Source organism: Bacillota bacterium (assembly GCA_040754315.1).
GTDB lineage: Bacteria > Bacillota > Sulfobacillia > DUSP01 > JBFMCS01 > JBFMCS01.
In genome coordinates, this window is sequence record JBFMCS010000014.1 from 1 (window position 1) to 57,671 (window position 57,671).

The following is a 57,671-nucleotide window of genomic DNA, read 5'->3' on the forward strand; positions in this document are numbered from 1 at the left end:
TTTTGATGCCCTCACCCCCCAAGAAACACTCTATTGGAGGATTTGACATCCATCCTTTATAATCCTGGTTCCGAAGATTCCGACCATGTCCCTGGATACCCCTCTTCTCATGTGCGGAAAATGGGTACTAAACAGAGGTACCATGCTACTGTCAAAGCACCCCGGAGGAATGAAGCCAGAGAACGCCTGCTTGAGTAGTTCATTGGACCGCCTCCCATCCTACCTGACCACAATCATTATAGCATGGCAATTATCGTGCTGCAATAAATATTTATCGCTTTACGGTATGCAGTATCGCAGGTAATGGGCTGAGGCAGAGGTAAGTGGTAGGGTCTGGGAGGTGCCCCTTCCGGCCTGGTGGCACACGTGAGCCTTCCCCGCCTCCCTGGGAGGCTAGTTCGAGGAAGGCTCGCTGCCACACGGTCCAGGTACATGTGCCAGGCTCCCGTTAAGTGAACAAGGCCGCCTGGCATTCCTCAGGGGGCCGTAGTTACCAGATGCCAGGCCCGTCCCCTGAAACAGCGCTGCCCCGGGCTACCGGCGGATCAACTCCAGGACTATCCTGGCTAGGCTCTCCAGGTCCACCAGGGAAATCTCCTCATCAACGCTGTGGGGGTTCTTGTATCCCACCCCCAGTACGACGGATTTGATGCCCTTGGCATTGAGAACGCTGGCATCGCTTCCCCCGCCTGTGGAGGTTACTTGCGCCTTCAGGCCCGCTCTTTCCACGGCGCCCAGAGCCATCTGCACAACGGGTTCGTGGGGCCCAAGATCGTACCCTTCGTACTGCAATATCACCCTTTCCTCAACCTTTGCCCCGACCTTCCCGGCCCCTTCTTGCATGGAAGCCAGCATGTGCTCGGTTTCGGCTTTCATCTTGGCCTTGTCCAGAGAGCGTGTCTCTCCGTGGATCTCCACGCGTTCGCACACTATGTTAGTGGCCTTGCCACCCTGGATCAACCCCAGGTTAGCCGTGGTCTCTGGGTCGATCCTGCCAAGCTTCATGAGGCTTATCCCCAGTGCTGCCGCCTTCAGGGCATCGATGCCAGACTCGGGGCTAACACCGGCATGGGCAGCCTTGCCGGTGATGGTCCATTCCAGCCGGTTGTGATAGGGGGCCCTCGTCACGATGCGGCCCGGTGGGCCTGAGCTGTCCAGGACAAAAGCAAGGGGGGACCTCAGTTCCCCCGTCTCCAGGTACCTTACGCCCTTTAACCCCTGCTCCTCTGCCACGGTGAAGATGAGTTCCAGGCCAGCATGGGGCAATCCTTGCTCCCTGACGACCGTGAGGGCTTCAAGCAATGCCGCGATTCCGGCCCTGTCGTCAGCACCGAGAATGGTGTTCCCCTCGGACCTGATAATGCCACCCTCTACCCTGGGCACCACAGGGTGGTCCGCTTCCACCGTGTCCATGTGGGTTACCAAGCCAATCCACTCATTCCCGGGGGGGGTGGGCTCCAGTCTCCCGACGATGTTTCCACAGTTGCCGCCAATGGCCTCCCCGGTCCCATCCATGGCTGCCCTCACTTGGAGGGCTTCCAGTTGTGCCAGGACATTCTCAGCAACCAGGTGCTCGTTGAAGGATGGCCCCTCGATCGTGAGCAGGTTTAGAAAGTTCTCCAGAAGCCGTTCCCTATTCAACAATGCCATCACCTCCAAAGGGACTTGGGGGGTTGTTACAGAATACATACCCTACCCTAAACAGGGGGGACGACGCCATGATAACCGTGGGCCATGTGCTGGCAATCGAACCCCTCACCCAGGCCAGGGTAGTAGCCGGTGAGTCAGGCCTGGGGAATGCCATCGAACACGTTGACATCATTGAAGTGCCGGATGCTGATGCCTGGATCCGCCCCGGGTCCTTCCTGCTGACGACGGCATTTGCCTTCAAGGAAGACCCTGAGAAGCTCTTGGCCCTGATCGAACACCTCGGCAGGACCAAGGCGGCGGCGCTGGCCTTGAAGCCCCACAGGTTCCTGGGTTTCGTGCCCAGGGAGGCACTCTCCCTAGCCAACAAGTACTGCCTGCCACTGATAGAGATCCCAGCACACATGGCCTACATTGACATAACCACACCCATAATGACCCTCATCATTGACGAGCAGTCCTTCAGGCTGAAGCGCTCCGAAACCGTTCACAGGGTCTTGACGGACCTAATCCTTGGAGGCGGCGGGCTGCGCGAGATAGCCGGCGCCCTGCATTCCCTGCTCCGAAACCCTGTGGCAGTGCTCTCCCAGGACCTCGCAGTCCTGGCAGAGGTGCCTTCACATGATGACACCAAGGTCAAAGGCTTCCCGGGAAACATCTCCTTGGGGATACGGCAACTCTCAAAGGGGCGCAGCTCCGATGGCAGTCTCCCACAAAGGATTGACTTGGGTGGCTCGGGTTCAGCCGTGGTGGCGCCGGTTGTGGCCGGGCGCGAACTCTGCGGGTACCTGGCGGTTCTGGAGGCAACCGGCAAGGTTCCAGATACCGAATGGCTTGCCTTGGAGAAGGCCTCCACAGCGATAGCGCTGGATCTCATGAGACAGAAGGCCGTGGCCGAGGCCGAACACCGCATGGAACACGACCTGGTCATGGACATCCTCTCGGGGCCCGGGATAAGCGAGGATATCGCCCGTGAACGAGCCAAGTACTTCTCCTGGAGGCTCGAGGGCAACGTCGGTGTGGCTGTGGTGGACATAGATGACTTCACCACATACTATCACTCCAGGCCTAAGGATGAGATCCACATTCAGAGGATGAAGGAATCCCTTTTCCAATTGATAGTCAAGGTGACAGGGGAGATCAGCCCAGGTGCCATAGTCACTAGGTACAGTGACGGCGCCGTAGTCCTCCTCACTGACATCCCGCCTGCGTCCAAGACATGGCTGGATGAAGTGGCCAAGTCGATCCACCGGGAACTCTCCCAGTCCATAGATGGCCCCACCTGTTCAATAGGGGTGGGGGGAGTGTACTCCCAGCTGTCCCAAACATGGCGCAGCTTCAACCAGGCCCAGAAGGCCATAGAGATCGGAAGGATGATCCACGGGAAGAACACCGTTCACTGCTATAACACGCTTGGCATCTACCGTCTCATCTGCGACTACCACGACAGGGAAGCACTCCAGGAGATAGTCGAACAAACCATCGGCCCGTTGCTCAAGTACGACAGGAACAACAACGGCTCCCTCATGGAAACCCTCCACACGTACCTTGCATGCGATAAGTGCCAGAAGACTGCCGCGGAGCAATTGTACTTGCACCGCAACTCTATGAAGTACCGCCTCCAGCTAATACGGAACCTCCTGGGGGATGACGCCCTCACGGGGTTCGGCGCCACCCGCGTCCACCTCGCCCTGGCCATATACATGGTACTTTCCCGGCACTCCTGAAAATCCTTCCCAGGCAGCATGCTGTGTTCCTTTGTGCATGGGGCATGATCAGCAGGCATTTCCTTCATGCATCAGAACCGTTGTCACACCGTTGGCCCAAATACTACAGTCGAACTACAAAATGGGGGCGTGTGCCCCTGAAGAAGGAGGGATCCACAGTGAGTACGGAAGTGAAAACCCCGCTCGGCCCCAAGAGCCATCCAAAGGCCCTTACCGGCGTAAACCTGATCTTGGGGTTGGCCATGGCCGCCGTTTCCGGGGCCATCTGCATGCAGATCATAGGGCGTATCGGGATAACACCCAACACATCCATTATTGGCGCTATCGTGGCAATCACCCTGGCCAGGGTTGTTGCCAGCCTGAGACCGCTGGACAGCCAAAACATCATTCAGACCTACACATCAGCTGGAGGTTTTTCTGCGGCTAATGCTGGACTTCTTTCCGTGGCCATCGTGTTCTTAATGGGGCAACCCGCTCTTGTCTATCCTCTTCTTATCGGGTCAGGCATTGGTGTGCTGCTTGACGTGTGGTTCGTCACCCAGTTGTACAATACCAAGGTATACCCTGCTGAGGGGGCCTGGCCCCCTGGCGTGGCCACCGCCGAGGCACTCTGGGCGGCTGACGAGGGAGGCAAGCGAGCCAGGAGACTTGTGGAAGGCATCATAGCTGGCATAATCGGCACCTACTTCAAGTTGCCAATGGCAGGCATCGGCATAGCCTTTATCGCCAACATCTTCGCCATCACTGCTCTGGGCATAGGCCTTCTCATCCGAGGTTACGCACCAGTGCTCTTCGGCGTCAACCTGGGGGAGACCTATGTTCCCCACGGGATGATGATTGGCGCTGGTCTGGTCCAGCTCGTCCAGGCCTTCCTGATCATCTCAAGGAAACAGGAGGAGAAGGAAACTGCTCAAACCGAGGCTAACGAAGGCATCCCCAAGAAGATAGTGATTCACTTCGCGCTCTTTTCCGTAGGCGCCTTGGTGATGGCACTGATTGCAGGGGCGCTGTGGCAGATGAGCCTAGGCCAGATAATCGTATTCACGCTGTTTGCCGGTTTCGCCGCAGCCGCGTCCACCATCATTGTGGGTCTTTGCGCCATGCACTCGGGTTGGTTCCCAGCCTTCGCGGTGACGATAATCTTCCTTACCATAGGTATGTTCCTGGGTATCCCCGCGGTACCCCTGGCACTCCTGACCGGGTACACGGCATCCACGGGCCCCCTCTTCGCCGACTTCGGGTATGACCTGAAGACGGGCTGGCTAATCAGGGGCAGGGGCCAGGACATGGCCTACGAGAAGGACGGCAGGAAGCAGCAGTTCATTGCTGAAGCCGTGGGCGGGATCATGGGCCTGGTGATGGTAGGCCTGTTCGCCGGGATGCACTTCAAGCTGGACCTGCTTCCCCCGGTGAGCCGGGTCTTTGCGGCCACCATTAACGCAGGGGCGGATCCGGGGATTGTCCGCCAGCTAATCCTCTGGAGCATCCCCGGCGCCGCCATACAGGTAATTGGCGGTCCAGGCAGGGCAATGGGCGTCCTGTTTGCCACTGGGCTCCTCATCATGAGCCCCATATATGGCTGGGGCCTCATAGCCGCTGTCATAGCCAGGAGGATTATTGGCGAGGAGCCAATGAAGGTCAGGGAGGCTGGCCTCATAGCAGGGGACGGGATCTACGGTTTCGTGAATTCCATAATCCGGACATTCTTCGCCTGAACAGAACCGGGGAAGGCCATGGCAGCGGCGCCTTGGCCTTCCCCTCCATAACGGGAGGATACCCACATGTACAACGTAGGGCTCATACGTGTGCTGACAGTGGATGACGAGGAGGCCCTCAACCTTCACGGCGCCATCATCCAGGAGTACCTACCCCAGCTGAGGGTCATCTCAAGGTGCATACCTGATCAGCCCTGCGGCATATATGATGCTTGCACCGAGCGAGAGGCCATCCCCAAGATCTTGCAGGCAGGGAAGGACCTGCGGGATGAGGGGGTCATGGCCCTTATTGTAAGCTGTGCAGCCGACCCAGGGGTGCAGGCTCTCCGGCGCCAAGTGTCCATTCCCGTGATTGGGGCTGGCTCGGCAGGGGCCTCCGTCGCCTTGGCCCTGGGGGGCCCTGTGGGCGTACTGGGTATAACCGGGGAGGCCCCGGAGGCCATGGCCAGGGTCCTGGGCCAGAACCTGGCCGGGGTCGCGCGGCCGGAAAAGGTAAAGACCACCTTGGACCTCCAGGCTGGCGGCGCCCTAGAGGAGGTCGAAAGGGCCGCTCGCGGGCTAGTGGAGGGAGGGGCACGCTCCATCGCCCTTGCCTGCACAGGCATGACCACTTGCGGCGCCGCGTCCCACCTTGCCAAGAGGATTGATGCTCCAGTGGTGGACCCGGTGCTGGCAGCAGCCTTGGCAGCCTATTCCGCTGTGGTAACGAGGGGACTGGGGGGGAAGGCATGATACACCTTGCCGCAGGTTCGGTGAAGATGGCTGTACTTGGAGGGGCGTTGCTGGGCGGCGGTGGGGGCGGGTCCATGGATCTGGGCCTAGCCTTCGGAAACCTGGCAGTGGCCATGGACAGGGTGTGCCTGGTCCAACCGGATGAACTCCCGGGCGATGCCGTCATCGTCACGGTAGGAGCCGTGGGAGCCCCTGCGGCCCAGGACCGCTACGTCACTCCCAGGCACTACGTGAGGGCTGTGGATCTTCTGTGCAGGCATGAGGGTATTCGTGTAGGGGGCCTCATCACCAACGAGAACGGCGGATTCGCCACGGTCAATGGCTGGCTGCAGGCAGCTACCCTGAATGTACCTGTGGTGGACGCCCCCTGTAACGGCAGGGCCCATCCCACCGGTCTCATGGGTTCCATGGGCCTTCACAGGTTGGAGCACTTCGTATCCGTTCAGTGTGCCAGTGGAGGAGACCCCAAGAAGGGAAGATACTTGGAGACAACGGTCACGGGTAGCCTATCCCAGGTTGCCGCCGTCATACGCCAGATCTCCGTCCAGGCCGGGGGAATAGTGGCTGTGGCCAGGAACCCCGTTAGCCTGGAGTATGTCCAGGAGAATGCCGCCCCCGGTGCCATTACCCAGGCCATGAAGGTGGGCAAGGCCCTGGTGGAGAACGAGGGAGACCCGGATAGGATGGCGGCCAAGGCCATGGAGACGCTGGGAGGGAGCGTGCTAGCCACAGGGATCATCGAAGACTTCTCCCTGATGACCGAGGGTGGCTTCGATTTGGGCTCTGTACGTCTTTCCACCGGGCATCACCTGACATTCTGGAATGAGTACATGACCCTGGACACGGAGAATGAGAGGGTCGCCACATTCCCCGACCTGATCATGACACTTGACGCAGGTTCGGGGCTCCCCCTGGCCACCGCTGACCTGAGCCTGGGGAGAAGGGTGATACTGGTCATGTCAAGAAGGGAGAACCTCTTCCTGGGCGGGGGGATGCGAGACCCTGGTCTCTTCGCCATGGCTGAGGCTGCTGTGGGCAAGCCCATGGTAGAGTACGTGTTCTGATCCTTGGAGGTGACGCGAATGGCTTTGAGGCATGTCACAGACGTCCTGGACCTGCTGGACCATCCTAAGGCTGGTGGTCCCTACATCAAAGAGGCTCTGGCTCACAGGGAATTCAAGGGCGAACTGTTGACACGGGAGGTATCAACGGAGAAGGGCAAGACAGACTTCGTGTGCTTCCGTTTCCCGGGGCGCAGGGGAAAGACCCGGGGTGGGGATGCCCCCACCTTTGGCCTGATCGGCAGGCTTGGCGGCATCGGGGCGAGGCCTGAGAGGATAGGCCTGGTTTCGGACGGCGACGGTGCCATAACTGCAGTGTCCGCCGCCTTCAAGCTGGGACAGATGGCTGCCCGCGGTGATGTCCTTGAGGGTGACGTCATTGTAACAACTCACATATGCCCTTGCGCGCCGGTGAGGCCCCACCACCCGGTTCCATTCATGGATTCCCCCGTTGACCTCGCCACCATGAACGAGCACGAGGTGCTACCCGAAATGGACTGCATCCTCTCGGTGGATACCAGCCGTGGCAACAGGATAATCAACCAGAGGGGGTTTGCCATCTCCCCGACGGTGAAGGAAGGCTACATACTCAAGGTCTCTGATGACCTCCTGGATGCCATGGAGATAGTCACGGGAAGGCCCGCGCAGGTCCTGCCCATAACTATGCAGGACATAACCCCTTACGGCAATGGGGTATTTCACCTCAACAGCATACTCCAGCCCTCGTGTGCCACGCCATCTCCGGTAGTGGGAGTCGCCCTCACGGCTGAGGTGCCCGTGCCTGGCTGTGCCAGCGGTGCCTCTCACCCAGTGGACATTGAGATGGCAGTGCGCTTCGTCATAGAGGCGGCAAAGGGGTTTACCTCGAAGAGCCTTCACGTGTACGATCCCGAGGAATTCAGCCGCATGGTCGAATTGTATGGTGAGATGACCCACCTGCAGACGCTCGGGAGGAAGGGTACGAGTTGAGACAGTCAATCCAGATCACGCTGACCGTGCCTGAGGGGAAGAGACTCATCGCCAAGGCGCTGAGCCTTGTCCCCGAGATCCAGGAGGCTCTCGTACATGGCTTGATACTCCTCAAAGGGGGGACAACGGTGTCCGCGCTCTGCGAGGAACTATGCGGTGTGCCCCTGAGGATCTCCGGCCGCATAAGTGCCACGGGAACGCGGGCGGCGCGGGATGAATCCCGCGCCCCCCATGTTGTGCTCCTGGATCATGGCCGCCCTCAGCCCTTGATGGACCTGGAGGCAATGGCAAGTACGGTGAGGTCCATGGGACCTGGGGACGTGTCTGTGATGGGGGCGAATATCATTGATGCCCAAGGGAATGCGGCTATGATGGCCGGCGCCGAGCTGGGCGGTGCGCCAGGTCAAGTGATCTCCGGCCTGATGGCTCAGGGGGCACACCTCTTCATAGCGGCGGGCTTGGAGAAGATGTCCCCGGTGAGCGTGGGCAAGGCAGTGCTTGCGGCAGGACGAACGCGAATGAAGAGGAGTATGGGGATGGCAGTAGGCCTCATACCCATCTACGGTCGCCTCGTCACGGAGATGGAGGCCCTGACCATACTGGGCAGGTCTCTCGGTGAGGAACCGGCAGTCTCCGTGATAGGCCGGGGAGGCATGGATGGGGCAGAAGGCTCAACAACCTTCGTTGTGTCAGGGGAGACAGACACCCTCGTGGAGGGCGTTTGGGAAGAGGTCTGGAGGATCAAGGGCTCAGGCCACTCGGGGGAGGAGGCCTCGCTGCCGGAGTGCGCGGGGGCAGGCCCTAGCTGCGCCCGCCACAGGAGTTGCTGTTATGTAAGGAGGTTAGGCCCGTGAAGTTAGCGTTGATAACCATTGGGCAATCGCCCCGTCCAGACATTGTGCCGGAACTACGTGGCATTTGGGGGCAGGTCGTCCAGGTCATGGAGAGGGGTGCCCTGGATGGACTCGGCAAGGAAGAGATAGCCTCCATGGCCCCAACCCCGGATGACTACGTGCTGGTTACCAGGCTGGCTGATGGCTCCTCGGTCCGGATAGCCCGGCGCTTCGTTGAGCCCTTGGTGGTCAAGGCAATACGGGAGATGGACGCTGCCGGGACTGATTGCATACTCCTTCTTTGCACAGGGGACTTCGCGGCGCTTGAAACCCAGACCCTTCTTGTCAAGCCCGATGAGGTTCTTCACAACACCGTTGAGGCCCTGGCGGGCAACCGCACTGTGGGGATCCTGACACCTGCCCCGGCCCAGGTTGAGCAGGCTAAGGTGAAGTGGGCAGGCCAGCCCGGCAAGGTTGTGGTTGAAGCGGCGAACCCCTATTCTGATACCCAGGAGACCATGGTCCGGGCAGTTGAGTCCTTGAAGAACCAGGGAGCCGGGATCCTGGTCATGGATTGCATGGGGTATACCCTTGCCATGAAGAAGGTTGTGAGGGAGGTTTCCGGTCTGCCCACGGTGCTTGCCCGCAGCCTCCTTGCCAGGGTTGTCGCGGAGATACTGGGATAGACGTTGAAAGCGGGGAGCCCGCTGCCCGGGTGGGAGAAGGGCACTGCCAGGCCGGGAAAGGGACAAGCCCCCCCGAGCCTTATCTGGTGGCGAGAGCTTTAACCCTGGTGGCTCCTGCTATTTTCCTTTTTCCCGGCTCCTGTCAACCCCATTCCCCTCACGAAACCCACTAGGAGGTTCACCGCGCCCGCCGCGTCCCTCAAATCACATACCTCCACAGGGGAATGCGAGTACCGCCGGGGTATGGACACCACACCCGTGGGGATCCCTGCCCGGGACAGGCCTATCGCTGAGGCATCGGTATTGGTCACGGGCACCACAGCCAGCTGGCAGGGAATGCCCTCGCTCTTGGCAACACTCTCCAGGGCCTCCCTGACCCCCGGGTTGGCGATGAAGGCCACATCACCTTCCTGAGTCATTAGCTGGATGACAGGCCCCTCGCCGATGGCCACCGGGAGTTCCTGGTAGAAACTGACGTCCGGGGTATCCCCGCAAGGCATGGTGTCCAGGGCTATGGCCAGACCCGGGTCCACCTGGAATGCGGCCATCTTGGCACCTCCGAAGTCCACCTCTTCCCTGGTGGTAATGATCCCTACCACGGTTCCCCGGAAGGGCACGTCCCTGATCTGGGAGAACACCTCCGCCAGCACGGCACAGCCCACCCGGTTGTCAATGGCCTTGCCCACCACGCGGTAGGGTGAGAGCATCTCAATCTCGCTCTTGGCTGTTACCGGGCTTCCTATCCCGATCCCCATGGACCTGACCTCATCCGCGCTGGAAGCGCCTACATCTATGTAGAGGTCCTCAGCCCTGGGAAGCTCTCCCTTCCCGGGGAAATGCCCGGGTCTGACGCCGATGACTCCCAAGTGCCCGGACACCCTTACCTTCCTGGCCTGCAGGATCCAGGCCCTCAACCCCACAGTGTGGAAACGAAGAAAACCCGATGGCTCAACGCTCTTAACCAGCCCACCCACCTCGTCACCATGCGCGGCAATCATTAGCTTGGGCCCGCCCGGCAACCCCTCCCTGGAGGCGTAGAGATTCCCGGCACCATCGGCCCATACCCGGTCGGCCCAGGGCTCCAGTACTGTCTGCATGAGGCTGGTAATTGCCTGCTCATGACCGGAAAACCCGTCAGTCTCTGCCAGCAGCTTCAGCCTGGCCAGCAACCGTTCTTCAAGGGTTGTGCCAGAGCATTCGGACACTGGGATCCACTCCTTTCAAATGCCCGGCTTCCCCCTAGTTCCATCCCGAAAGGCCCATCCCCTTCAGGACGGCGGTAAGCCCTCCATCCCGAACGCAATGCCCGCGCTCGGAGGGACGGGATCCCGCCAGTGAGAAACATTCTGGCTAACCCTCCCAGCCAGGGTGTCTGACGTGAACCGCGAAGATCAAGAGATCCGGAAGATCACGGAGCTGAGCCGCTTGTATGGGAGACACTGAAGGCTTGAGACTACGCAGCGGCAGAGGAGACCTTCTCTCGAGCCGTTCACCTTCATGGCGGCACCAGGGGGAGAATCCCGACCGGGCAGAGCCGAGCAGATTAGGAAGGTCAACCTCATGGTATGAACAAGAGGATCCGGTAGTTCTACAAGACCCTGAAGAGCGAGCTCCGCTGGCTAGAATGAAACGGGCACCAAGAACCAGCGGAGAAGACCCTGCACTCCGGGGCTGCAGATCTGGCCTGTCCTCATGGATACCACGCTGCCCCGGATCCTGCGCGCCACCTGTCATCCTCACCTATGGCATTCCAGGGACTTCTCTATGAAGTCCCTAAAGAGGGGGTGTGGCCGGTTAGGCCTGGACTTGAGCTCAGGGTGGAACTGGGTACCCAGAAACCACGGGTGTCCATCCAGCTCCATTATCTCCACGAGGTCTCCCTCAGGCCAGACCCCCACGTAGCGGAAACCCTCCCGGGCCATGTCATCGCGGTAGTCGTTGTTCACCTCATAGCGGTGCCGGTGTCTCTCCTTCACGGTGACCTCGCCATAGGCCTGATACGCTAGGGAACCCCTCCTGAGCCTGCAGGGATAAGCCCCCAGTCGCATGGTGCCTCCCATGTCTCTTACGGCCCTCTGGCTCGGCATGAGGTCAATCACAGGGTAGGGCGTGTTGGGGTGCAATTCCGTGCTGGAGGCGCCCTCCCAGCCAAGGACATTCCGGGCAAACTCCATCACCGCGCACTGTAGCCCCATGCATATGCCGAAAAAGGGAACCCCATTTTCCCTTGCGTATGTGATGGCCCGGATCTTGCCTTCTATACCGCGATACCCAAATGCCCCTGGTACCAGGATGCCGCCGGCCTCCCCCAAGACCCGCTCAGGGTCTTCCCCTTCCAGGCGCTCTGAGGCAATCCAGTCCAGTTCAAGGGACGCCTCGTTGGCTATGCTGCCATGACACAAGGCCTCGGCTATGCTGAGATACGCATCGTGAAGCGCCACGTACTTACCCACAATGGCCACTTTCACACTGCGCTTGGGGTTACGCAGCCGGTTCACAGTGAACTCCCAGTCCCGGAGGTCCGGCGGCCCGCACTGGAGCCCCAGCCTCTTGACCAGGAGGTCCCCAAGCCCCTCCTCTTCAAGCCGCAGGGGAACATCGTAGATGGTATCCGAGTCAAGGTTTTGGATGACAGCGTCCTTCTCCGTATCACAAAACAGAGCTATCTTATCCCGCATGTCCCTGGAGAGGGGCCTTTCCGAACGGCACACGATGAAGTCCGGCTGGATTCCGATGCTCCTCAGTTCCTTCACGCTGTGCTGGGTTGGTTTGGTCTTCTGCTCGCCCGAAGCCTCCAGGAAGGGAACCAGGGTCACATGTAAATAGGCTACATCCTCACGCCCAATATCCCCTTTGAACTGCCGGATCGCTTCCAGGAAGGGCAGGCCTTCTATGTCGCCGACGGTCCCCCCGATCTCCGCTATGACCACATCGGCCCCGCTGTCATCAGCTACCTGCCGGATCCTTTCCTTGATCTCGTTGGTGATGTGGGGAATGACCTGGACGGTTCCACCAAGATAGTCTCCTCGTCTTTCCTTGCTGATGACGGCGTTGTATATCTGGCCTGTCGTGACGTTGTTGATCCTGGATAGGTTCTGGTCAATGAAGCGCTCGTAGTGCCCGAGGTCAAGGTCGGTCTCGGCACCGTCGTCGGTCACGTACACCTCTCCATGCTGGAGCGGGCTCATGGTCCCGGGGTCCACGTTGATGTAGGGATCGAACTTGACTATGGTGACGTGAAGGCCGCGGCTCTTGAGAAGCCTGCCAATGGATGCGGCGGTAATTCCCTTCCCAAGGGACGACACGACTCCACCTGTGACGAAGATGTACTTGGCCAACAGAACCCCTCCTGGCGTTTGCGAAATCCTGACTCGCTTCCTATTCCCTACTCGTAGTCCAAGACGTATACCTTTCTTTCACCCCGGAGGTCCTCCCTGTACACCTCCAGGGTGGTGTTTCCCGGATACTCCGCCCCTCCCATCTTCTCCACGAAGGCATCAACAGGATCCAGGGGGATGGCCAGCGCCTCAGTCTTGTAGTGCATGGGTATGACGATCCTGGGACCCAGCATGGCAACGGTCTGGGCGGCCATGGAGGCATCCAGGGTGAACCGGCCCCCCACGGGCACAAGAAGGATGTCCGCCCGGCCAATCTCATTGCGCTGGAAGCCATCGAGCATGTGGCCGAGGTCTCCCAGGTGGCACAGGCGGATGCCCCCTGTCTCAAACGAAAAAACGATGTTGGGGCCTCTTCTCTGGCCCCCAACATCATCGTGATAGGTGCCCGTCCCTGTAATGACAAGGGAACCCACTTGGTATCGGCCAGGCTTGTCCAGTACTTGGGGGTTGCCTAACACCACTCTGGTGCAAGAGTGGTCGAAGTGATCGTGGCTTACTGTGACGCAATCTGCTTCCACGGCGGGTGGCATGTAGCCAGTGGTCTCCTCGAAAGGGTCCATGAGGACCCTGGTCCCATCAGGGCTGGTCACAAGGAAACAGGAATGACCCAGCCAGCGGATCTTCAAGGGGCTCCCCCCTCCGGCGACCTAGTCCTCGGACTCCAGGGTGTCCCAGGCCTCCTCTTCCTCCTCGAGGTCCTCCTCCTCCTCGTCTTCTTCGGGTTCTACCTGGAGCTCATCCTCTGTGTCGTCGGGCTCCTCCCGTCTCAGGCGGTTGTCTCTCCGGGGTTTGATGATGGCGCGGGCAGGAGAGACCCGGGCGGTTGTTGTCTTGGCCGCCCGATCCTTGAGACTCCAGAGGCCGTTCCCTGTGTAACACAGGCGGTGGTCCAGGTTAATCTCCGTGTAGATCCTCGCCATCTCCCTGGCTCTCGCCGCAGGATCCGAGATCCCGTCGCCAACAATCTCCTTCATGATCTCGGAATAGTGCACCGGCCTGCCTTCCCTCTTGAGGATGGCGTAGGCCATGTCAGCCCCCGAGACAACGGGTCCACCATCTGGGGCTTTGAGGTTCTCCGTCATTCACCAAGCCCTCCCGCGGCCGAATTCCACAAAGTAATTTTATCTTGAACACTGCCAGTTATCAACAGAAAAGGATCTACATCCTCTCAGGCGCGGACACACCCAGGATGCACAGGATGTTTCGTAAGGTTATCCTTGCAGCCTCGGTCAGCTGCAACCGTGCCTTGGTGATCTCGGGGTCATCCCCCAGTACCCTGCAGCGCGTGTAGAACGCGTGGAACAATGTGGCCAAATCCGAGGCGTAGCGGGTTATCCTGTGCGGTTCCATGGCCAGGGCGGCCCCAGCGATCTCTTCCGGCAGGTCCGCGATCTTCTTCATGAGGTCCAGCTCTGACTCGTCCTGCAGGAGACTCAGGTCAGCCTCCTTGGGAATATTCACTCCTTGTTCCGTCATCTGGCGGAATATGGCACTCATGCGCGCATAGGCATACTGCACGTAGTACACGGGGTTCTCGTTGGACTGGAGCCTAGCGAGGTCCAAGTCGAAGTCCAGCTGGGCATTGGGCGCCCTCATGAGAAAGAAGAACCGGGCGGCATCCCTTCCCACCTCATCCAGGAGGTCGTCCATGGCAAAGAACTCCCCGGCGCGCTTTGACATCCTAACCGCGTCACCGCTCTTGATCAGGCGAACCACCTGTACGATGAGGACCTCCAGGGAGTCCTCGGGGTAGCCCAAGGCTTGTACCGCCGCTTTCATCCGGGCTACGTAACCGTGGTGATCTGGCCCCCATAGATTGATAACCTTCTTGAACCCCCTCTGGAACTTGTTGAGGTGATAGGCTATATCCGGGGCAAAGTAGGTGGCTTGGCCATCTTGCTTAAGGAGAACCCGATCCTTGTCATCACCGAAGGATACGGTCCTGAGCCAGATGGCACCCTCTTGCACGTAAGTGTGGCCTCTCTGGGTCAGGAAATCGATGGTGGCCTGCACAGCCCCAGATTCGTGAAGGGACTTCTCGCTGAACCACACGTCAAACTCCACGCCGTAGCGTCGCAGGCTCTCCTGGTGGCTCTTGACCATGCGGTCCACTACGTACTGCGTCAGGTAGGAGAGGGCCCCGGCCTCGCCCACCTCTAGCAGGCTGTCTCCCTTCTCCCTGGCCAGCTCCTCACCCATCTCCACCAGGTATTGCCCGGGGTAGCCCCCATCGGGGATCTCTCCTGGGAGTCCCAGGGCCTGCCTGTACCGGGCGTAGATCGATCTGCCCAGGTTCTCGACCTGGTTGCCCGCGTCGTTTATGTAGAACTCCCGAGCCACATCATACCCTGCCCAGTCCATCAGGCTGGCCAGGGTGTCCCCGACTGCCCCGGATCGTGCCTGTACCACCACCATGGGACCAGTGGGATTGGCACTGACAAACTCAATCTGCACCTTAGTCTTTCCGCCGTGGTCCGAGCGGCCGTAGTCATCCCCCTGTCCGATGGCGTCTCTTACCGCTTCGTGTAGCCACGAGGGGTCAAGGAAAAAGTTGATGAACCCGGGTCCCGCCACTTCCAGCCGCTGGACCAGGGTCCCGGAGGGATCAAAAGCCCTGGCAATGGATTGGGCCAGTCTCCGCGGGTTGGTCTTGATCTCGCTGGCCAGATTCAGCGCCACGGGCGACGCAAAGTCGCCATGTTCCTTCTCGCGAGGGACCTCCAGGATGACCTCCACCGCCAGGTCCTCGGAAACCGCTCTCCTAACCGCCCTCTCCAGCTCGGCCAGGATGGCCAGGCGAACCCTCTCTATCACTCCAGGCATGGCGAGCCTCCCCTCTTCAGGCCGGGACGCAGGCCGTCCCAGGGTGCATAATGCCCGAATTACACTGGAGATTATAACAGAAGGAGACGCCCATGCCAACTCCCCAGGTTAAGGCTGGACCTTGCTGGGCTTGGCCTTTCTCCCCCAGGGTCGACGGCAGGGGCTGCTCCCAGTGATCTCCATCACAACCCCTGGCCTGGTCACCGGCGAACGCCGGGAACTCAAGCCCACCCGGGCACGCCCCGGGAACGGAGGTACGGCTCGGTGGCAGACAGAATCCCTGGCAACGGTCGCCACCCCTCCAGGAGGGACAGGAAGAAGGTGCCCCGTTCCCGTCCCCGGTGGCCACGGGTGGTGGCCGCTGTCGCGCTAGCCTCTGTGGCTGCCCTGGTGGGGTTTTTCGTGCTAGCCATAGCCATGCCCCTGGAGACCCCCGAGGTCCCCAGCGCCACCACCATCCTGGACATAAGAAACCGTGTGGCTGCCCGGCTCTTCACCGAAAATAGGGTGGAGGTGGCCTTGGAGGACATCCCCCATCACTTCAGGAACGCCATCGTCGCCGCGGAAGACGAGCGGTTCTTCGGCCACGCTGGGCTTGACCCCGTCGCCCTGGGGCGCGCCATGGTAAGGAACCTGCAGGCAGGACGGATCGTGGAAGGCGGCAGCACCATCACCCAGCAACTGGCCAAGAATCTCTTCCTTTCACCAGAGCGAACAGTGGCCAGGAAGCTCCAGGAGGCTCTTGTCACGGTGAGGCTCGAGAGGTCCTATGACAAGCAGCGCATCCTGGAGCTGTACATCAACCAGATCTACTGGGGCCATGGCGCTTACGGTGCACAGGTCGCATCCCAAACCTACTTCGGCAAGGATGTGTGGGATCTCACCTTGGCCGAGTCGGCGCTCCTTGCCGGTATGGTAAGGAGTCCGGAGAACCTGAGCCCCTACCGGAACCTCGAGGTGGCCGTGGCTCGCAGGCGGCAAGTACTTGAGAGCATGGTACGGCTGGGTTTCGTGGGAGCCCAAGCCGCTGGCGAGGCCCTAAAGGAGCCTATCCGCTTGTCAGGCCTGCGGCAGGACCAGAACATGGCACCCTACTTCGTTGAGTACGTGATACATTCCCTGGCAGAGGCACTTCCGGACATCTCGGAGGCGGACATCTGGCGAGGGGGCTATGTCATCAGGACCACCATGGACCTGGACATGCAGCTGGCAGCCCAGAACGCAGTGACCGCTGGCTTACCGCCGGGCACCCTGGGGCAGGGCGGAGTGGAGCAGCCCCAGGGCGCACTGGTGGCCATTGACCCCAGCAACGGGCACATAAGGGCCCTGGTGGGAGGCCGTGAATACTCCCAGTCCACATGGAACAGGGCCTGGAGGGCCAGGCGCCAGCCGGGTTCCGCCTTCAAGCCCTTCGTGTATGTTGCCGCGCTAGACATGGGATTTTCCCCGGCTCACCTGCAGCGGTGTGAGCCCGTCACATTCACCGGCCCGGTGCCTGGGGAGGAATGGGCTCCCGGGGACTACGGGGAAGACAAGTATCACTACAGAGCTATGGCCATGAGGGAGGCCCTGCGCATATCCGACAATGTGGCGGCTGTGAAGTGGGCAGACACAGTGGGGACCAGGGCAGTCATTCACTACGCCCGGAGAATGGGGGTCAGGAGCCCCCTTGAGGCTGACCTCTCCCTGGCCCTGGGGACCTCCTCTGTGACCCCCCTGGAGCTAGCGGCCGCTTACTGCCCCCTGGCCAACGGGGGCGACATGGTCAGGCCCTTGGCCATCTTGAGTGTAGAGGACCTCCAGGGGAGGGTGCTTCACCTTGGAAACCCAACCAGGGAGGGGGCCATCGACGAGAGGGTCGCCTTCCTGGTTACCTCCCTCCTAAAGAGTGTGTTCGATCCAGGAGGCACAGGAGCCCATATCAGCCTGGACCGGCCGGCCTCAGGCAAGACGGGGACTAGCAGCGAATTGAAGGACGCGTGGTTCGTGGGATACACGCCAGACCTGGTGACCGCGGTGTACGTGGGTGATGATGACCCCTCCCGTTCCCTGGAGGGAGGCGGGGGAACCCTGGCAGGGCCCATATGGGAGGCGTTCATGAGAAATGCGCTGGTGGGCCGCCCCCCTAGGGACTTCCCCGCGCCTTCAGGCATCGTCTCCAGGGAGATCTGCGCGGATACTGGGCGCCTGGTGACACCCGCCTGCCCTCGTCCCTACACGGAGTACTTCGCTGAGGGCACGGCCCCCAGGGAGTACTGCCCAGGGCCCCACCCCATCACACTGGAGGCGGGCGTGGAAGAGCCCGGTGAACCCGAGCCAGGGCTGGTGGCTCCAGAAGAGCAACCTCCGGAAGCCCAGGGGATCCCGCCGGAAGCCGAGACCGGGGAGGAGGAAGATGCTGCGGAGCCCGCCCCTTAACGGTGGTAGGGTTCGTTCCGGGCTATCTTCATTGCCCTGTATACCTGCTCCAGGAGAATGAGGGGCACCATCTGGTGGGGAAAGGTCATCCGGGAGAGGCTGAGAACCACGTCCGCCCGCTTCTTCACCTCAGGCGACAGGCCTGAGTGCCCACCCACGACGAAGGCCACCTTGCTCTTGCCGAAAAGGCCTAGGTCTGCCAGGAGGCGCGAGAACTCCGTCGATGACATGCAGACGCCGCCTTCGTCCAGGGCTATGACGTACTCTTCCCGGTTCAGCCGCGCCTGGATGGCCTTGCCCTCGTCCGCCACAGCCATGCCTTCCATGGCTGGTCTCGCATCAGGGGGCACCGGGACGTCCGGTATCTCCACCATCGTTAGGGAACAGTAGGGAGCAAGACGAGAAGAGTACTCCCTAACCCCCTCCGAAAGGAAGCGTTCCCTCATCTTGCCCACCAGTAACACTCGTATCTGCATGAATGGACTCCTTAACTCACCGGCATTTCTCCCAGCCTGACCGAGAGGACCGTCTCCTGGCCGTCCCGGCGCACCCTGACCTCTACCACGTCACCAACCTTGTGGGTTTCGATTACCGCGCGCAACTCTTCCAGGCTGTCTGTGCGGCGACCCTGGACTGAGAGGATCACGTCGCCCTCCTTCATGCCTGCACTAGCCGCAGGCCCTCCAGGCGCCACCTGGCCCACATACAGTCCCCGGTCAAACTGGATCCCGTACACCTCCGCGGTTTCCCTGGTCACAACCCCAACTCCGAGCCACGGCCTTATAACCCTGCCATGCTGTATGAGCTCGTCAGCCACGCGCCGCACTGTGTTGGAGGGGATGGAGAACCCCATCCCTTCAACCCTGGGCAGGTCTAGCTTGAGGGTGTTTATGCCTATCACCTGACCGTCCATGTTCACCAGGGGCCCTCCGCTGTTCCCTGGGTTAATCACGGCATCGGTCTGGATGAGCAGAAACGTCCTCTCACCGTACTGGATCTTGCGGTTGAGCCCGCTGACGACCCCGGCGGTCACCGAGCGCTGGAACTCCATGTCCACAGGGTTCCCTATTGCCAGCACCGGTTCGCCCACCCTGAGCTTGCCAGAATCACCGAACTCAGCAGAGCGCAGCCCTGGCTGGTCCACCTTCACCACCGCAAGGTCAGTGGCAGGGTCCACCCCCACTACCTGTGCGGGAAGGTCCTCACCGCCCGGCAGCACCACCACCAGCTCGGCAGCCCCATCCACAACATGGTGGTTAGTGACGATGTGGCCGTTGCCATCCAGGATGACCCCGGAACCCGAGCCCTGTTCTATTATCTGGCTCCTCCCAGAAAAGTAGTTGTAGACCTGGGCCTTGTTGATTATTCCTACCACAGAATGGGCCGCCTTCTCCACGGCCAGTACCGATGGGGGCGTGGCACCAGGAGCCGGCTGGGGTTCATCCCCACCCTGGTTAAGGCTAAGAGGGGGTTCCACCTTGGTCTCGCCGGGTCCCTCCAGGCTGAAGGCTGCGGGGAAGTAGGATGGCAGCACGAAGGTCACCAGTAGCGAGCCTAGCACAGCCCCCAGCAATGCCACCATGAAGTAACTCCACAAGGATGACCGTCTGGGCGGTCCACAGTGATGACTCACAGGCATAACCCCCTTCACTCAGCGACTCGCTGGACCTTGGCCCCTAGGGCCGTGAGTTTGCTTTCCAGGCCTTCATATCCCCTGTCTATGTGCTTTATCCCATAGATTTCGGTGTCCCCCTGGGCGCTCAGGCTCGCAATGAGGAGGGCGGCTCCTCCCCTCAGGTCGTTAGCGGTCACTGGCGCACCATAGAGGATGTCAACCCCCTCCACAATCGCTGTCCTGCCATCTACTTTAACGCTGGCGCCCATGCGAATCAACTCATTGGCATAACTAAAACGATTATCGTACATGGTTTCCTGGATCATGCTGACCCCGTCGGCCTTGGCCATGACCGCCACCAAGGGTTGCTGCAGGTCGGTGGGGAAGCCCGGATAGGGCAGTGTCTTTGCGTTCACGGCCCTGGGCTTCTCGTCCGCAATCACCCTGACGGAATCCCCCAGGTCCTCCACGGCGGCCCCCATCTCCGATAGTTTCGCCAAGATGGATTCCAGGTGCTTTGGTATGACGTTCTCCACCGTGACGTCCCCCCGGGTGGCAACCCCTGCCAGGAGGATGGTACCAGCCTCAATCTCATCGGGAATGACAGGGTGATGGGTGCCCCGGAGCTCCTGGACGCCCTTGATCCTTATGATATCGGTACCCGCACCCTGGACCCGGGCTCCCATGGCGTTTAGGTAGTTGGCCAGGTCCACAATGTGGGGTTCCTTGGCGGCGTTCTCAATGATGGTGGTACCATGTGCCAGGGTGGCTGCCAGCATGATGTTGACGGTGGCGCCCACGCTGACCACATCCAGGTAGATGGAGGCTCCCGTGAGGCATGGGGCGTGGATCTTCACGATCCCGTGTTCAAGCACAACCTCGGCCCCCAGGGCTCGAAACCCCTTGATATGCTGGTCTATGGGCCTGAGCCCGATATCACAGCCCCCGGGCATGGCCACCTCCGCCCTGCCGAACTTGGCCAGGAGGACCCCTAGGAGGTAGTAGGAAGCCCTAAGGCGACGGACCAGCTCGTATGGGGCCTCCCAGGCCTTGAACCCGTTGGGGTTAATGATTACCTTCGACCCCTCATTGAACTCTATCTGGGCTCCCAGGGACTGGAGGATATCGGCGAAGATGGTTACGTCCTTTATGGCGGGAACATTCTCCAGCGTGCTGGTATCAGAGGCCAGGAGGGCCGCAGGGAGGCTTGCCACCGATGAGTTCTTGGAGCCTGACACAAGCACCCTCCCGTGGAGTCTTCTTCCTCCTTGGACCACGAATTTGTCGCTCAAATCACATCGCCCTCTCTAGGGAACAATGGACACGGGACCCTCCAGGTCACCAGTGTAGGCATTTACATAAAGGGTATCACCGGTCCGGGTCCTGATTCGCCACACCGGCGGGGCCTCCCACTGGGTGGCGTTGTAGGCTTCGCTGTAGTAGCCCAAGGTCACGGCCTCTACTGTTGTGTCCCGCCCCAAGGCCTCCAGGCACTTCAACAAGGCATCCGTGGCGGCCAGCACCTGTTTGGGCTTCCCGCTGGGACCTGCCGGGGAGAACCACACAAACAGCACAGCCTCAACCCCACCAGGCCCAACCACAACTGAGATTTGCCCGCCGTAAATGGGATATCCCTGGTACTCCTGGTAGTACTGGACTATGTGCCTGTCTGACTTCTCGTCGTACGCCACGTAGTCAGGCCGGGCACCGGGAGGGAGCCCTCCCCTCTGGCTCCAGAACTCCTGGGCCTGCTCGCGGGCCAAGGCCTGGGCAACCTGGGTGGCGTCCTGAGTCCTTACCTTCCGGGAGTAAAGGAGGACGCCGTTCTCATACCTGGTAAGGCTCTCCAGGGAGTTCTCCAGCACCACCCTTCCATCAGCCTTCTCCGAGCGACGAACCTCTCCTTCCTCTTCAAAGAACAACGCCAGGGCTTGGCTCTCCGTCATCTCCTGGTGCCTCAGGAGGATCAGTGACATGGCTGGCGCCCTCCGGGGCACCGTAGCAGCCAGCAGCACACCCTGCGAGGCGAGATCCTGGGCGGCTGCCTCCACTTGCTGCAGGGTCACCAGGGTCATACTGCCTCGCACCGGATCCGACAATAGCCGGTAGCCCAAGAATACATTGAAAAGCGTGTATGCTATGATCAGTAACGTCTTGGCCCGCGACCAGTCCATGCGCGGTCCCTACCTCTCCCTGATGTCAACGATACTACCGGTGTGCGCGTCTACCAACACCGGCCTTTCCCCCTCCATGGTAACCACCCACACTGGCACTGCAAGCCCCTTCAGGTCCTCCCCTGCCTTAACCCAGTATCCCAGGTAGACATCGGTGACGGTTCCCTCCAGCCTCACATCCTGCCCATCAACTACTGCCCTTATGGCGTCAAGTGGCCTGATGACCCGGCCGGCGGGGTGCTGTTCACCCACGGGACACAGCACATTCCTGCGGTACCCCGCCACCTCCTGGCCACCCACGGATACCTCCAGGGGAAAGCCGCTGGAAATGACGGGCCTTGAGTCAATGGTGTAGGAAAACCGCAGGCTAAGTCCCTCAGCCATCCCTCCCAGGAGCGTTGGGCTCCAGCTGGTGAGAAAGGGGTTCTCCGGCCAGGAACCATGCTGGGCAACGAAATCCACTGACTTCCTCAGCGCCTCGGCCAGGTTAGGGAACTCGGGGCCAATGTCGGTGAAGGGTGTCGCGTATTCCAGGCCGCCCCAGGGATAGACCCTGAGACCGATGCTGCCGTCGGTGTATATGATGGCCCCGTCCCTCTCCTCGATCCGCCGGACCACCGAGGGATCCACAAAAAACCCCGCCAGGATGGCCTGGACGTCGGCGGCCTCGGCCTCCAGGCTAAGCGCCGCAGCCTCGGGTGAGGCCACGGGCAAGAACACGCCGTCGGACACCCCAACCCCGGCTGCCTCTCCCGGCATGAGCCACGCTCCATCCCCAGGGCCAGGGGGGCTCAGGGTGAGGGCCTCCTTCAGCACCTGCGCGTCTACCATGAGATTGATAACTTTGTAGCTCCCGGGCGAGGTCCTCACAAAGGCCCTGTTGCCGGCGGTTGTCAGGAAGAACCTGGATGTGGGAAAATCCCAACCCGCCGGGGCTTCAATGCCCATGTAGTCCAGCCACTGGGAAAAGGGCAGCGCCACCGCCAGCATGAACTCTATCCCAACGCCCTGGCGGCGAGCCCTGTCGGCCTCATCACCCCCGGCGGTGCCAGCGAGTTCTCCCATGACAAAGGTGAGGGGCCTGCCCTCGTTCCAGGCCTCATCGTAGCCGGGTGTCCCCCGGGACAAGAGTGAGAAGGCGCCATTGCCGTGGTGGCTGGCGATCCTTGAGGGCATGAGGAAGTCCCCCGGGTTAACATCTGACCTTACAGCCACTTCCATACCCGAGGTGGGCTCCCCGGAGACATAACGACCCGGAAAACCAAACCACATGTAGCCTGTGAGAAAAACACTTGCAACCACATGAACTGCCAGGATCACGCTTTTTGCAGTCTCAAGCTGGTTTTCCTTCATGGGAATCCACCAACCTCGCGGCATCCGCCCTAAGGGTGAAGGTCACAATGGTGCCCTCTCCCATTTCGCTCTTTATCTCTACCTGGCCGCCGTGGGCCTCAACGATCTGCCGGGCGATGCTAAGCCCGAGCCCGGTACCTCCCAGCTGTCGTGACCTTGCCTTGTCGACCCGGTAGAACCGGTCGAAGATCCTGGGAATCTCCTCCTTGGGAATGCCGATGCCGTTGTCCTTCACAGACACCCGGTACCAACCGTCTGCCTGGAGGATGGAGATCCTGACATCTCCCCCCTCCGGCGTGAACTTTATGGCATTCGAGATGAGGTTCATCACCACCTGCTGGATCCTCTCCCGGTCTCCCAGGGCTGTCAAGGGCCCGGGGGGCGCCTCTATGCTCACTGCCATCCCACGCTTCTTGGATTGAACCGCCAGCGCCTCAACGGCATCGCGAATGGCCCCTGCCAGTGAGAAGGGTTTCATCTCCAGGTTGGCGCCCTCGTAGTCCAGTGTAGACAGGTCAAGGAGGTTGTTCACCAGGCGTACCATCCGATCCGTCTCCTCGTCCACAACCTCGAGGAAGTGGGGCCTCAGGTCCCGGTCCTCCATGGCACCGTCCAGGAGGGTCTCCACGTAGCTCTTGATGGTGGTCAGGGGTGTCCGGAGCTCGTGAGACACATTGGCCACGAACTCCTTCCTGAGGGACTCAAGCCGCTCCTGGTCGGTGATGTCCTGGAACACCACCACGGTGCCGGCAAGGCGCCCGTCCTCATTACGCAAGGGGGCAAACTGCGCCCTGAGCGCCCTGTAGACTGGTCTCCTCAGGGTTATTTCCTGGGAAATACCCCGGTATCCCTTGAGTGTCTCCCGGAGGGCATCCTCTGAGAGGATGTCCCCGAGCACCTCTGACACGGGCTTGCCCACGGTCTTCTCAGGACGCACTCCCACCATTCGAGCAGCCGCCGGGTTGGCAATGAGTACACGTCCCTCGTGGTCCAGGGCTAGGATACCATCGGCCATGTGGGTGAGTATTGCCTCCAGCTTCGCCTTCTCGCCCGATATCTCGCTGAGGGTCTCCTTGAGCCTGAAGGCCAGGTGGTTGAACATCCTGGCCAGCTGGCCTATCTCGTCCTCGGACCTCACCTCAATGGCTTGTTCAAAATCACCAGAGGCCATCATGGCCGCCTTCGAGGTGACCTCCTTGATAGGCCTGGTTATTGTTCTCGCCAAGCCAAAGCCAAGGATGGCAGTGACCGCCAGGGCCACGGCGGTGGCGGAGAACAGGATGGAACGCACATCCCCCAGGGTACCGTATATCTCCTCCAAGGAGCCGATAAGATAGACGGCTCCTACCACCTGGTTGCCCGAGAGTACAGGGACAGCCACGTGGAGATGACGCTCCCCCGTGGATGCTTGCACCCGGACCTCCTCGCTCCTGGTACCCGCGAGCGCCCTTGCAACATCGGTCTGGTTCGCCTTCTGGCCGAAGGCCTCCCGGGTGCCAGATGACGCCAGCATGAGGCCAGCCGTGCTGAAGACGGCGATCTCCAAGCCTGCCTGGTGGCCGAAGTCCACCAGCATCTTGTCGGCGAATCCCTCTTCTGACGCACCCACCAGGTACCTGTCCATGAAGCCCGCCAGGAGCTGTCCCTGCGAACCGACGGTATCGGTGAAACCCGTGATGTAGTAGCGTTCCAGTGACTGCAGGAGGTAGAATCCCACCAGCTGCATGGCCAGCAGGATCATCAGCAGGTAGATCAGAGCGAGCCTCCACTGGACGCTCTTAAGAGTAAGCATTGTCAACCTCGCTTGAAGTAGTAGCCAACCCCTCGCTTGGTCTGGACGTACTCAGGCTCAGAAGGGTCATCCTCGATCTTCTCCCGGAGTCTCCGGACGGTGACATCCACTGTCCGGGTATCGCCGAAGTACTGGTACCCCCAGACCTCATCCAGGAGCGCCTCCCGGGTGAATATCTGGCCGGGGTGAGCCGCGAGGAAGCGCAGGAGCTGGAACTCCTTCTGGGACAGGGGAACGGCCTGCTCCCCCTTGCGGACCTGGTAGGTGTCGAGGTCAACGATGAGATCACCCGACTTTATCACCCTTGGGCCTTGCCCTCCAGGGCTGGAGGCCCTCCTGAGGATTGCCTTGACCCGGGCCACCAGCTCCCGGGGGCTGAAGGGCTTTGTGACGTAGTCATCAGCCCCGAGCTCCAGGCCGAACACCTTATCAACCTCTTCCTGCTTTGCGGTAAGCATGAGTATTGGCACGTGAGACCTCCGCCGGATCTCCTGGCACACCGCGAACCCATCCATCCTGGGCAGCATGATGTCCAGGATAACTAGATCCGGCCGGTCCTCCTCCGCTCGCTGGAGCGCCTCCCGGCCGTCATTTGCCACGCTAACCTGGTATCCCTCTTTCTCCAGGTTGAACTTGATGATGTCTGCGATGGGTTTCTCGTCGTCAACTACCAGGACTTTGAAGGACACGTGTATCTACCTCCCGGCGCTTCTCTGGGCCTATTCGCCCCAGGACACCCGTTTTCCTGCCCAGGGGCCTTTTGCCGCCCAGCGGGCACTGGGGCTCGCCACCTGCGCTCCCAGGGGCCGTGCGCGACAAAGGACAGGCTACTTCCGGGGCCACCCTGCTTAACCGGGGCGTAGCGCCGGGGGAGAAGCCTGGATAAGGCCTCATGGGTAGCCTGGAACTGCTATTTGACAACCCGGCCCTGCCCCGCTATTATGTAGGACAAAGCATAACGTGAACCTCACTCTCAAGAAAGGGTGAGGTAGAGGCGCGGGGTACCATGAGTAGGGCCGCAGGGTGGCACCAGTGACCGGTCAGAAAGGGGTCCCCGCCGAAATCCCGTCTTGGGCCAGCCAAGCGGGGTTGGGCCTGCGTCCGAACAGGTGCAGGACTGTCACCGGGGGAGAGCCCCGCTTACCCGGTGGAGAGCTATCTCACTTGGGGACATTGAGGGTGACTCTGGGCACCCACAGGGTGCCTTATTGTCTTTCGAAGGGAGGAGAGTGAGTCATGGTTTTGCCCGAGACTATGGCGGTGAATGCTCTAGGGGAACTCGTTATTGGCGGGGAGACTGCAGGAGACCTCGCCCGCCGCTTCGGTACGCCCTTGCTGGTGTACGATGAGGAACTAATCCGAAAGCGTTGCAGGGAGTACATGACCGCTCTTGCCCGGTCCTATCCGAGGTTCTTCGTGGCCTTCGCGGGAAAGGCCTTCATGACCCAGGCCACAGCAGTGATCATGGCCCAGGAGGGTCTCGGCCTCGACCTGGTCTCCGGAGGAGAGATCTACACGGCGCTCAAGGCGGGTTTTTCGCCAGACAGGATCCAGTTCAACGGCAACAACAAGAGCGACCATGAGCTCTCCATGGCGGTCAAGGCCGGTATAGGGCGGGTTATCGCCGACGGCTTCCAGGAACTCTACGCCCTGGACGAGATAGCCAGGGCACACGGTGTCGTCCAGGACATACTCCTCCGCGTCACACCTGGCGTGGAGGCTCACACCCACGAATATACCCAGACAGGACAGGAGGATTCCAAGTTCGGGTTCTCCGTGGGAGACGGCAGCGCCCTGGAGGCCGTGGCCCAAGCCCTGTCCCTGCCGGGCCTCTCTCTCAGGGGGATACACTGCCATGTGGGTTCCCAGGTGCTGGACCTCTCGCCGTTTCGCCTAGCCGCTGCGATCATGATGGATTTCCGTGCCCGCATCTACCAGGAGACCGGTGCTCTGCTGGATGAGGTGAACCTGGGAGGAGGCCTCGGAATCCGCTACCAGGATTGCGATGCACCCCCCAGGATCCAGGACTATGTGGACGCGGTGAGCCAAGCCGTCCGGGAGGCCTGCCGCCGCCATTCACTGCCCCTACCCGTGCTCCAGCTGGAGCCCGGGCGTTCTGTTGTAGGCGAAGCAGGAGTCACCCTTTACACTGTTGGCACGATCAAGGAGATCCCCGGGCTTCGCACCTACGTGAGCGTTGACGGGGGGATGACGGATAACCCGAGACCCGCCCTGTACGGTGCGCGATACAGCGCCATCCTTGCCCAGCGGGCAAAGGAGGATCCCGCCAGGCAATACACCATAGCGGGGCGCTGCTGTGAGTCCGGTGATGTGCTGATCTGGGATATTGACTTGCCTGAGGTAACTAGGGGCGATATTCTCGCGGTTTTCTCTACAGGGGCCTACCACTACTCAATGGCATCCAACTACAATCGATGCCCCAAACCCACAGTGGTGCTGGTGAGCCAGGGTATGGCAGACCCCATCGTGGAGAGAGAGACCTACGAGGACCTGGTGGCAAAGGACCGGATCCCTGCGCGCCTGCGGAAAGGGGTAGAAGCCACGGGAAGGGCGTGTTCCTGACGACCCCTCGCTCACCCCAGGAAAAAAGGGCGGGTGGTACGGGCGTACCACCCAACGCATTATGTTAAGAGGGGGTCAAGAACCTAGGTCATCATTCCAGAAAAAAGTATACCGGGCCAATGTTACAGCCCGGTTACGCCTTCATTAAGGATGTGTAACAATTCTCGACCTACTTCGGATAGTAGCTCATGGGGTTGACGGTGGCGCCTTTCAGCTGGATCTCAAAGTGAACATGGGGGCCGGTGGATCGCCCCGTGGTGCCTATTCTGGCTATGGCCTGTCCCTTCTCCACCACTGTGCCCACATTCACCAGGTTGGCGGAATTGTGGCTGTACTGCGTGACCATGCCGTCGCCATGGGCGATCTTAATGGTCAGGCCATAGGCACCCAGGCTTCCCGAGAAGATCACCGTGCCCTTGTCTGCGGCCCTTATCGAGGTCCCGGCGGGAGCAGCGATGTCGATTCCGGAGTGCATGCCCCCCCGCCTGTAGCCGTACCATGATGTAACCTGCCCAGCATCCAGGGGCCACGCCAGGACCCCTGTGCCCATGCTGGGCACGGCTTTCGTTCCCTGCACAACCACTTGGGTCTTTGGTTCCAGCACAGTCTCGGTACTCAGGGTCTCCCGCCCGGTCTCCACACCGTTAACCCGGGCTATGCGCACGGTGACCTGCTTTTTCCCAGGCTCCCCGGGCACCCTTACCACCCTCTGCCAGGGCCACAGGCTGTCATCCGTCTCAGCCCGGGTGGGGAAGGGGATGCTCTGATCATATATCATGGTCTCGGTGCTGGTGACAGTGATGAAGGGCTCGGGCACCACCAGGCTGAGTTCCTGTCCCACCTGCAACAGGTCCGAGGCCATGCTAGGGTTGGCCGCCCGGAGCTCGTCTACTGACAGGCCATTGGAGGACGCTATTGTCCACAGGGATTCTCCACGCTTGACCTCGTATGTCTTGATGACGTCGGTGCCCCTGAGAAGAATACGCCGGGCCTCCTCCTCCGTCACCACCTGCTCGGGCTTGAAGGAAACCCGCTCGATGCTCACCTCTTCAACTATGTCCAGGGACTCCAGGGTGACCCGGTCCCCCTGTACAATGGCCTGGCGGAAGTCTTCCATGATGCCGTCCAGGACCGCCTGGGCGCTGCCTTCATCGGGCAAGACCACGGAGCGGCGTCCATCCACCATGATGGCATAGGCAACAGCCATGAACCTGGCGGTGCGAATCATGGCCTTTTGGAGGTCAGCATGGCTCATGATCTGGCCAGGGGGGCTGTACAGGTCCACCGGCTCGGTGCCGAACTCGTTGACCAGGACCATTTCCATGCCCTCAGCCCTGGCCTTCTGCAAGCACAGGCCCGTGGCAGCCTCCTGGACAACGTGCTCCTCCTCAACCCAGCCGACCTCCTGGCCGTCCCAGAGCACACGGTAGTATGTGCACCTAGCAGTAGCACGGAACCCTCCTGTCACAGCGAGGACCGCAACCACCAGTATAACTGCAATAGGCAGGGGGCGGCCGGTGATCTTCCTGAGCAACGGCTTACCTCCGCTTCTATTTCTAATCGACCGTAAGAAGCTGACAATGTACACTTCGATACCCATGTAGAGTTTTCCTCCCCAGGAAAAAACCAAAAAACCCAGGAAACTCCTGGAGACTATGCTGCCCCTTGTCCATGCCCGCTATTCCTTCAAAAAGCTCCTGCAAGTGCCATACGAGGAAAACCCTGCCCTCTCGTCCCCACCAGGTGTCACCTATTCATCCTATTCTGAAGACAGTTCTTGTGTGAAATTGCCTCAGGGGGACTCTAGGACCATGGCGATGCCCATGCCGCCCCCGATACACAGGGCGGCCAATCCATACCTGAGGCTTCTCCTCTTCATCTCATGGAGCAGGGTCACCAGGATGCGAGCCCCTGAGGCCCCGATGGGGTGTCCCAGCGCTATCGCGCCTCCGTTCACGTTCACCAGGGATGTGTCCATCTCAAGGCTGCGCAGGACCGCTATGCTCTGGGCCGCAAACGCCTCGTTGAGTTCAACCAGGTCGAGGGTTCCCTGGCTCAAGCCCGCCCTTGCCAGGGCCTTCCTGACGGCTTCCACGGGACCGATGCCCATAAGCGAGGGGTCAACTCCGGAGGAGGCATATCCCCGTACCACCGCCATGGGCTCCAGGCCCCTTCTCCGGGCGAAGGCATCAGACACCACAACGCACGCGGCGGCGCCGTCGTTGATGCCGGAGGCATTGCCCGCCGTCACCGTGCCCCCCGGCTTGAATGCCGGGCGTAGTGCCGCCAGGGCCTCGATGGTCACACCAAGCCTGGGGTGTTCATCCTTGTCAAAGAGGCTCACTTGCCCTCGTTTCCCGGAAACCTCCACGGGCACTATCTCATCCCGGAAGAGGCCATCATGAATGGCCTTCTGGGCCTTCTCCTGGCTTTCCAGGGCGAAGCGATCCTGCTCCTCCCGGGATATGGAGTACAGGGACGCCAGGTTCTCTGCGGTCGCTCCCATGTGGGCGTCGCCGAAGGCACACCAAAGACCATCCTTGATCATGCTGTCCACCAGGCTCCCGTGACCCATCCGGTAACCGTACCTTGCCTTCTCCAGCACATAGGGGGCGTTGCTCATGCTCTCCATTCCCCCCGCCACGACGGCAGCGGCATCGCCCAGGAGAACTGCCCCGGAGGCCATGGCCACGGTCTTCAGGCCGGAGCCACACATCTTGTTCACCGTTGTGGCCGGAACCTCCTGGGGAATACCCGCCTTCATAGCTGCCTGGCGGGCGGGTCCCTGTCCCAGGCCAGCCTGCAGCACACACCCCATGAGAACCTCATCTATCTCACGGGGCTTCACCCCAGCCCGGGCCACCGCCTCTTTGATGACTACAGCACCCAGTTCTTCCGTCTTGACCTGGGCGAGTGAACCCCCGAGAGACCCCACCGCTGTCCTCACCGCCGAGACTATCCAAGCCTCTGCCACGTGAAAGACCCCCTCTAGGTTCTACCTATGATATAGCGGTACGGGTCCACTCGTTCCCTGAGCACCCGCAGCTCCTCTAGGGTTGGAGGCTCGCTTGATCTCAGATCTTCTGACCACAAGGGGTCAAAGCCGGTGTGGTCCTGCACCGCCTGCCTGTTCACTCCTGGATGAAGGCTCTCCACAACCATCTCCCCGGTATCTCCGGAGAAACCCAGGACTGCCAGGTCTGTGATGACCTTGTACGGCCCTGTGCCCGGGGGCAGCCCCGCGGCCTCCCTGGCTCCCCTGCCGGTAAGGAAGCCGGGGGAGGTGACGAAGTCCAGTCTCTCCACGAACCTCCTGCGATCCTGGGGCGTAATGACCATTGTCCTCCAGCACAGGGAGGCAAGATCGTTGGCACCGCCGCTGCCAGGAAGTCTCACCTTGGGCCTGGGGTAGTCAGAACCGATCATTGTGGAATTGAGGTTCCCGTACCGGTCTATCTGAGCGCCCCCCAAAAAGCAATAGTCAACCATGCCCCTCTGGCACATCTCCATGATCTCTGGCATGCTGGAGGCGGCAAGCCCCCTGTGGAAAGTCCGGGAATCCCCCACGGATATTGGCATGGAAGGAAGCAGGGGTCCTATCCCCCCCGCCTCGAACATGATGATCAGGTCAGGGGCGTGGATAGCCTGCGCCAGCATGGCCGCGGCACAGGGAGCCCCCGTTCCCACCACGACAGTGGCTCCCTTCTCCAGGTACCGGGCGGCCAGGCATATCATCAGTTCCATCCGGTTGTACCTAGTCACACCCTTCCCCACCCCCCTCCATGTCTACCAGGAGTTCCTTGGCTCTCAGCCGGCGCATCCTCTCCATGCCCCCGCAGATCTCAAGGTACTCGTAAAAGTCCCTGACGTTGTGTATGTGCCTGTCAACGAAGGCCTGGAACGTGCTGCCATCCGCCTCGGCCTCCAGCCAGGCTGCGATGTGTTCCTCATCGGAAAAATACTCGTAGGGCATGTTCCCCGGGTAGGAGCCAAAGGGAACCTCCGCGACGGCGTCCACCAGGAAACCGGGAATGGCAGTGCGTGCAGGGTCTTGCCGGATCTCTTCGCTGGGGACAATCCGCTCGGCGGTGATTAGGAGGGTCTTGGCCGCCCGGGCGAGGTCCCAGTCGGACACCATGATCCCGTCAATCTGGCAGTTGCCGTAGACATCCGCGCGGTGCACGTGGATTGCCGCCACATCGGGGTACAGGGCGGGAAGCGCCGCCAGTCTCATCCCTGTAAAGGGGCACGTTACCTCCCTAGCCGCGGAGCGCCTTCCCGTATCCGTTCCCGCCAGGACACGGCTGGGAAGGAAGGGGACACCCATGGCTGCTGCTTTGTACCGCCATGCCAGGGCGCCGTTGGACCACTCCGCCACCTCGACCCGCCCACTCTCAAAGAGCCTGCGAGACGCCTTTGAGAGACCACGCGCCTCAAGGCCAAGCACATAGGCTACATCGCAACGGTTTATGCAGTCCCCCGCAGCCAGCACCTGGCAGTCATGGGTGGCCGTGTGGCCGCTAAGTCCTAGGTTCTTCTTGCGCTGGCGCACAATTTCGTGGAGCACCGCCGTGGGAATGCGGTTCGTCCCGAAACCCCCGACGGCTAGGTAGTCCCCATCGTTGATGAACCTTGACACGGCTTCCTTCACCGTCATTGTCTTGGGCGCCAGGCGTTTCACCTTTCGCCGGAAGAACTCCCTGGCTGCATCAACGTCCGGTTCCATCAACAGGGGCCCCTCGCCTAGTCCTTGGTTCATGTCCACGCCCTCCCCGGGGCGCCTTGCCCCTTGCCAGTGTGAGGACAGGGAGCAGCGACTTAGAGTCAAGACGGCCCCCAGCCTCTTTGGGAGCAAGCCGGTGCCCCCTGCTTCTTAGAGCCAGCCGTTTGGTAGGGGAGGATTCGTCCCTTCCTTGAATTTGTCCTCCCCCTGGCCCCGGTGAATGAAAAATCCCTCACTGGCCATGATATAGCAGCAGAAAACTCATACACCCTTCCCGACCTCACTCTTGGCCAGCCCGAAAGAGAAGACCCCCCAAGGATTACCTCCTCCAGCCTCGAACACCTCTTGCCCGCGTAGATGCGCGCTGGGCGCCAGCGCCCTCTTTACGGTTTCTGGCAGGGCGAAGTCCCTTGCGGGCCGGGTAGCGGTTCTCAAAACCGGCAGGATGCATAACATTACCAGGAAGAGAGTGCCAGAGGTAACGGAAAATGGCGGCCTTGAATAGTTATGGAACCATAGGGGAAACTCAGAACATGACCTTGAGGCTGGCGCAGGCATCGCCAGTTGAGGAGTTGATGTCATGGCGGAACAGCCGGAGACTGGGGGACCTGCACCCCGAGCGAATCTGCCACCTGTAACCAGGGTGGCTCTAGCCGTATGGGTAGCCCTTTGCCTGGTTGGGGGGGCTACCGTAGGATCAGTGACGGGCAGGTTCATCCAGGCGGGCCCTCACATGACTGGATCGGGAATTCAAGCACCACCCCTGGATCACTCTATAGCGCACCTCAGGATGGTGGAGCCCCGCCCAGGCGAGCCAGTAATGGGAACCCCGGGCACACCTGAGATAACCACATACACGGTGAAACAAGGGGATACCCTGTGGGAGATAGCGCGAATGCACGGCACTGACGTGGAGAGCCTCGCCGCCATCAATGACATAGCCGCCAGGGAATACCTGCAGCCCGGCCAGAGGGTTACGGTACTCAGCACCCCCGGGTTACTCTGCAAGGTAGGGCCCGGTGACACGCTGTGGGGCATCTCCTCCACGCACGGTATCCCAGTGAATGAGATCATGGAAGCCAACAGGCTTGAATCCAGCACACTGGCGGTGGGCCAGGTCCTGATCCTGCCCGGCGCCAAGCCTGCGGCTGTTGTCACGGCGCGAGCGGCATCCCTCTCGTCTCAGGCTGTCCCAGGCTTCGCCTGGCCGCTGAATGGCAGGATTACATCGCCCTTTGGGAGGCGATGGGGCCGCATGCACGAAGGGATAGACATCGCCGCTGCCCACGGCACGGAAGTGAAGGCGGCCAGGGCAGGGGTCGTGACCTTCGCGGGATGGTACGGAGGCGGGTACGGGAACACCGTCTTTCTGGACCACGGGAATGGGATCACCAGTGTGTACGCACACCTCTCCAGGGTATCCGTGAACCGGGATTCTAGCGTGCTCCAGGGGCAAGCGCTAGGAAGCGTGGGGAGCACGGGATTTGCTTTTGGACCACACCTGCACTTTGAGATCCGGGTCAACGGTGTCCCACAGGACCCCGCTTCAAGTCTGCCGTAACTGCCACCGGGGGAGGGCGCCTGCCCTCCCCCACCCTCATGCAACGCCGGCCTCGGCTTCTACACCGGCAATGGCATCTTCCAGGATGGACACCATCTCCAGAGCCTCTGCCCTGGTGGTTACCAGAGGGGGTGCCACGAGCAGGTGATCGCCCTGGTCTCCCCAATCTGCTCCTGGCCCATGGTAGACGATGAGACCCCTTCTGACAGAGATTCCGTGACCGCTGGCTCACCCGGGGAGCTCAGGCGCGGCGACGCTCACCTTCTGGGCATCGAAAGAAGTCCGGCGGATGGCTTTTGCTGGTGAGGACGAGACTGCCTTGCGGGAGGTGTTGAGCTCATTCCGTATCGTGACCGGTGTGGCTCTTGGGGCAAAGAATGCCTTCAGGGTAAGGGGGAGCGGTTAGGAGAAACTGCCTGGGTGGATGTGTTCCCGGTCGACGAAATGCGGGTGGGTCGGCTTTGGCAACCGCCCATCTGCCGGAGTTGGAACTTGAACACCACGCTCGAGGATTGCGGTACTGACATTACTGCCCAGAGCCAGGCTGTCCCTGCAGTGGCTGGCGAGTTCGAGGCAACCTGTGGCTTCTGGTTTATATATAAGGGGGAACTGCCTTTTGACGGAGGAAGCTCTTCTAGGGCCGCACGGTTTGTAGAACGTAGTTGGGTTTGCGACGAATAACCCAGGGTCTGTGAATCTCTGTCACCCCAAAAAGCCGGAAGCAACAAGCTAAGCGGCCACCCGTGGCCGCCGCGCGGTGGAGGAGTCAGGGGCATCTTGATGGATTGGCTTGCCGGGGCAGGCGCCTGGGGGCCAGTGTTGCTGGGTGCCAGTCGCCGGCTAGCCGTGGCACATGCCGGTGTGCGCACGGCTTGCATGGTCAATCGACCTCCAGGCGGGGGCACCTGGCAGGGTTACCGGGTGAGGACTGGGCGAGGCGGCGGCACTGCCACCTGGATTTATCGCCGGCATCCTGCCACTCGGATTCCTCGACGAACAGCAGCTCCCACAGCCTGCGGGTGGACTCGGGCAGGGTCCTGAGACCGCTATAGTCTTCCAGGAACACTTCGCCGATTCTCTGTTTCCCATACCGGCTGAACAGCCACATGATTTGCTCCCAGCTTCCTCGAGAGAGGACGGTCTTGATAACGAGGGCGGCGTGCTTTTGGTCATCTATGGTCGGGAAAACGTAGTTCTTGAACAAATCGGCAAACGAGCCGGGCAGATTCATGGTCAGGCTCCCTTCAAGGTGTTTTAGAGCGCACCGCGCTCGGCGGTCTTGTGTCGCTTTGATCTGGCGCGCCAGTCTTCCGCTCAAGATACCCCTTCACGTGTTGGCGCAGAAGCGCTTCTACGGTGTTAAGGGTGAGGCCTGGCTGGCTGACAAGCCGCAGCGCCGCATCAACATCGTCAAGGTCCTTAGTATAGCACAGTTGCTCAAGGAAGAGCTTGGTAGAGAATACGCGCTCTCCAGCGATGACGAACTTCACTGTGGCGTCATTGATTATGGTCTCCAGCGTTGCCATACCGGACTGGAGCAGGGAGTATAGGTCTACATAGTCACGGGCGGCAGCGCGCCGGCCCAGCGCATAGGCTTTCATCGCGGCTATTTCGCGAGAGTGAGCGAGGCTTATCCCCTGCAATCCTGGGACAACGACCCCTGCGTCTTCAAGCGGGTACAAAAGGGGAAACGGGTAGCCAATGAAAGATGTTTTCACACCCAAGATGCTCCATGTAACCTGTGTGGCTTCTCTCAGCTCCAGGCGGCCATTCGCTTCACCGAACAAACGCTCTATTTCACGGGTGATCACACCGGCTGCAATCTTCTCCGTTGGGTTTCGGGGAAAGAAGTCCAGATCGTCCGATTTCCTGTGGCGCAACTGGAGAGCGAGACCGGTTCCACCCGCAAGGTAGAAGGAATTCCCCAGTCGGGATTGGCCCAACGCGTGACACACTTCGATCATTGTATGGCTGAGCACAGTGCGTGGATCCATTTTCTTCCCTCCATCACCAGTATACCCATCCGCCTGGAGTGTCACAAGGTATGACAGTGATCGTGTGCAAGCATAGGCGAGGTGGTAATACCGGCGTGAGGCGCAGAAAACTAAGATGCCTCAATGATTAGAGCCAAGGAGTGGCCGGCGGTTTAGCCGGCAATAAACGCCTGCGGCGGGTTTGACCAAGTTCCAGGCGCACGGTCAGCAAAGAGTCGATTGCCAGGAAGACAGGCACATATGGCGGTGCAACCCGGGGAAGAGCGGATTCCGTGTCTTCCGGCGAGAGTAGGCCTTGGCAGAGGGAACCAAGTAGGGGTTCTCCTTGTCTTATCACAGAGGGGGTATTCGAATGATTAGAGCCCGATTCTGGGAAAGTATCATTATGCTGGCGCTTACACTACTTCTTCTCACAGGCTGCAGCGAAAGTATGGAATTTGAGGTAGAGGAGAAGCAAAAGGAGAAACCTTCTCTCGATAATGCAGTTACGTCATACCTGGACGATAACCTTTTGTCACCAGGGTTTGGCGGCAAGGTGTTGACGGCCCATAGAGTCTTGGGCTCTAACTCTGAAGAAGTATACGTATGGGTATACGCACAGGAGTTTTATGACGATTTTCGGGAAAAGGGTACGGGGCTATCAGGCCCTGTGGTCTTGACTATTTCTTCTCAAGACGAGGAAGAAATCAAGATTATCGACCATAGGTTGCCAAGGGATGGCAGCTACTACCCACAGGACATCAAAGCAATGTTCCCCAAGAAGGTTCAAGAAGCGATATTTAGTGTTCAGCAGGGACAACTCATCCAGGAATTGAGTAGCCAGGTAGAAGAAAGAGCAAGGGTAACCCGCATGTCTTTTGGTATCCAAGACCCGGAGAGCACAGGAGCAATACCATCAATTGATAACAAAGCATCTACCGCTGATGGAGAAGCATCGAAGCGAATAGATCTGCTTAAGAGGTAAGTCGAGTTACTCGAAGAATCTCTCGCAGCCAGTACTCCCAAGGAAGATGCAGAGACTTGGGCAAGGGGTAGGGAATGTGATCAAATAGCTAAAGTCCTTGTTAAGCGCTATGATGACTTCTGGTACATTACAACAATACTCTCCCAGCAGGGTTATGAGGGACAAGTCCAATAATCCCTGTTAGGGGTTTGGATGGCTTGGCGGCTGAGTGATCCTAGGGTGCCTCACGTAAGCTGGGACAATTGGACGGTAATCTTCTACAGTGGCCCGCACATAAATACGCCCATAGCAGGGGGACTGGCTCTCATTTAGGCCCTTGGCACTACACTAGACCTCCCTGGCGGCAAGGGGAAAATCTCCCCGGCTAACCGAGCCCCCTCCTCGGTAGATACTACCACGAGGACAGCAGGGCAAGGACCTCCCGGGGATTCCTTAGGAGATGTGAGGCCAGCCCCCTTACAGCGTAATGATGCCACGAACCCCGTCAAGAGCATTTGGGACCAATTCGCAGACCGTGATGTTAGCCTAACTTCACCCCCCCCCCTGCCCCCAAGCATAAGGCCCCTTATGGCGCTTGGGGGGGTGAAGTTAGGTTATGTCAACGGAGCTTCCGGATGGACATCGCCGCTGCCCACGGCACGGAAGTGAAGGCGGCCAGGGCAGGGGTCGTGACCTTCGCGGGATGGTACGGAGGCGGGTACGGTAACACCCTCGTCCTGGACCACGGGGATGGGATCACTCGTGTGTACGCACACCTCTCCAGGGTACCGGGATTCCAGCGTGCTCCAGGGGTGCGTGCCGGAAACGTGGGGAGCACGGGATTTGCCTTCGGACCACACCTGCACTTTGAGATCCGGGTCAACGGTGTCCCCCAGGACCCCGCTTCAAGCCTGCCATAACTGCCACCGGGGGAGGGCACCTGCCCTCCCCCACCCTCATGCTACGCCGGCTTCGGCTTCTACACCGGCAATGGCATCTTCCAGGATGGACACCATCTCCAGAGCCTCCGCTCTGGTGGTTACCAGAGGGGGTGCCACGAGCAGGTGATCGCCCTGGTCTCCCCCATCTGCTCCTGACCCTGGGTAGACGATGAGCCCCCTTCTGAAAGCAGCCTCCGTAACCCGCTGGCTCACCCGGAGCTCAGGCCGGTGAGGCTCCTTGCTCTTTCGATCCTTCACCAGTTCCAGCCCGAGCATGAGGCCGAGCCCTCGCACATCCCCCACCAGGGCATGCCTTCCCTGCAAGGCGCCGAGAAGGGACCTGAGGTAGGCTCCGGTCTCCCAGGCCCTCTCGGCCAAGCCCTCCTCCCGGATGATCCTCACCACCGCCGCCCCCACGGCCGTGCTCAGCGGGTTCCCCAGGTAGGTGTGGCCGTGATTGAAGGTACCCGATCCGCCAAGAAGGGTGTCATGAACCTCGTCCCTGACCATAAGGCCCGCCAGCGGGGTGTAACCACTGCCCAGCCCCTTGCCCATACACATCATGTCGGGAACCACGCTCCAGTGTTCCATGGCAAACATTCTCCCGGTCCTGCCGAAACCCGTCATAACCTCATCAGCCATGAACAACACCCCATGGCGGTCACAGATCTGCCTCACCCTTGGGTAGTACTCGGGAGGGGGTACCAGGGCACCGCCGGAGGCTCCCACCACCGGTTCCGCCACGAAGACCGCTACGCTCTCCGGGCCCTCCCGTTTGATGCAGTCATCCAGGGCATCAGCGCATCGCACCCCACACCCGGGGTACTCCTGCCCGAAGGGGCAACGGTAGCAATAGGGGGCTGGGATATGTGGAAACGGCGCCAGCAGGGGGCTGTACATCCGTCTCCTGGGTGACTGGCCGCCCACGGAGAGGGCGCCCAGTGTGTTTCCATGGTAGCTCACCCAGCGACCTATTGCCTTGTAACGGCTAAGATCGCCCCTTTCCACGTGATACTGGCGCGCCAGTTTCAGCCCGGCTTCCACCGCCTCGGATCCGCCGGAGAGGAAGTAGACCCGGTTCAGGTCTCCTGGCGAAACCTCCGCCAGGATACGGGCGAGGTCCTCCTGGGGCCCGCTGGTGAACTGGCTGGTATGGGCGAAGCAAAGCTTAACAGCCTGTTCCGCCATGACCTCCGCGATCTCTTTCCGGCCGTGCCCTATATTCACCACCAGGGCCCCGGATGCCCCATCCAGGTACCTTTGGCCTTCGGAATCCCAGATCTGGACCCCTTCGGCCCTAACCGCCAAGGGGTACTTCTTCCTGGGAGCCCTGTAGAACACGTGACCCTTGCCTTCCACTTCCAGGTCCCTCCCTACGATGGCCTGTACTCCCTCATGGTCTCCTCAATGATCGCAAGCCCGTAGTCCAGGTCTTCCCGGCTGATGTTCAGCGGGGTCATGAACCTGAGCACATGCTTGTGATCCCCCGCGGGGTGCACGATGAGCCTCTTCTCCAGGCAGCGCTGGGTTATGTAGGTCACAGCATCCCCATTGGGGGTCCCATCCGGGTGAACGAATTCCACACCTACCATCATCCCAAGCCCCCGGACATCCCCTATGAAGGGGTGTTCCTGCTTCATTTGTTCGAACCGGGACTTCATGTAAGCACCCATCTCCGCGGCCCTGCCCAGGAGGTTCTCCTCCTCGATCACCTTGAGGCTGGCCAGGGCAGCGGCACAGGAGACGGGGTTTCCCCCGAAGGTTGTGCCGTGGGCTCCGGGCTTCCACGCATCCATGATCCGCCGGGGCGCCGCCAGGGCGCTCAGGGGCAGCCCTGCCGCGATCCCCTTGGCCATGGTCATGATGTCCGGGACAACCTGGAAGTGCTCCGTGGCGAACATCCTTCCTGTCCTGCCGAATCCCGACTGCACCTCGTCCATGATCAGCAGGATCCCGTGGTCAGCCGTGAGTTTCCTGAGCTCCCGCACATAACGGGCCGGGGGAACCACGTACCCACCCTCCCCCATGACCGGTTCCATGATGACGCAGGCAACCCTGTCAGGAGCAACCTGGTATCGCATGAGGGTTCTCATCTCATTGAGGCACTCCAGGTCACAATTGGCCGGCGAGAGCCTGTAGGGGCAACGGTAGCAGTAGGGGTACGATACATGATATACCTCGGGTAACAGGGGTTCGTAGTAGGAATGATACTTCCAAGACGAGGCCGTCAGGCTGACAGCGCCGAAGGTCCTGCCATGGAAGCTTCCATAGAAACCGATGATACCAGGGCGCTTGGTGAAGTAGCGGGCCAGCTTGATGGCTCCCTCCACCGCCTCCGCACCGGAGTTGGAGAAGAAACACGTGTCTATCTCCCCCGGGGCCAGGCGTGCCAGCTCGCTGGCCAGTTCAGAGACACTCTCATAGTACGCAGTGCTGATGGATATGTGGATGAGCCTCTCCAGCTGTGCCTTGGCGGCCTCAACCACCCGCGGGTGGCAGTGACCCACGTTGCACACGGCTATCCCTGCTATGAAGTCCAGGTATCTCTCACCCTCACTGGTGTAGAGCCATGAGCCCTCACCCTTTTCCACCACCAGTTCCGTGTCTCTCACTATCACCCCGGAAATGTGTTTCCTGCCCTTTTCGATAACCTCTGATGTTAACACCGTAAACACCCCCACATGGTATGTGACTGCTGGCGTCAAAGCGCTTCCTAGGGCACCAGGTGTTCCAGGGGCCTGTAGCCTGCATCGCAGCCAAAGTATCGAGGCCCCAGGATCCGGAGCGCGGGCTCGGACCTGAGCAGGCCGGGGGCCGGCGCCGCAACCACCACCAACTGGGCACCCACATCGATGTCTCCGTTGAGGACAGGCTTGCCATCGACCTTGCTGAGGCAGGTAATGATGTCCGGGCTGGTGACAAACGGTTCCCCGTTGAGGGTGGAGACGTGGTTCTCGTTCTTGAAGGTAATCTCCATGACCTGGCCCGTTGACTCAAGGGTGTGGGTTCCCCAGTAGTAGCCGTCCCGGTCCTCCTGCTCCTTCTTGGTGACGGTGCCATGGAATATGGTCCTCCATCCCAGGGGCCTCAGGGCGTCCCAGGGATTAGAGCCCTTGGTCGAGGCCTCCCGCATGGCCCTGCCCGCCCTGAGGGCCTGGCTCAGGGAACCCTCGACCAGGGCCTGGCGGCACTCCCCCAGGGACATCATGAAGCCAGTGAGACCGGTGGAACCGTAGGCTGCGTCGCTCAGGTACTTCCCCAGTCGTTCCGCCACGGCAAGGCTGGTGGCCTCCGTGAGGAGGGCCCGGTTACCCCACTTGTCTACGCTGGCGGCAGGGAGAAAGGGCATGTCGAGAATGCCCACGGTACTCTGGGTGATCTCTGGCACAGCGCGCCCCGCGTAATCCCCATCCACCACAAGGATACCCAGGTGTGCTGCGGCGGCCACGGGGACCGGGGTGTTGGAGCCGCCCAGCTCAAATGGGACCAGGGCATCGATGCGCCGGCCGGTAAAACGCTCCAGCTGGCGTACGCTCTCAGGCAGGTTCCGCGGGTACTTCCACTGGGTGAAGCCTAGGGCCTTCATTTCAGCCCGCTTCTTTGCCGTCAGGGGAGCCGTGGACCCCATCAGGAAGGTACAGGCGGTCATCACGTGATTAGGCAGGGAACCGGGGTCTACCCATCCCACCTCCCGGCCAGCCTCCACCTGCTCCAGCAGTGCCGCCAGGCCCTCTTCGGGTTGGCCTCCCCCTCCCGCCCCATAGAGGGTGCACCCAAAGACGAAGTCCCTGGCATCTACTGGGTCGAGGATCGTTTTCACCTGCCCCCCACCTGCCTTCGTCTCCCGAGGTAGGCTTCTTGTACAAAGGGGTCCTTCAGGAGTTCCCTGGCGATGCCGGACCTCACGATTTCGCCTGTCTGGAACACGTAGGCCCTGCGCGCCAAGAGCAGTGCCTGGCGGGCGTTCTGTTCTACCAGGAGCATTGTCACGCCCTCACGGTTTAACTGGTGGAGCTGGCGGAAGATCTCCTGGACCAGGATGGGGGCAAGCCCTAGGGAGGGCTCATCCAGGAGGAGTAGCCTGGGCTTGGACATCAGGCCCCTGGCTATCGCCAGCATCTGTTGCTCGCCACCGGAAAGGGTGCTGCCGGGCTGCCAGAGCCGTTCCTGGAGCCGGGGGAATATGCGGTAGACCCTCTTGAGGTCCGCCTCAATGCCGGCCTTGTCGCTCCTCAGGTAGGCGCCCATGAGGAGGTTTTCCCGTGTGGTGAGGTTGCCGAACACCCGCCTTCCCTCGGGGACCAGCACTATGCCTGCCCTTACAGTCTCGTGGGGCTGCCTTGGAACGGGCTTCCCGCCAAAGCGCATCTCCCCCTTGGAGGGCTTCACCAGACCTGCTATGGTGTTCAGGAGCGACGTCTTCCCGGCCCCGTTGGCCCCAACTATGGTGACGATCTCACCCTCGTGAACCTCAAGGCCCACACCCCTCAGGGCTCGGATGGCGCCGTAGGATACCTCCAGGTTCCCAACGCTAAGCATCCTCGTCCACCTCCTCCCCGAGATAGGCCTTGATTACCTCCTCGTTTTCCTGCACCTCGTCCGCGCAGCCCTCCGCTATGGTGGTCCCGAAGTTCAGCACCAGTATCCTCTCGCAGATCCCCATCACCACGTCCATGTGATGTTCTATCAGCAGGATCGTCAGGTGGAACTCCTCCCGGATCCGCTGTATCAGGTCCATGAGGTCTAGGGACTCGTCGGGGTTCATGCCCGCCGCGGGCTCGTCCAGGAGAAGCAGCCTGGGGCTCAGGGCCAGAGCCCTGGCTACCTCCAGCTTCCGCTGGTAGCCGTAGGGCAGGTTGGAGGCCTTCTCCCTCATCTTGTCCCCCAGGCCCACCATCTCCAGGAGATACTCCGAGCGCTCCCTGGTCTCTCTCTCCCCTTTTTGGAAACTCCCGCTCCGGGTGAGGGCGGCAAGGAAGCTGTAGCCAACGCCCATCTGGGCGGCGGTGAGTACGTTGGCCAGGGCTGTGAGGTTTCTGAAGAGCCTCAGGTTCTGGAAGGTCCGGGCAATGCCCTTCCTGGCAATGATGTGGGGTCTTTGCCCCGTGATGTCCTCGCCCATGAAAGCGATGCTGCCTTCCGTGGGCTGGTACATGCCGGTCACCACGTTGAACACCGTGGTCTTGCCGGCGCCGTTGGGGCCAATGAGGCCCACCAGTTCCCCTTTGGCCATCTCCAGGTTGAAATCGGACACCGCCACAAGGCCACCGAAGTGCTTGGTCACGCCGCTCAAGGCAAGAACGCTCACGCCCCAGCCTCCCTTCGCGGCCTCTTCACAAGGGACCTGAGGCCGCCCAGGGATATCTCGTAGAAGCCCAGGAGGCCCTGCGGCCTGATGACTATTGTCAGCACCAGCGCAAGGCCATAGAACACCATCCTCCACTGGGCAAGCGGCCGGAACACCTCCGGTATCGCTGTGAGGATCACCGCGGCCACCACGGAGCCTGTCAGGCTCCCGAGGCCCCCGAACACAACGCTGGCCGCCAGTTCCGTGGACTTGGCGATGTCGAACATGATTGGCTGTATGTACTGCATGTAGAAGGCGAACATCCCCCCGCCAACACCTGCGTAGAAGGCACTTATGGCTAAGGCCAGCATCTGGTACCGGACAACGTCAATTCCCAGGGCCTCCGCGGCAAGACGGTCCTCCCGGATGGCCATGAAGGAACGGCCAAACCTTGAGAGGATAGTGTTCCTCATAAGGAGGCACGCGAGGGCCGTCACGAAAAGGGCCACCCACAGGGTGGTGTAGTGGGGCATGCCGGGAAACCCCCGGGCGCCCCCGGTGAACTTCCCCCCGTTCTCCACGATGAGCCTGAAGGCCTCCCCAAATCCCAGGGCCGCTATGGCGAAGTAGTCCCCCTTTAACTTAAGGGTGGGGTACATGATGAGGCTCACTATCGCCGCCGCCGCCCCGGCCAGGGGCAGCGAGATGAAGAAGGGAAGCCCCTGTCTCACCGTGAGAATGGCCGCGGTGTAAGCCCCCACCGACATGAATCCCGCGTGACCGAAGCTGAACAGCCCTGTGAAGCCCGTGAGCAGTGAAACCCCCAGCACCGCAGTGACGTTAATGGAGATGAGGGTAAGAATGCCCTGGTGGTATGGAGACATCTATGCACCCCTCCCCCTACACCTTCTCTTCCACGTAGCGCCCCAGGATGCCGCTGGGACGTACCAGGAGGATCACTATCAGCGTGGTGAAGACGATGAGGTCCCTCAGCGTGGAAGAGATGAATGCCGCGGTGAAGGTCTCAATCACCCCAAGGCACAGGGAGCCCAGGATGGCCCCGGGCAGGCTTCCTAACCCGCCGAAGATCGCCGCCACGAATGCCTTTATCGTCAGGTACCCCAGCTGGGGGTACACCGTGTACTTCATCCCAAGAAGGATCCCGGACACCCCTGCCAGGAGACCCGCTATGAAGAATACGATGGCGATTACCCGGTTTACGTTCACCCCCATGAGACCTGCCGCCGGCAGGTCAAATGAGGCGGCCCGGATGGCCATTCCCGTCTTCGTCCGGGTCACAACGAAGTTCAGTATCAGGAGGAACGTTACCGCTACACCCGCCGCCACCATGTCAAGGATGCCCACGCTGATCCCACCAAGGTCCAGCGCCCTAACCGCCAAAATCTGCGGGTAAGTCCGGAACTGAGGTCCAATGGTCACGATCACCAGGTTCTCCGCGAATATGGAGACACCCAGGGATGCGATGATGAAGTAGAGGGCCTTTGAACCCCTCATCCTGATGGGCCTGTAGGCGAAGCGCTCCGTCATAATGGCAACCCCGCCGGAGAATACCAGGGCCATGGCCATGACCACCAGGAAGGGGAGACTCGTTCCCGCCATGGCGAAGAAGCCGGCGTAAGCCCCGGCTATCAGGAAACTCCCGTGGGCGAAGTTGCTGAACTGCAGGATGCTGTAGATAAGCGAGTACCCCACCGCTATCAGGGCATAAATCGAGCCTATGGAAAGGCCGTTGAGGGTCTGCTGTATCACTGTCTCCACCTGAAACCCCCTCTCACCAGGGGATGCGGGGGGGGGGCCCCCTGGGGCCCCCCCCTGGGCCTTCCCTTTACTCCGGCACGTACTTGGAATGGAACACGAACTTGGAGCCCTCTACCTTCTCGATGACCGCAGGCTTGTTCAGGGGGTTGTGCGTCTCGGGATCCATTGTTATCACAGCATGCTTCAGCTGGACGTCCTTGGCGGTCTCAATGGCATTCCGCAGGGCCTCCCCGTCAGTGGACCCAGCCCTCTTGATGGCGTCCACCAGGAAGTACACGATGTCATAGCCCATGACCAGGTTGTACTCGGGATCCTCCACCCCGTACTTGGCCGTGTAGCGGTCCTTCATCGGGGCAATCTCCGGGTCTTTCCAGGTCATGTGACCGGTCCAGTAACTCCCCTCCAGTTCCGGGCCTGCCATCTCCAGCATTGTCAGTGAGTACCCGTCACCGCCCATGAACACCAGGTCGCTCATGCCCAGCTCCCTTGCCTGCTTCGCCGGGAGCGCGATCTCCTTGTAGAGGTTCGGGAGCACCAGTAACTCCGGGCCCTTGGCCTTTATCTCACTGAGCTGCGGGCGGAAGTCCACGTCACCGGCCTTGAAGGCCCATGTACCGATAACCGTGCCCCCCAGCTCCTCGAAGCGTGCCTTAAAGTATTCAGTGAGCCCTACCGAGTAGTCCGAACCGATGTCGTACAGCACCGCTGCATTCTTCAGACCTAGCTCGTTGTAGGCGAAGTCCGCTATGACCTTCCCCTGGTAGGGGTCGATGAAACACAGGCGGAAAGACCACGGGCGCACGTTGCCGTTCTCGTCCACCGTCACCAGCGGGTTTGTGGAGAAACTGCCTATCTGAGGCACCTTGGCGGCGGCCACGATGGGAGCCGTGGCTATGTTCACACCGCTGTAGTTTGACCCCAGAACCGCTATGACCTTGTCCTGCTCCACCAGCCTGCGCGTGGCGTTCACCGAGTCCGCTGCGTTGCCTCGCCCGTCCGCCACGAATAGCTCCAGCTGCCGCCCTAGGACGCCGCCGGCGGCGTTGATGTCCTCCACAGCCATCTTAGCGCCATTGGACTCGGCCACGCCCCACACCGCCCCGTCACCGGTGATGTGGGCGAGATAACCAATCCTGATGGGCTCTGTCGAAACGGGTTCCTCGCCCTCATCGGGCTCTTCCGCCGGCGCAGCCGGCGTGCCGCATCCTGCCAGGCTCACCGCCAGCGCCAGCACTAACAGGAGAACCAGACTCCTCTTCATGTCTTTCTCTCCCCCTTCTTTTCTAGGTGATGGACTCGGTTACGTTCCGGGCGCATTCCTTATTCCCAGCGCTCACCCCCTTGCCCTAGCGGTACTTGTCAAGGTCCGGAACTTGGTAGATGCCTCCCTTTACATGGTGAAGGCCAAGGTCTACCAGGCTTTCAGCCATCTTCAGGGCGGCGGTGGTCGGCTCAATGACGGGAACAGGCAGCGCCATGGACACCACCCTGGCAACAGGCACCAAGCCGGTGCATCCTAAGATGATCGCCTCCGCCCCCAGCGCCAGGGCCCCCTGGGCCTCCTGGATGACAGCCTGAGCCGTGGCTTCCTCGTCGCTCCCTATCTCCAGCACGCGCACATCTATCCCGGATGCCCATACCAGTCTCCCATCCAGCCGGAACCGGCGGGCCCTCTCCCTGATCCTGGCGCCCGAACCCTTGCCCACGGAGACTACCGCGTAGGCTGGCGCAACAAGGTAGGCCAGGGTCATGGAGGCCTCCCCCGCTCCCACCACAGGGATGGACAGCAGGTCCCTGGCCGCCTCGACCCCAGGGTCCGCGAAACAGTTGACAACAACGGCGTCGTAGCCCCGGGCCTCCCTGGCCAGGAGATCCAGCATGGCGGGGACCGCCAAGGCCTCGTCGTAGAAGTCCTCGATGGACCCAGGGCCCCGGTCCAGGCTCATGGCCACCACCTCGGTGGGTGGGCGGACAGCAGCACACGCTGCATCCATAGCCGGGCCATCAAGGCTATCAACGCTTATGGGGGTCACTAGGAGCAGGCGGCTCACGCTGCACCTCCTTGGAGTCCCGGCACTGCCCGTCAAGCCATGGCGAAGCGTTCGATACAGAAATCCTCCAGGGAGATAGATGTCTCGCCATAGGCTATAAGTTCGGACATGAGGTAACCGCTGCTGATGCCGAGCATTATGCCGTGGCCGTTGTGGCCCGCAGCCATGTAGAAGCCCTGGATGCCGGGGACCCTCCCTAGGATAGGGAAGTCGTCCTTGGTGAAGGGAAAGAAGTTTGCGAAGGAACGTATAACCAGGATCCCCTTTTCCCCAAGGGTGGGCACCAGCTGGCATACGTGCCTGGATATGGCCCTAATCGACTCGCACGAGCAGGACTTGTCGTACCCAACAAACTCCGATGTGCTGCCCAGGAGGAGGTTCCCCTTCTTCGTCTGGGCGTAGACGAAACCCAGCTCGGACCCATCACCCCCTGAGTGAAGCAATGAAGACTTGGACTGTTCACCCAGGATGTAGCAGGAACACATGATCACCCGGTCCATCAAGGGGGCCACGGGTTCACTCACAAGGATTTGCATGCGATTCGGGGTGATGGGGACTTCCAGGCCCACGAGCCTGCCAATACTCGCGGCCCAGGCGCCGGCTGCATTCACCACTGTGGGTGTCCGGATCTCCCCCTGATCCGTGACTACCAAGCATACTTTGCGACCCCGGGTCCGGATCTCCTGCACCGTCGAGTACTCCCATATCCTAGCCCCAAGTTCTCTTGACTTGTCCGCAAGGCCCAGGCAGAGGTAGATGGGGTTAATGGTCCCGTCCACCGGGTTCCAGGTTGCGGCGACTATGGTCCCAGACACCAGGGGCTCCCTTTCCCTGAACCCCGGGCCGTCCAAGAGCTCCATCTCCGTAAGCCCGTCGTGGTGCCGCTGGTCAATCCAGGGCTTCATCCTCTCCATTTGCTCCTTACTCTCAATAACGATATAGCCACCGCACTGGCGATATTCAATGTCCCTGCCAAGTTCATCCCCCAGGGACGTGTACAGCTGGATGCTCTTTTGTACCATGGGCATGACCTTCTTCTTCCGTGTAGAGGTCCATACGAAGGCCTCATTTGCCCCAGAGGCGCCCGACGCTATCTCGTTCTTCTCCAGCAAAAGGACGCTCTTGCCCGCCCGGGTCAAGTAGTAGGTCACAGCCAAGCCCAGGATACCCCCGCCAATGACCACTGCGTCCGCGTCTGTCTTCATTCCATGTCCCCACCCAACGCATCCAGCGCTAGTGGCCTGACCGGCGGCCGGGCAGTGTCCTGCCCGGTGCACTCCGGGTCAACCCCAATCTCCTGGCACAAGATACCGGTGATAAGGCCCGAGCAGGTCTTCCCCTGGCACACACCCATTCCCGCAGTGGTACGCCTCTTGATCGCCGGTATGCTGCGGGCGCCCCCCTCCCTAATGGCCCGCAGGATCTCACCGCGAGTGACCTCCATGCACCTGCATATGGTGGGGTCGCCAGCAGGGGTGCCTTCATTGGTCATCTTGATCCCCCTGACATCCATGACATGCTGTCTCGGAACGGCTAGGTGGAGCACAATGGTCTTATTGTATCCAGAGGCATCTACGACCTTCGTCACAGTACCGCGGCAGACTGCACGTCCCTGCCTGTCCAAGGCCTGGACCTGCTGCCCCTCTCGAGGCACGGGAAGGAACTCGTAGGGCATCTTGATGATGGCATCCTCACCCTCGCTCTGGTCAATGACGAATATGGCCAGGCCGGGACAGGCAGGGATGCACAGCCCGCATCCAGTGCACCTCTCTTCGTAGAACCGCGGCACCCGAGTTATGTCATCCCCCACCACTATGGCTCCGTTCGGGCATGCTTCCTCACAGGGGTTGCATGGGATGTCCTCGACGCACTCGATCACGGCCACCGCCCCCCTGAGCCCGGCCTCCAGGGGAGATGGCCTGAGCCTGGCTATCTCCCCTGGAGACAGGTAGCCCCGGGTCCTAAGGTTTGGCCAGTCCACGTCATCCCCACCTCTCCATGAGGCGCGCCTTGGCCCTAAGGCGCTCCTCTCCGAAGGTCCCCGAGCGCAATCCCTGGAGCCTTGAAGAGATTTGCGCCTTGGCCCTCACGGCTTCATCTTGGGATATGAGGCCTAGCGACCGGGAGGCCGCCACCCCCGCAAGCCTGCCTTCCTCCAGGGCAGTGCTAGCCTCCTCCACCCCGGAGGCATCACCTGCCACGTAGATCCCTGGGACCGTGGTCTCCATATCTTCGTCATGCAGTGGCACATACCCCCCCAGCTGGCGACAAAAAGCCACCCGGCATCCTGGCATCCTGGCCAGCTCCACTAAGGGGGAAAGCCCGACACTGAGACATATCAGGTCCACCTCCAGGGGTTTCTCACTCCCGGGCACCTCGTTCCTCTCATCATCGATCTCGACTATGACCGCCCTCTCCACGGAGGAGTCCCCTTCTGCCTGCTTGACTGTGTGCCTCACCCAGATGGGCACATCTGCCCGGGTTACCTTGGCTGCGTGCACGCCATAACCGCCGATACGCGGCATGGCGTCTATGACTGTCACCTTCCGGACACCGGCCTGGAGGAGCTGGTAGGTCACTATGAGGCCGACGTTTCCACTTCCAACCATGAGCACGCGCTTACCAGGCACGACCCTGTGGACATTCATCAAGGTCTGGCAGGCCCCGGCCCCCATCACACCTGGGAGGGTCCAGCCAGGAAAGGCGTAGGAGTTCTCGGTGGCTCCTGTGGCTATGACTAACCGCTGGAACTGCCATTCCTCCACAGCCCCGCCCGGGGTATGAACTCCGAGCCGCCCGCCGGCGAAAACCCCCCAAACCACCGTGTTCAGGGCCACGTGTACCCCCAAGCGCTCCGCTTCCTCGAAGAGGGCCTTGCCGATCTCGTAGCCTCGGAGCCCGGCCATGTGCTCGGAGGACCCGAAGAACTTGTGGAGCTGCTTTAAGAGCTGGCCTCCAGGCCGGGCGTTCTCGTCAAAGACCACGGTCTTGGCTCCCCTCTTGGCACACTCAATGGCTGCGCCGAGGCCAGCAGGCCCAGCACCCACTACCGCGACCTGGGAGCTCCTCACCTTTTCTCACCTCGCTGGGCCAATTGTGCCGTGGCCATGCTGTCTCTTCACTGTCATCCCGTCTCTGACCGGTGTGATGCAGGTCCGCACGTTGAAAACCCCATCCACCACCATCCTGCACTCGTTGCACCTGCCCAAAGCGCAGAACAACCCCCTTGGTTCGTGCCTGGTATTGCTGAAGTGGAGCACCCGTATGCCCGCGGCTGCCAGGGCCGCGGCGATGGGCTCCCCCTCAACGCAGGGGATGGGTGTCCCCTCAAAGAGGATGGCAACCTGCCGCGGAGCCTGCACCCTCCCCAGGACCGGGTGATCAAGGATCCTCAAGGTTACAGCACTCCCATCTATCAAGGATAGGTGCCGGGCGCCAAGGCTACGGTCGCCCTGGCCGCCAGGTCTGAGACTGGGGTCTGGGGGGCACACCCAGGTGCACGTAGAGTTCCAGCATCCTCAGGGCTATGGGACCGGGCTCCACCACCCGGGTGGCCAATCCCAGGGCAGCCAGGTCATCATCCAGGCTGCAGGCCATACCCGCCATGCCGGTGCACCCCAGGAGGATTACATCCGCCCCGGCGCCTGCCATTTCCATGGCACCCTCCCTGAGGGCCGCAGCTAGCCTGGGGGCATCACCCATCTCCAACACCGGCACCCCCACACCCTTGATCCCCACGACGGTCCCGGCTACCCCCAACCTCTGCACTACCCGGGCGATGAGGGGCTCAGTCTCCCCGAGGACTGTGAGAATGCCCACCTTGCCCATTGTGGAGGCCACAAGGATTGCCGGCTCAGCGCAGCCCAGGACCGGGATGGACACAGCCCTGCGGGCCTCCTCCACCCCTGGGTCCGCAAAACAGTAGACCAGGCAGCCATCGTATCCGGAGAACTGGGCCTCCCTTGCCAGTTCCACCACACCCGGGGCAGCCCTATCAGCATCCGCCTGGGTTTCCACGCAGGGAGGTCCGGATACCAGCGCCTTGGCTTCCAGCCTCACACCTGGACTGGCGTGGGGCGCCAGCTCCGCCTCCACCACGGATTTAGCCACAGGAGTCACCAGGGGCCTGATTATCCTCAGTCTCATCCTGAGAGAGCCTCCTCGAACCCCACTAGCTGCTCCACGATCCTGAGGGTCAGCTCAGGCAGCACCTGGAAGGTGTAGGGCATGTGGACGCGCTCGGTCATCTTGTGAGCGTCCTTGCCGTAGGTGCCAACGTTGATGACCGGCACGTCGAGATCCAGTACCGGGCGGGGGTCGAAGGTGTACTTCCCTCCCCAGGCCGGCATGTTCCGGGCCAGGCAGGCGATGGAGTCCTCGTCCTCACTCATGGCCAGGAGGCTCATGTCCGAGATATAGGGGAAGAAGTTGCGAACGGCCACCGGCCACGCAATCTGGTCATGAAGGGAATTCACCGCCCGGGAAACGGCCTCCATGAGCCTCCTTTCCCCGGGGCGGGCTCCGGTAAGGACCACCCTGGGGGAGAAGGCCGATGAGAAGTACAGGACGGCGCATGGCGACTTATCTTCACTCCAAGCCCAAGCCTCTTCAACCATGCGGCGACTAAAGACCCTCAGGTCTATTGAGGGGTCTTCCAGCATGGCCTTGGCCAGGGTGCTCATGGCATCCTCGAAGGCTGTGCCGTGTCGCAGGGCCAGCCCCCCGCGGAACTCCTCCCAGGAAGATACCCGTACCTTCCAGGGGCAGGGTCCTGCCGGGATCCCGGCCTTCTGGCAGTAGGCAAGGCGCCTGGACTCCATGAGGTCCAGGGCGTCCTGGAAGGCCCTTCTCCCCACCTCCAGCATGAGGTGGAGGACCTCCTCCGGGGATTTTGAGTGGGTGAAGAAGTTGTAGTAGGCATAGGCGGCCACCGGGGTCTGTACCGTGTACACATCCTTGAGGTCTGCCATCTTCAGGGACACAGGGGGCGCCGCGACCTCCCCCAGCCCCTCGTCGGCCAGCTCGGGGTTAAGGTCGATGAGCCGGGTGAGTTCCGCAGCCACCAGGTTGGGGTCAAAACCCTCAAAGGGCTGTCCCACGTGGGTCTCCTTGCCCGCTATGAAGAAGGAAGGCAAGACCTTTCCCACCGAGCCCAGGTAGACATAGCGGCTGGGATCCCCAGGGTAAAGTGGTGAGGTGTAGTCGGCGTTGATGGCGGCTACGTAACGAAGACCCTGCTCCCTGGCGAGCTGTCCCATGCGATCCCGGGCCGTCAGGATACCGTGGGACATGTCCTCCTCGTCAGGGGTGGCGAGGAAGAGCACGTTGCCCGCCATGCGTTCTGTCCTGGATGACAGGTATTCAACCAGGGCCATGTGCGCGGCAACCCCCGCCTTCATGTCCAGTGAGCCCCGGCCGAAGAGCCACTCGCCGGATTCCAGGTCCTCCCGGACCTCACCAGCCAGGCCCGGCAAGCCCGCAAGCCTCCCGGCCAGTTCCCGGGGCTCCAGGGCCCATGGCTTCAGGGGACCGAAGTCACCGGTCCCCACCGTGTCGGTGTGCCCGAAGAGCACCACGGTATCCTGGGGAGCAACGCTATCCGAAACGGCTCTTCCCTTAACAAGGGCAAGAACCAGGTACCTTTCGTGTTCATCGTCCTTGGTCTTGATGAGTTCCAGGTGATCCGGCTCACTGCGGAAGTAGGGGAGGGAACGCAGGCGCTGGAACACCCAGCGGCCGATGCTGGCCTCGCCCGGCGTTGCCACGATGCTCTCTATCCTCACCATGTCTTCGGTCAAGGCCTGTACCCTAGAGGGGTCAACCCGCAACTTCCAGCCCCCTTCCTTGGTTGAAGGACATCAGGGTTTGCCGTGGCCAGGGAGATGACCCTGGAGGTCTTCCGGTTAAACGGTGTCCGCCTTGAACTTGTAGCCGTAGCGGACTACACCCTCTTCCTCGTAGATGCGTCTCAAAACCGCTCTTACCCTCGTGCCTATCGCTGGCATTTCGCTGGCGTCAGCCACCTGGGCGACCACCCGGGGGCCCTCATCCACCTGGATGATGGCCACCACGTAGCCCCCCTTGACCTCAGCCTGCCTGAGAAACTCAGGGGGGGCCCCGCCCCCGGCCAGCTGGGTCACTGCGTAGACTGTCCCGGTGCCTCTAAGTCTTACCGGCTGGAACCCCTCGAGAGCCCCGCAACCTGGGCAGGTCCCCTTCCTGGGGAACACCAGGCTAAAGCAGGCTGCGCAGCGGGAGGCTTCCAGGAGGTAACGTTCATCCAAGGTCCTCTGGTACATCTGTACGGAAATGTGGGCGCCCACAGGCAAGACCTCCCTTAGACAAAACTTCTCAGCCGGGCATATGTGAAGAAGTCCAAAACCTGCCCACTGGAAAGCATGTGATCCAGGCCGGCGCCCGGGTGCTCCAGGATGCGATCCGTGACGCTCAGGGCCAGGGCGTCACTGCCCGAACCGGGGGCGAAGGACGCGACGAGGATCCTGTCTTGGGGATCCGCCATGTCCAGGGCCGCGGCCAGTCCCACCAGGGGACCGGCGGAATTGAGGTTGCCCAGGAGCCTGAACACCCTGGCCGGGGCCGCCTGTTCCTCGGTAATCCCGGCCTTCCGGGCCAGTTGGCCAGGCAGCGCCCCGCCGGGGTGGGGCAACACAACGAAACGGTAGTCCGCCAGGTCAGACCCGGTCTTCTCAAGAAGGCCACGGATGGCCCCCATGACGCAGGTCTCGTAGCTCTCTGCCAGGAGTGATGGTATGCCCAGGTCCAGGAAGTCTGCCTCTCCCCTGGCCCTGACCCCTAGGCCAAGCCTCTCCTCGCAAAAGGACGCACAGGCCTCCGCCCGGGCGAGGAGGTCCCCGCTCCCAGTGAGTATCGCAGCGGCGGCGGCGCCCGACCCCTCTTCCCAGCTGGACCTAGGGGTGCCCGCGGGCACCTCGCCTGCCACTACCAGGGCCTCGTCGCTGCGGCCCAGCGCCTCAATGAGGGCCTCCAGGCCTGCCTTGGGGGATGAGGTGTGTTCCGAGGAGAACACCTCATTCCCCAGGCCAAGCATGGCTCCGAGGGTGCCCCCCATGACCCTCCCGTCGTAGGGGCCGGTGGTGGTGGCCACTCCCATGTAGGTGATATCCTTGCCAGGCCGCGGCCTCCTCGAGAGAAGCACCCGCGCGGCCTCCACTGCCATGGTGACCGCGTCCTCGTCGAAGTCGTTCACCCTCTTCTCCTCGAACCCAGATTCCCGGACCTGGCCCAGGCCCTTCCCGTACTCCTTCAAGGGCAGGCGGTAACGGGGCAGGTACACTCCGTAGTCCTCGATTCCAGTCAATGGGGCCACCCCCAACTACGCTCTTTGATATATAACGACCGAGGCCGAGCCCCCTGAGCCCCCCACGTTGTGAGATAGGCCGGTGTGGGCCCCCTTGACCTGGCGCGCGCCACACTCGTCCCTCAGCTGGTGGAATATCTCCGCCGCCTGGGCAACCCCCGTGGCCCCCAGCGGGTGTCCCTTGGACTTCAGGCCCCCGCTAGGGTTGACCGCCACCCGGCCGCCGTTGAGGGTAAAGCCCTCCTCCAGGAGCCTGGGTGCCTGCCCCCGGGCGCAGAAGCCCAGGTCCTCGTAGGCCAGGATCTCAGCGATGGTGAAGCAGTCATGGACCTCCGCCACCTGGATGTCTCCGGGGCCCATCCCCGCCATGGCCATCGCCCTCCGGCCGGCCTCCACCGAGGCCCCCAGGGATGTCACTACCTCGCGATCGTGGACCGCCAGGTGGTCAGAGGCGGCGCCGTAACCCACCACCGCCACGGGTTTCTTCGTGAACTCTATTGCCATCTCCAGGGGAGCCACCAGGGCGCAGGCGGCACCATCCGAGGTCAGGGAGCAGTCGAATAGGCCCAGGGGCCAAGCCACGTTGGGAGCGGCCATGGCCTGCTCCAGGCTTATGGCCTTTCTCATGTGCGCCTTGGGGTTTTTCACCCCGTTGGCGTGGTTCTTCACGGCCACCATTGCGAGGTGCCTCTTCTTTGCCCCGTACTCGTGCATGTACCTGGATGCCATGAGCGCGTATATCCCCGCGAAGGTGAGGCCTGCCAGCCTCTCGTATTCCGTGTCCCCGGAGACACCCAGCCAGTAGCGGCCCTTGGAGGAGGACATGTCCCGCATCTTCTCAACGCCGGCAGCCAGCACCAGGTCATGCTCCCCCGAGGCCACGGCCCTTATGGCCTCCAGGAGCGCGTACCCCCCGGAGGCGCAGGCGTTCTCCACCCTGACCGAGGGGATGGCACCCAGCCCCAGGTGGGTTGTTAGGAGCGGTGCTGACTGGCCCAGCTGGAAGCCCCCCACCCCCAGGGAGCCGATGTAGGCGGCCTGGATCCGGCGACCTTCAAGGGGATAGTCCAGGCCTTCCAGGGTTTCCCGGTAGGCCTCCTGGAAGAGCTCCTTGATGCCCATGGAACCAAACTCACCGAAGCGGCTCTGGTCAGCCGACACTAGCGCTACCTTCCGCAATTCCCAAAACCCCCTCGCTTACTCCAACTTGCCCAGGTAGATGCGGTGAGGGTCCAGCTCCTCCCGGAGAACCCGGAGTTCCTCCGGGGTGGGAGGGGCATTCTCCTCAAGGTTGCGGGACACCTTCAGATCCCACCCGGTGTTCTCCTTGACCTCGGTCACGGATACCCCTGAATGCAGGGCAGCCAGGTACATCTCCCCTGTTTCGTCGAACTTCATGACCCCCAGGTTGGTTATGACGGCCTCTGGGCCTCCACTGATACCCAGGGCTTCCCGCTGGGACCTGTGGCCCAGGTAGCCAGGGCTGGTGATGAAGTCTACCCTCTCCGGAAAGCGGCGCGGCGAGTGAGGGATGAGGATAAGGGTCCTCCTAGAGAGGATGGCTATGTCGCAGGCACCACCGCTACCGGCCAGCCGTACCTTGGGATTATGGTAATCCCCGATCACCGTTGAGTTGAGGTTACCAAAACGGTCCACCTGGGCGGCTCCCAGGAAACCTACGTCTATGAGGCCTCTTTGAAGGTAGAGGGAGAACACCTCGTACATGGAGCACACGGAAAGTGCCCCTGATACCAGGCAGGGGTCACCTATGGACAGGGGCAGCCTCAGTGGGTCTGCCCCTATTACCCCAGCCTCATATATCATCACCAGGCCCGGCGCGTACAGCCTCTTCGCGAGGTTGGCCGCGAGATTGGGCTGGCCGATGCCGATGAAGGCCCTCTCATTGTCCCTCAGCATGCGGGCCGCCGCCACGATCATCATCTCACCCTGCGAGTGATCGCCCATTTTCGCTCCCCTCTCCTACCGGTAGATACCATAGTCCACGGAGTAGCTAGGCCTGGTCCTGGGAAAGAGGCCGAGGACCTGGGAAGCATCCATCTTGCCCATGTATTCCCGGCGGCAGTTCACCCCCAGAACCCATTCCTCTAGCCACGCCTCCAGGGCGGAGGCGTCCCTGGACACAGTATCCCAGGCCAGGTAGTGCTGGTTGTCCCGGTCGTAGAAGCCCTGGGCGTAGGATGGGTGGGCGCCCCACGGTTCCTCCACCACGGCTGACACCAGGAACCCCGGGATCATGGTACGGTTGGGATCGGAGCGCACAACCTCTCCGGGGACGACCTCCTCAACGGAAACCACCACACGCTTGGCGGCGAAGGCCGCCTCCCGCTGCTCGCCGACGATCCCCCATATCTGGGTGTTGCCCTCCGGGTCTGCCCTCTGGGCGTGGATGAAGGTGACATCGGGCTTGAGGCTGGGGACGGTGCTGATGCTCTCCCCCGTGTAGGGGCAGGTCACCCACTTGATCCACCGGTTCGCCTCAACCAGGTCGGAGCCCTTGTTGCTCTTCACCGGAAGGAACGGGAGGTTCGAAGCACCCGCCATGAGCCTGGTCACCATGTCAAAATGGGAGTACTCCTCAATCTCGAGCTGGCCAGCCTCGATCTCTCGCCGGATGGCCCTCAATGGGCCCACACCTGGGTTCCCCATCCAGCTGAATACCACCTTGGAGGCGCACCCCGCCGCCACCATCTGGTCATAGATGAGGTCCGGAGTGGCACGGCAGAGGGTGAGGTTCCTCTTGCCCTGGCGAAGGATCTCGTGACCTGCCGCGAAGGGAATGAGATGAGTGAATCCCGCGAGGTAGATCACATCACCGTCCCTCACGTTAGCCCGGACAGCCTCCCCCATGCTCACTATCTTGGACTCCACAATCACACCCCCCAGGAAGCCTGGAGAAAGCAGCAAGACCCAACGACTTCTCTGCACCCAAGGGTTGCGAGAGCGCTGGGTCACCCCGCTTAGCTGGATGGCTTGGAGGCCCACCAGGAGCGGGAAACCGCCTTCACCGGGAAACAGGCTATGTGTTGTTTACGGCATTCTATTCGGCGGGCTCGCCCCAAACCCTTCCTGCGGGGCTCTTCTTTTGCTTCTTCTCTGTGTAGCGCTGCACCGCCGTGCGTACTGCCATCATGACGGCCTGCTGGGATGGGGCCAGGTAGCGCTCCTCCATGTCTTTCTGGATGGGTCCCAGACCCTGGTTGAGATCGTATCCCACAAGGAGGTCCCTGAAGAACTTTTTGGCCAGGTCCGTGACAAAGGTGCATTCCGCATCCTCTATGGTGTCGTTCTCCGGATTGATGGCCAAGACCACCCCGGCGTGCCTGAATACCTGGTGCATGGAGGTGCCCTCCGGAGCCTTGGCGTACCCGGTGACCAGGACAACATTCTTGTTCATCCTCCTTCACCTTGCCCTTCGCGGCATTTGCCAGAAGATTCGCCGTTCGGGTCCGGATTCCTCCAGGGCTGCCACTGGGACTAGCAGCCCAGGGCCCGCCTCAATTCCTCCT

Annotated in this window: 53 protein-coding genes and 1 riboswitch (1 of these 54 running past the window's edge); of the genes, 12 read left to right on the forward strand and 41 right to left on the reverse strand. The window is 61.2% G+C overall.

Annotated features, from left to right (window positions below; genetic code table 11):
* Window positions 1-534: 534 nt before the first annotated feature.
* The gene (locus AB1576_02445; GenBank protein ID MEW6080651.1) at window positions 535-1,644 is read right to left on the reverse strand and encodes a M20/M25/M40 family metallo-hydrolase; all 1,110 of its coding nucleotides are present in this window, start codon (window positions 1,642-1,644) and stop codon (window positions 535-537) included.
* A 74-nt stretch (window positions 1,645-1,718) separates the two neighbouring features.
* Between AB1576_02445 and AB1576_02450 the strand changes: the two genes are divergently transcribed.
* The 7 genes from AB1576_02450 (at window position 1,719) to AB1576_02480 (ending at window position 9,370) form a co-directional block, all read left to right on the forward strand.
* Window positions 1,719-3,374 (forward strand): PucR family transcriptional regulator ligand-binding domain-containing protein, encoded by a 1,656-nt coding sequence (locus AB1576_02450; GenBank protein ID MEW6080652.1) that lies wholly within the window; start codon window positions 1,719-1,721, stop codon window positions 3,372-3,374.
* Window positions 3,375-3,532: 158 nt separating this feature from the next.
* The gene (locus AB1576_02455; protein MEW6080653.1) at window positions 3,533-5,089 is read left to right on the forward strand and encodes an OPT/YSL family transporter; all 1,557 of its coding nucleotides are present in this window, start codon (window positions 3,533-3,535) and stop codon (window positions 5,087-5,089) included.
* A gap of 66 nt (window positions 5,090-5,155) precedes the next feature.
* Window positions 5,156-5,821, forward strand: coding sequence for an aspartate/glutamate racemase family protein (locus AB1576_02460; protein ID MEW6080654.1), 666 nt, complete (start codon window positions 5,156-5,158; stop codon window positions 5,819-5,821).
* On the forward strand, window positions 5,818-6,885 hold the full coding sequence (locus AB1576_02465; protein ID MEW6080655.1) for a DUF917 family protein: 1,068 nt from the start codon (window positions 5,818-5,820) through the stop codon (window positions 6,883-6,885). The genes AB1576_02460 and AB1576_02465 overlap by 4 nt, the downstream gene beginning before the upstream one ends.
* 18 nt (window positions 6,886-6,903) lie before the next feature.
* Window positions 6,904-7,851: a DUF1177 domain-containing protein gene (locus tag AB1576_02470; GenBank protein MEW6080656.1), complete on the forward strand. Its 948-nt coding sequence runs from the start codon at window positions 6,904-6,906 to the stop codon at window positions 7,849-7,851.
* A complete protein-coding gene (locus AB1576_02475; protein ID MEW6080657.1) occupies window positions 7,848-8,705 on the forward strand; it encodes a hypothetical protein in 858 nt (285 codons plus the stop codon). Before AB1576_02470 ends, AB1576_02475 begins: the two co-directional genes overlap by 4 nt.
* Window positions 8,702-9,370, forward strand: a complete 669-nt coding sequence (locus AB1576_02480; GenBank protein MEW6080658.1) for an AroM family protein — start codon at window positions 8,702-8,704, stop codon at window positions 9,368-9,370. Before AB1576_02475 ends, AB1576_02480 begins: the two co-directional genes overlap by 4 nt.
* A 98-nt stretch (window positions 9,371-9,468) precedes the next feature.
* On the opposite strand, the gene AB1576_02485 is transcribed toward AB1576_02480, so the two are convergent.
* The 5 genes from AB1576_02485 to argS all read right to left on the reverse strand — a co-directional run bounded on the left by AB1576_02485 (window position 9,469) and on the right by argS (window position 15,591).
* Window positions 9,469-10,575 carry a M20/M25/M40 family metallo-hydrolase gene (locus AB1576_02485; protein ID MEW6080659.1) on the reverse strand — a complete coding sequence of 369 codons (1,107 nt, stop codon included), beginning with the start codon at window positions 10,573-10,575 and terminating at the stop codon, window positions 9,469-9,471.
* 531 nt (window positions 10,576-11,106) lie between these two features.
* Window positions 11,107-12,708 carry a CTP synthase gene (locus AB1576_02490; protein ID MEW6080660.1) on the reverse strand — a complete coding sequence of 534 codons (1,602 nt, stop codon included), beginning with the start codon at window positions 12,706-12,708 and terminating at the stop codon, window positions 11,107-11,109.
* Window positions 12,709-12,755: 47 nt separating this feature from the next.
* Entirely contained in the window at window positions 12,756-13,394 is a 639-nt protein-coding gene (locus AB1576_02495) for an MBL fold metallo-hydrolase (protein MEW6080661.1), read from the reverse strand.
* Window positions 13,395-13,415: 21 nt separating this feature from the next.
* Window positions 13,416-13,850 carry a DNA-directed RNA polymerase subunit delta gene (gene rpoE, locus AB1576_02500; GenBank protein ID MEW6080662.1) on the reverse strand — a complete coding sequence of 145 codons (435 nt, stop codon included), beginning with the start codon at window positions 13,848-13,850 and terminating at the stop codon, window positions 13,416-13,418.
* 76 nt (window positions 13,851-13,926) lie between these two features.
* Window positions 13,927-15,591 carry an arginine--tRNA ligase gene (gene argS / locus AB1576_02505; GenBank protein MEW6080663.1) on the reverse strand — a complete coding sequence of 555 codons (1,665 nt, stop codon included), beginning with the start codon at window positions 15,589-15,591 and terminating at the stop codon, window positions 13,927-13,929.
* A gap of 264 nt (window positions 15,592-15,855) precedes the next feature.
* On the opposite strand from argS, the gene AB1576_02510 reads away from it, so the two are divergent.
* Window positions 15,856-18,009: a PBP1A family penicillin-binding protein gene (locus AB1576_02510; GenBank protein MEW6080664.1), complete on the forward strand. Its 2,154-nt coding sequence runs from the start codon at window positions 15,856-15,858 to the stop codon at window positions 18,007-18,009.
* Here AB1576_02510 and AB1576_02515 read toward each other — a convergent pair.
* The 7 genes from AB1576_02515 to AB1576_02545 are packed head-to-tail and all read right to left on the reverse strand — an operon-like array spanning window position 18,006 to window position 25,632.
* Window positions 18,006-18,485, reverse strand: coding sequence for a 23S rRNA (pseudouridine(1915)-N(3))-methyltransferase RlmH (locus AB1576_02515; protein ID MEW6080665.1), 480 nt, complete (start codon window positions 18,483-18,485; stop codon window positions 18,006-18,008). The genes AB1576_02510 and AB1576_02515 overlap by 4 nt on opposite strands.
* An 11-nt stretch (window positions 18,486-18,496) precedes the next feature.
* Entirely contained in the window at window positions 18,497-19,642 is a 1,146-nt protein-coding gene (locus AB1576_02520) for a trypsin-like peptidase domain-containing protein (protein MEW6080666.1), read from the reverse strand.
* Between the two features lie 14 nt (window positions 19,643-19,656).
* Entirely contained in the window at window positions 19,657-20,916 is a 1,260-nt protein-coding gene (locus tag AB1576_02525) for a UDP-N-acetylglucosamine 1-carboxyvinyltransferase (protein ID MEW6080667.1), read from the reverse strand.
* A 15-nt stretch (window positions 20,917-20,931) separates the two neighbouring features.
* Entirely contained in the window at window positions 20,932-21,798 is an 867-nt protein-coding gene (gene yycI / locus AB1576_02530; protein MEW6080668.1) for a two-component system regulatory protein YycI, read from the reverse strand.
* Between the two features lie 9 nt (window positions 21,799-21,807).
* Window positions 21,808-23,151 carry a hypothetical protein gene (locus tag AB1576_02535; protein ID MEW6080669.1) on the reverse strand — a complete coding sequence of 448 codons (1,344 nt, stop codon included), beginning with the start codon at window positions 23,149-23,151 and terminating at the stop codon, window positions 21,808-21,810.
* Window positions 23,132-24,943, reverse strand: a complete 1,812-nt coding sequence (gene pnpS, locus AB1576_02540; GenBank protein ID MEW6080670.1) for a two-component system histidine kinase PnpS — start codon at window positions 24,941-24,943, stop codon at window positions 23,132-23,134. Before pnpS ends, AB1576_02535 begins: the two co-directional genes overlap by 20 nt.
* Window positions 24,944-24,945: 2 nt before the next feature.
* Window positions 24,946-25,632 carry a response regulator gene (locus AB1576_02545; GenBank protein MEW6080671.1) on the reverse strand — a complete coding sequence of 229 codons (687 nt, stop codon included), beginning with the start codon at window positions 25,630-25,632 and terminating at the stop codon, window positions 24,946-24,948.
* 292 nt (window positions 25,633-25,924) lie between these two features.
* A riboswitch (Lysine riboswitch) is annotated at window positions 25,925-26,109 on the forward strand.
* 70 nt (window positions 26,110-26,179) lie between these two features.
* Between AB1576_02545 and lysA the strand changes: the two genes are divergently transcribed.
* Window positions 26,180-27,526: a diaminopimelate decarboxylase gene (lysA, locus tag AB1576_02550; GenBank protein ID MEW6080672.1), complete on the forward strand. Its 1,347-nt coding sequence runs from the start codon at window positions 26,180-26,182 to the stop codon at window positions 27,524-27,526.
* Between the two features lie 169 nt (window positions 27,527-27,695).
* On the opposite strand, the gene AB1576_02555 is transcribed toward lysA, so the two are convergent.
* From AB1576_02555 to AB1576_02570, 4 genes are all read right to left on the reverse strand, one after another.
* Window positions 27,696-29,060, reverse strand: coding sequence for a M23 family metallopeptidase (locus tag AB1576_02555; GenBank protein MEW6080673.1), 1,365 nt, complete (start codon window positions 29,058-29,060; stop codon window positions 27,696-27,698).
* 258 nt (window positions 29,061-29,318) lie between these two features.
* Window positions 29,319-30,500 (reverse strand): acetyl-CoA C-acetyltransferase, encoded by a 1,182-nt coding sequence (locus tag AB1576_02560; protein MEW6080674.1) that lies wholly within the window; start codon window positions 30,498-30,500, stop codon window positions 29,319-29,321.
* A gap of 14 nt (window positions 30,501-30,514) precedes the next feature.
* Window positions 30,515-31,288, reverse strand: a complete 774-nt coding sequence (locus AB1576_02565) for a CoA-transferase (protein MEW6080675.1) — start codon at window positions 31,286-31,288, stop codon at window positions 30,515-30,517.
* Entirely contained in the window at window positions 31,281-32,285 is a 1,005-nt protein-coding gene (locus tag AB1576_02570; GenBank protein MEW6080676.1) for a CoA-transferase, read from the reverse strand. The genes AB1576_02565 and AB1576_02570 overlap by 8 nt, the downstream gene beginning before the upstream one ends.
* Window positions 32,286-32,949: 664 nt before the next feature.
* Between AB1576_02570 and AB1576_02575 the strand changes: the two genes are divergently transcribed.
* Entirely contained in the window at window positions 32,950-33,810 is an 861-nt protein-coding gene (locus AB1576_02575) for a M23 family metallopeptidase (GenBank protein MEW6080677.1), read from the forward strand.
* Window positions 33,811-34,690: 880 nt separating this feature from the next.
* On the opposite strand, the gene AB1576_02580 is transcribed toward AB1576_02575, so the two are convergent.
* Window positions 34,691-35,041, reverse strand: a complete 351-nt coding sequence (locus AB1576_02580; GenBank protein MEW6080678.1) for a hypothetical protein — start codon at window positions 35,039-35,041, stop codon at window positions 34,691-34,693.
* A gap of 13 nt (window positions 35,042-35,054) precedes the next feature.
* The gene (locus AB1576_02585; protein MEW6080679.1) at window positions 35,055-35,804 is read right to left on the reverse strand and encodes a nucleotidyl transferase AbiEii/AbiGii toxin family protein; all 750 of its coding nucleotides are present in this window, start codon (window positions 35,802-35,804) and stop codon (window positions 35,055-35,057) included.
* 352 nt (window positions 35,805-36,156) lie between these two features.
* Between AB1576_02585 and AB1576_02590 the strand changes: the two genes are divergently transcribed.
* Entirely contained in the window at window positions 36,157-36,768 is a 612-nt protein-coding gene (locus AB1576_02590) for a hypothetical protein (protein ID MEW6080680.1), read from the forward strand.
* A gap of 614 nt (window positions 36,769-37,382) precedes the next feature.
* Window positions 37,383-37,667: a M23 family metallopeptidase gene (locus tag AB1576_02595; GenBank protein MEW6080681.1), complete on the forward strand. Its 285-nt coding sequence runs from the start codon at window positions 37,383-37,385 to the stop codon at window positions 37,665-37,667.
* Window positions 37,668-37,703: 36 nt separating this feature from the next.
* On the opposite strand, the gene AB1576_02600 is transcribed toward AB1576_02595, so the two are convergent.
* The 22 genes from AB1576_02600 to panB all read right to left on the reverse strand — a co-directional run.
* A complete protein-coding gene (locus AB1576_02600; protein MEW6080682.1) occupies window positions 37,704-39,047 on the reverse strand; it encodes an aspartate aminotransferase family protein in 1,344 nt (447 codons plus the stop codon).
* Window positions 39,048-39,061: 14 nt separating this feature from the next.
* Window positions 39,062-40,354, reverse strand: a complete 1,293-nt coding sequence (locus tag AB1576_02605) for an aspartate aminotransferase family protein (protein ID MEW6080683.1) — start codon at window positions 40,352-40,354, stop codon at window positions 39,062-39,064.
* Between the two features lie 47 nt (window positions 40,355-40,401).
* Window positions 40,402-41,508, reverse strand: a complete 1,107-nt coding sequence (locus AB1576_02610; protein MEW6080684.1) for a DUF917 domain-containing protein — start codon at window positions 41,506-41,508, stop codon at window positions 40,402-40,404.
* Window positions 41,505-42,227, reverse strand: a complete 723-nt coding sequence (locus AB1576_02615; protein ID MEW6080685.1) for an ABC transporter ATP-binding protein — start codon at window positions 42,225-42,227, stop codon at window positions 41,505-41,507. Before AB1576_02615 ends, AB1576_02610 begins: the two co-directional genes overlap by 4 nt.
* Window positions 42,220-42,996 carry an ABC transporter ATP-binding protein gene (locus tag AB1576_02620; protein ID MEW6080686.1) on the reverse strand — a complete coding sequence of 259 codons (777 nt, stop codon included), beginning with the start codon at window positions 42,994-42,996 and terminating at the stop codon, window positions 42,220-42,222. Before AB1576_02620 ends, AB1576_02615 begins: the two co-directional genes overlap by 8 nt.
* Entirely contained in the window at window positions 42,993-43,859 is an 867-nt protein-coding gene (locus tag AB1576_02625) for a branched-chain amino acid ABC transporter permease (GenBank protein MEW6080687.1), read from the reverse strand. The genes AB1576_02620 and AB1576_02625 overlap by 4 nt, the downstream gene beginning before the upstream one ends.
* Before the next feature lie 16 nt (window positions 43,860-43,875).
* Entirely contained in the window at window positions 43,876-44,754 is an 879-nt protein-coding gene (locus AB1576_02630) for a branched-chain amino acid ABC transporter permease (GenBank protein ID MEW6080688.1), read from the reverse strand.
* 67 nt (window positions 44,755-44,821) lie between these two features.
* Window positions 44,822-46,015 carry an ABC transporter substrate-binding protein gene (locus AB1576_02635; GenBank protein MEW6080689.1) on the reverse strand — a complete coding sequence of 398 codons (1,194 nt, stop codon included), beginning with the start codon at window positions 46,013-46,015 and terminating at the stop codon, window positions 44,822-44,824.
* Window positions 46,016-46,100: 85 nt separating this feature from the next.
* Window positions 46,101-46,805, reverse strand: coding sequence for an aspartate/glutamate racemase family protein (locus AB1576_02640; GenBank protein ID MEW6080690.1), 705 nt, complete (start codon window positions 46,803-46,805; stop codon window positions 46,101-46,103).
* 32 nt (window positions 46,806-46,837) lie between these two features.
* A complete protein-coding gene (locus AB1576_02645; GenBank protein ID MEW6080691.1) occupies window positions 46,838-48,010 on the reverse strand; it encodes an FAD-binding oxidoreductase in 1,173 nt (390 codons plus the stop codon).
* Window positions 48,007-48,786, reverse strand: coding sequence for a (2Fe-2S)-binding protein (locus AB1576_02650; GenBank protein ID MEW6080692.1), 780 nt, complete (start codon window positions 48,784-48,786; stop codon window positions 48,007-48,009). The genes AB1576_02645 and AB1576_02650 overlap by 4 nt, the downstream gene beginning before the upstream one ends.
* Before the next feature lies 1 nt (window position 48,787).
* Window positions 48,788-49,876 carry an FAD-dependent oxidoreductase gene (locus AB1576_02655; GenBank protein ID MEW6080693.1) on the reverse strand — a complete coding sequence of 363 codons (1,089 nt, stop codon included), beginning with the start codon at window positions 49,874-49,876 and terminating at the stop codon, window positions 48,788-48,790.
* A gap of 6 nt (window positions 49,877-49,882) precedes the next feature.
* Window positions 49,883-50,200 (reverse strand): (2Fe-2S)-binding protein, encoded by a 318-nt coding sequence (locus tag AB1576_02660; protein MEW6080694.1) that lies wholly within the window; start codon window positions 50,198-50,200, stop codon window positions 49,883-49,885.
* A 46-nt stretch (window positions 50,201-50,246) separates the two neighbouring features.
* Complete coding sequence (locus tag AB1576_02665; GenBank protein MEW6080695.1) at window positions 50,247-50,951, reverse strand: aspartate/glutamate racemase family protein; 705 nt, start codon at window positions 50,949-50,951, stop codon at window positions 50,247-50,249.
* Entirely contained in the window at window positions 50,948-52,633 is a 1,686-nt protein-coding gene (locus AB1576_02670; protein MEW6080696.1) for a M20/M25/M40 family metallo-hydrolase, read from the reverse strand. Before AB1576_02670 ends, AB1576_02665 begins: the two co-directional genes overlap by 4 nt.
* A 75-nt stretch (window positions 52,634-52,708) precedes the next feature.
* On the reverse strand, window positions 52,709-53,128 hold the full coding sequence (locus AB1576_02675; GenBank protein MEW6080697.1) for an OB-fold domain-containing protein: 420 nt from the start codon (window positions 53,126-53,128) through the stop codon (window positions 52,709-52,711).
* A 14-nt stretch (window positions 53,129-53,142) separates the two neighbouring features.
* Complete coding sequence (locus tag AB1576_02680; protein MEW6080698.1) at window positions 53,143-54,144, reverse strand: hypothetical protein; 1,002 nt, start codon at window positions 54,142-54,144, stop codon at window positions 53,143-53,145.
* A gap of 15 nt (window positions 54,145-54,159) precedes the next feature.
* Window positions 54,160-55,323 carry a thiolase domain-containing protein gene (locus tag AB1576_02685; protein ID MEW6080699.1) on the reverse strand — a complete coding sequence of 388 codons (1,164 nt, stop codon included), beginning with the start codon at window positions 55,321-55,323 and terminating at the stop codon, window positions 54,160-54,162.
* An 18-nt stretch (window positions 55,324-55,341) separates the two neighbouring features.
* Entirely contained in the window at window positions 55,342-56,109 is a 768-nt protein-coding gene (locus AB1576_02690) for a CoA-transferase (protein ID MEW6080700.1), read from the reverse strand.
* Between the two features lie 15 nt (window positions 56,110-56,124).
* Window positions 56,125-57,033: a CoA-transferase gene (locus AB1576_02695; protein MEW6080701.1), complete on the reverse strand. Its 909-nt coding sequence runs from the start codon at window positions 57,031-57,033 to the stop codon at window positions 56,125-56,127.
* A gap of 169 nt (window positions 57,034-57,202) precedes the next feature.
* Window positions 57,203-57,559, reverse strand: a complete 357-nt coding sequence (locus tag AB1576_02700) for a DUF3870 domain-containing protein (protein MEW6080702.1) — start codon at window positions 57,557-57,559, stop codon at window positions 57,203-57,205.
* 80 nt (window positions 57,560-57,639) lie between these two features.
* A protein-coding gene (gene panB, locus AB1576_02705) for a 3-methyl-2-oxobutanoate hydroxymethyltransferase (GenBank protein ID MEW6080703.1) crosses the window boundary here: on the reverse strand, window positions 57,640-57,671 show its 3' end. 808 nt of this gene lie beyond the right edge of the window; 32 of the gene's 840 nt are visible here — the last part of the coding sequence; its start codon lies beyond the right edge, outside the window; it ends in the stop codon at window positions 57,640-57,642.

What these genes read in the sequence shown, in the direction of transcription:
- AB1576_02450 (MEW6080652.1), top strand. Translation starts at nt 1,719, where the DNA reads ATGATAACCGTGGGCCATGTGCTGGCAATCGAACCCCTCACCCAGGCC.
- AB1576_02460 (MEW6080654.1), top strand. Translation starts at nt 5,156, where the DNA reads ATGTACAACGTAGGGCTCATACGTGTGCTGACAGTGGATGACGAGGAG.
- AB1576_02465 (MEW6080655.1), top strand. Translation starts at nt 5,818, where the DNA reads ATGATACACCTTGCCGCAGGTTCGGTGAAGATGGCTGTACTTGGAGGG.
- AB1576_02470 (MEW6080656.1), top strand. Translation starts at nt 6,904, where the DNA reads ATGGCTTTGAGGCATGTCACAGACGTCCTGGACCTGCTGGACCATCCT.
- rpoE (MEW6080662.1), bottom strand. Translation starts at nt 13,850, where the DNA reads ATGACGGAGAACCTCAAAGCCCCAGATGGTGGACCCGTTGTCTCGGGG.
- argS (MEW6080663.1), bottom strand. Translation starts at nt 15,591, where the DNA reads ATGCCTGGAGTGATAGAGAGGGTTCGCCTGGCCATCCTGGCCGAGCTG.
- AB1576_02515 (MEW6080665.1), bottom strand. Translation starts at nt 18,485, where the DNA reads ATGCAGATACGAGTGTTACTGGTGGGCAAGATGAGGGAACGCTTCCTT.
- yycI (MEW6080668.1), bottom strand. Translation starts at nt 21,798, where the DNA reads ATGGACTGGTCGCGGGCCAAGACGTTACTGATCATAGCATACACGCTT.
- AB1576_02535 (MEW6080669.1), bottom strand. Translation starts at nt 23,151, where the DNA reads ATGAAGGAAAACCAGCTTGAGACTGCAAAAAGCGTGATCCTGGCAGTT.
- pnpS (MEW6080670.1), bottom strand. Translation starts at nt 24,943, where the DNA reads ATGCTTACTCTTAAGAGCGTCCAGTGGAGGCTCGCTCTGATCTACCTG.
- lysA (MEW6080672.1), top strand. Translation starts at nt 26,180, where the DNA reads ATGGTTTTGCCCGAGACTATGGCGGTGAATGCTCTAGGGGAACTCGTT.
- AB1576_02570 (MEW6080676.1), bottom strand. Translation starts at nt 32,285, where the DNA reads ATGAACCAAGGACTAGGCGAGGGGCCCCTGTTGATGGAACCGGACGTT.
- AB1576_02580 (MEW6080678.1), bottom strand. Translation starts at nt 35,041, where the DNA reads ATGAATCTGCCCGGCTCGTTTGCCGATTTGTTCAAGAACTACGTTTTC.
- AB1576_02585 (MEW6080679.1), bottom strand. Translation starts at nt 35,804, where the DNA reads ATGGATCCACGCACTGTGCTCAGCCATACAATGATCGAAGTGTGTCAC.
- AB1576_02590 (MEW6080680.1), top strand. Translation starts at nt 36,157, where the DNA reads ATGATTAGAGCCCGATTCTGGGAAAGTATCATTATGCTGGCGCTTACA.
- AB1576_02595 (MEW6080681.1), top strand. Translation starts at nt 37,383, where the DNA reads ATGGACATCGCCGCTGCCCACGGCACGGAAGTGAAGGCGGCCAGGGCA.
- AB1576_02615 (MEW6080685.1), bottom strand. Translation starts at nt 42,227, where the DNA reads ATGCTTAGCGTTGGGAACCTGGAGGTATCCTACGGCGCCATCCGAGCC.
- AB1576_02625 (MEW6080687.1), bottom strand. Translation starts at nt 43,859, where the DNA reads ATGTCTCCATACCACCAGGGCATTCTTACCCTCATCTCCATTAACGTC.
- AB1576_02635 (MEW6080689.1), bottom strand. Translation starts at nt 46,015, where the DNA reads ATGAAGAGGAGTCTGGTTCTCCTGTTAGTGCTGGCGCTGGCGGTGAGC.
- AB1576_02645 (MEW6080691.1), bottom strand. Translation starts at nt 48,010, where the DNA reads ATGAAGACAGACGCGGACGCAGTGGTCATTGGCGGGGGTATCCTGGGC.
- AB1576_02665 (MEW6080695.1), bottom strand. Translation starts at nt 50,951, where the DNA reads ATGAGACTGAGGATAATCAGGCCCCTGGTGACTCCTGTGGCTAAATCC.
- AB1576_02690 (MEW6080700.1), bottom strand. Translation starts at nt 56,109, where the DNA reads ATGGGCGATCACTCGCAGGGTGAGATGATGATCGTGGCGGCGGCCCGC.
- AB1576_02700 (MEW6080702.1), bottom strand. Translation starts at nt 57,559, where the DNA reads ATGAACAAGAATGTTGTCCTGGTCACCGGGTACGCCAAGGCTCCGGAG.